The 49,741-nt window shown below is 71.2% G+C and carries 49 protein-coding genes and 1 pseudogene (1 of these 50 cut by a window edge); 20 read left to right on the top strand and 30 right to left on the bottom strand.

The window, feature by feature from the left end:
- Positions 1–121 precede the first annotated feature (121 nt).
- From ACZ5CW_RS00545 to ACZ5CW_RS00530, 4 genes are all read right to left on the bottom strand, one after another.
- Positions 122–526 (bottom strand): PPOX class F420-dependent oxidoreductase, encoded by a 405-nt coding sequence (locus tag ACZ5CW_RS00545; protein ID WP_468597048.1) that lies wholly within the window; start codon positions 524–526, stop codon positions 122–124.
- 126 nt (positions 527–652) lie between these two features.
- The gene (gene ispF, locus ACZ5CW_RS00540; protein WP_468597047.1) at positions 653–1,150 is read right to left on the bottom strand and encodes a 2-C-methyl-D-erythritol 2,4-cyclodiphosphate synthase; all 498 of its coding nucleotides are present in this window, start codon (positions 1,148–1,150) and stop codon (positions 653–655) included.
- Positions 1,140–1,892, bottom strand: a complete 753-nt coding sequence (gene ispD, locus ACZ5CW_RS00535) for a 2-C-methyl-D-erythritol 4-phosphate cytidylyltransferase (protein ID WP_468597046.1) — start codon at positions 1,890–1,892, stop codon at positions 1,140–1,142. The genes ispF and ispD overlap by 11 nt, the downstream gene beginning before the upstream one ends.
- 348 nt (positions 1,893–2,240) lie before the next feature.
- Positions 2,241–2,723 carry a CarD family transcriptional regulator gene (locus ACZ5CW_RS00530; RefSeq protein ID WP_003953493.1) on the bottom strand — a complete coding sequence of 161 codons (483 nt, stop codon included), beginning with the start codon at positions 2,721–2,723 and terminating at the stop codon, positions 2,241–2,243.
- A 637-nt stretch (positions 2,724–3,360) separates the two neighbouring features.
- Here ACZ5CW_RS00530 and ACZ5CW_RS00525 point away from each other — a divergent pair.
- Complete coding sequence (locus tag ACZ5CW_RS00525; protein ID WP_468597044.1) at positions 3,361–4,035, top strand: copper chaperone PCu(A)C domain-containing protein; 675 nt, start codon at positions 3,361–3,363, stop codon at positions 4,033–4,035.
- Between the two features lie 105 nt (positions 4,036–4,140).
- Here the strand turns inward: ACZ5CW_RS00525 and phoP are convergent, their stop codons facing one another.
- Both phoP and phoR read right to left on the bottom strand, forming a co-directional pair.
- Positions 4,141–4,812 carry a two-component system response regulator PhoP gene (phoP, locus tag ACZ5CW_RS00520; protein WP_018568744.1) on the bottom strand — a complete coding sequence of 224 codons (672 nt, stop codon included), beginning with the start codon at positions 4,810–4,812 and terminating at the stop codon, positions 4,141–4,143.
- Positions 4,813–4,817: 5 nt separating this feature from the next.
- The gene (gene phoR, locus ACZ5CW_RS00515; RefSeq protein ID WP_468597042.1) at positions 4,818–6,068 is read right to left on the bottom strand and encodes a two-component system sensor histidine kinase PhoR; all 1,251 of its coding nucleotides are present in this window, start codon (positions 6,066–6,068) and stop codon (positions 4,818–4,820) included.
- 240 nt (positions 6,069–6,308) lie between these two features.
- On the opposite strand from phoR, the gene phoU reads away from it, so the two are divergent.
- Both phoU and ACZ5CW_RS00505 read left to right on the top strand, forming a co-directional pair.
- Positions 6,309–6,998 carry a phosphate signaling complex protein PhoU gene (gene phoU, locus ACZ5CW_RS00510; RefSeq protein ID WP_468597040.1) on the top strand — a complete coding sequence of 230 codons (690 nt, stop codon included), beginning with the start codon at positions 6,309–6,311 and terminating at the stop codon, positions 6,996–6,998.
- Positions 6,999–7,508: 510 nt separating this feature from the next.
- Positions 7,509–7,757: an SCO4226 family nickel-binding protein gene (locus ACZ5CW_RS00505; RefSeq protein ID WP_468597038.1), complete on the top strand. Its 249-nt coding sequence runs from the start codon at positions 7,509–7,511 to the stop codon at positions 7,755–7,757.
- 148 nt (positions 7,758–7,905) lie between these two features.
- On the opposite strand, the gene ACZ5CW_RS00500 is transcribed toward ACZ5CW_RS00505, so the two are convergent.
- The 3 genes from ACZ5CW_RS00500 to ACZ5CW_RS00490 all read right to left on the bottom strand — a co-directional run bounded on the left by ACZ5CW_RS00500 (position 7,906) and on the right by ACZ5CW_RS00490 (position 12,615).
- Complete coding sequence (locus ACZ5CW_RS00500; RefSeq protein WP_468597036.1) at positions 7,906–8,769, bottom strand: GAF and ANTAR domain-containing protein; 864 nt, start codon at positions 8,767–8,769, stop codon at positions 7,906–7,908.
- A gap of 189 nt (positions 8,770–8,958) precedes the next feature.
- Positions 8,959–11,760, bottom strand: coding sequence for a SpoIIE family protein phosphatase (locus ACZ5CW_RS00495; RefSeq protein WP_468597035.1), 2,802 nt, complete (start codon positions 11,758–11,760; stop codon positions 8,959–8,961).
- A gap of 102 nt (positions 11,761–11,862) precedes the next feature.
- Positions 11,863–12,615, bottom strand: a complete 753-nt coding sequence (locus tag ACZ5CW_RS00490; RefSeq protein ID WP_468597033.1) for a GbsR/MarR family transcriptional regulator — start codon at positions 12,613–12,615, stop codon at positions 11,863–11,865.
- A 226-nt stretch (positions 12,616–12,841) separates the two neighbouring features.
- Between ACZ5CW_RS00490 and ACZ5CW_RS00485 the strand changes: the two genes are divergently transcribed.
- The 3 genes from ACZ5CW_RS00485 to ACZ5CW_RS00475 are packed head-to-tail and all read left to right on the top strand — an operon-like array spanning position 12,842 to position 15,341.
- Entirely contained in the window at positions 12,842–13,513 is a 672-nt protein-coding gene (locus ACZ5CW_RS00485) for a DUF4097 family beta strand repeat-containing protein (RefSeq protein ID WP_468597032.1), read from the top strand.
- A gap of 32 nt (positions 13,514–13,545) precedes the next feature.
- Complete coding sequence (locus tag ACZ5CW_RS00480; protein WP_468597030.1) at positions 13,546–14,526, top strand: ATP-binding cassette domain-containing protein; 981 nt, start codon at positions 13,546–13,548, stop codon at positions 14,524–14,526.
- On the top strand, positions 14,523–15,341 hold the full coding sequence (locus ACZ5CW_RS00475; RefSeq protein WP_468597029.1) for an ABC transporter permease: 819 nt from the start codon (positions 14,523–14,525) through the stop codon (positions 15,339–15,341). The genes ACZ5CW_RS00480 and ACZ5CW_RS00475 overlap by 4 nt, the downstream gene beginning before the upstream one ends.
- 361 nt (positions 15,342–15,702) lie before the next feature.
- On the opposite strand, the gene ACZ5CW_RS00470 is transcribed toward ACZ5CW_RS00475, so the two are convergent.
- Entirely contained in the window at positions 15,703–15,924 is a 222-nt protein-coding gene (locus tag ACZ5CW_RS00470) for a hypothetical protein (RefSeq protein WP_468597028.1), read from the bottom strand.
- A gap of 281 nt (positions 15,925–16,205) precedes the next feature.
- On the opposite strand from ACZ5CW_RS00470, the gene ACZ5CW_RS00465 reads away from it, so the two are divergent.
- The 5 genes and pseudogenes from ACZ5CW_RS00465 to ACZ5CW_RS00445 all read left to right on the top strand — a co-directional run bounded on the left by ACZ5CW_RS00465 (position 16,206) and on the right by ACZ5CW_RS00445 (position 20,234).
- Entirely contained in the window at positions 16,206–16,787 is a 582-nt protein-coding gene (locus ACZ5CW_RS00465; RefSeq protein WP_468597026.1) for a hypothetical protein, read from the top strand.
- 422 nt (positions 16,788–17,209) lie between these two features.
- A complete protein-coding gene (locus tag ACZ5CW_RS00460) occupies positions 17,210–17,512 on the top strand; it encodes a hypothetical protein (protein WP_468597025.1) in 303 nt (100 codons plus the stop codon).
- Positions 17,513–18,395: 883 nt separating this feature from the next.
- The gene (locus ACZ5CW_RS00455; RefSeq protein ID WP_468597023.1) at positions 18,396–18,869 is read left to right on the top strand and encodes a hypothetical protein; all 474 of its coding nucleotides are present in this window, start codon (positions 18,396–18,398) and stop codon (positions 18,867–18,869) included.
- 397 nt (positions 18,870–19,266) lie between these two features.
- Positions 19,267–19,626 (top strand): annotated as a pseudogene (locus ACZ5CW_RS00450) (tyrosine-type recombinase/integrase); the annotation flags it as partial.
- 428 nt (positions 19,627–20,054) lie between these two features.
- Positions 20,055–20,234, top strand: a complete 180-nt coding sequence (locus ACZ5CW_RS00445; RefSeq protein ID WP_468597022.1) for a hypothetical protein — start codon at positions 20,055–20,057, stop codon at positions 20,232–20,234.
- A 100-nt stretch (positions 20,235–20,334) separates the two neighbouring features.
- Here ACZ5CW_RS00445 and ACZ5CW_RS00440 read toward each other — a convergent pair whose 3' ends face one another.
- The gene (locus ACZ5CW_RS00440; RefSeq protein ID WP_468597020.1) at positions 20,335–21,096 is read right to left on the bottom strand and encodes a phosphoglyceromutase; all 762 of its coding nucleotides are present in this window, start codon (positions 21,094–21,096) and stop codon (positions 20,335–20,337) included.
- A 253-nt stretch (positions 21,097–21,349) separates the two neighbouring features.
- Here ACZ5CW_RS00440 and ACZ5CW_RS00435 point away from each other — a divergent pair, with 253 nt between their 5' ends.
- Positions 21,350–22,606 (top strand): MDR family MFS transporter, encoded by a 1,257-nt coding sequence (locus tag ACZ5CW_RS00435; RefSeq protein WP_468597019.1) that lies wholly within the window; start codon positions 21,350–21,352, stop codon positions 22,604–22,606.
- Positions 22,607–22,766: 160 nt separating this feature from the next.
- Entirely contained in the window at positions 22,767–23,240 is a 474-nt protein-coding gene (locus ACZ5CW_RS00430; protein ID WP_468597018.1) for a carboxymuconolactone decarboxylase family protein, read from the top strand.
- A gap of 52 nt (positions 23,241–23,292) precedes the next feature.
- Here ACZ5CW_RS00430 and ACZ5CW_RS00425 read toward each other — a convergent pair whose 3' ends face one another.
- Positions 23,293–23,769: a DUF2000 family protein gene (locus ACZ5CW_RS00425; protein ID WP_468597017.1), complete on the bottom strand. Its 477-nt coding sequence runs from the start codon at positions 23,767–23,769 to the stop codon at positions 23,293–23,295.
- Here ACZ5CW_RS00425 and ACZ5CW_RS00420 point away from each other — a divergent pair.
- Positions 23,768–24,562, top strand: a complete 795-nt coding sequence (locus ACZ5CW_RS00420) for a helix-turn-helix transcriptional regulator (RefSeq protein ID WP_468597015.1) — start codon at positions 23,768–23,770, stop codon at positions 24,560–24,562. The genes ACZ5CW_RS00425 and ACZ5CW_RS00420 overlap by 2 nt on opposite strands.
- Here the strand turns inward: ACZ5CW_RS00420 and ACZ5CW_RS00415 are convergent.
- The 3 genes from ACZ5CW_RS00415 to mshA form a co-directional block, all read right to left on the bottom strand.
- Positions 24,544–26,190 carry a glycosyl hydrolase family 28-related protein gene (locus ACZ5CW_RS00415; RefSeq protein ID WP_468597014.1) on the bottom strand — a complete coding sequence of 549 codons (1,647 nt, stop codon included), beginning with the start codon at positions 26,188–26,190 and terminating at the stop codon, positions 24,544–24,546. The two genes, ACZ5CW_RS00420 and ACZ5CW_RS00415, sit on opposite strands and share 19 nt — an antisense overlap.
- 113 nt (positions 26,191–26,303) lie before the next feature.
- The gene (locus ACZ5CW_RS00410) at positions 26,304–26,816 is read right to left on the bottom strand and encodes a type III secretion system chaperone family protein (RefSeq protein WP_468597012.1); all 513 of its coding nucleotides are present in this window, start codon (positions 26,814–26,816) and stop codon (positions 26,304–26,306) included.
- Positions 26,809–28,146 carry a D-inositol-3-phosphate glycosyltransferase gene (mshA, locus tag ACZ5CW_RS00405; RefSeq protein WP_468597010.1) on the bottom strand — a complete coding sequence of 446 codons (1,338 nt, stop codon included), beginning with the start codon at positions 28,144–28,146 and terminating at the stop codon, positions 26,809–26,811. Before mshA ends, ACZ5CW_RS00410 begins: the two co-directional genes overlap by 8 nt.
- Before the next feature lie 274 nt (positions 28,147–28,420).
- On the opposite strand from mshA, the gene ACZ5CW_RS00400 reads away from it, so the two are divergent.
- The 3 genes from ACZ5CW_RS00400 (at position 28,421) to ACZ5CW_RS00390 (ending at position 32,135) form a co-directional block, all read left to right on the top strand.
- Complete coding sequence (locus ACZ5CW_RS00400; RefSeq protein ID WP_468597009.1) at positions 28,421–29,206, top strand: class I SAM-dependent methyltransferase; 786 nt, start codon at positions 28,421–28,423, stop codon at positions 29,204–29,206.
- A 195-nt stretch (positions 29,207–29,401) separates the two neighbouring features.
- On the top strand, positions 29,402–30,490 hold the full coding sequence (locus ACZ5CW_RS00395) for a C40 family peptidase (protein ID WP_468597007.1): 1,089 nt from the start codon (positions 29,402–29,404) through the stop codon (positions 30,488–30,490).
- 340 nt (positions 30,491–30,830) lie between these two features.
- A complete protein-coding gene (locus ACZ5CW_RS00390) occupies positions 30,831–32,135 on the top strand; it encodes a PP2C family protein-serine/threonine phosphatase (RefSeq protein WP_468597006.1) in 1,305 nt (434 codons plus the stop codon).
- 10 nt (positions 32,136–32,145) lie between these two features.
- Here ACZ5CW_RS00390 and ACZ5CW_RS00385 read toward each other — a convergent pair whose 3' ends face one another.
- From ACZ5CW_RS00385 to ACZ5CW_RS00375, 3 genes are all read right to left on the bottom strand, one after another.
- Positions 32,146–32,502 (bottom strand): DUF2516 family protein, encoded by a 357-nt coding sequence (locus ACZ5CW_RS00385; protein ID WP_468597726.1) that lies wholly within the window; start codon positions 32,500–32,502, stop codon positions 32,146–32,148.
- A 103-nt stretch (positions 32,503–32,605) separates the two neighbouring features.
- The gene (locus ACZ5CW_RS00380) at positions 32,606–33,199 is read right to left on the bottom strand and encodes a hypothetical protein (protein ID WP_468597004.1); all 594 of its coding nucleotides are present in this window, start codon (positions 33,197–33,199) and stop codon (positions 32,606–32,608) included.
- Between the two features lie 76 nt (positions 33,200–33,275).
- Positions 33,276–33,761: a helix-turn-helix domain-containing protein gene (locus ACZ5CW_RS00375; RefSeq protein ID WP_468597003.1), complete on the bottom strand. Its 486-nt coding sequence runs from the start codon at positions 33,759–33,761 to the stop codon at positions 33,276–33,278.
- Between the two features lie 159 nt (positions 33,762–33,920).
- On the opposite strand from ACZ5CW_RS00375, the gene ACZ5CW_RS00370 reads away from it, so the two are divergent.
- Positions 33,921–36,311: an ATP-binding cassette domain-containing protein gene (locus tag ACZ5CW_RS00370; RefSeq protein WP_468597001.1), complete on the top strand. Its 2,391-nt coding sequence runs from the start codon at positions 33,921–33,923 to the stop codon at positions 36,309–36,311.
- A gap of 43 nt (positions 36,312–36,354) precedes the next feature.
- Here ACZ5CW_RS00370 and ACZ5CW_RS00365 read toward each other — a convergent pair whose 3' ends face one another.
- The 6 genes from ACZ5CW_RS00365 to ACZ5CW_RS00340 all read right to left on the bottom strand — a co-directional run bounded on the left by ACZ5CW_RS00365 (position 36,355) and on the right by ACZ5CW_RS00340 (position 43,759).
- Entirely contained in the window at positions 36,355–36,837 is a 483-nt protein-coding gene (locus ACZ5CW_RS00365; RefSeq protein WP_468596999.1) for an HAD domain-containing protein, read from the bottom strand.
- Between the two features lie 89 nt (positions 36,838–36,926).
- Positions 36,927–38,957 (bottom strand): HelD family protein, encoded by a 2,031-nt coding sequence (locus ACZ5CW_RS00360; RefSeq protein ID WP_468596998.1) that lies wholly within the window; start codon positions 38,955–38,957, stop codon positions 36,927–36,929.
- Between the two features lie 50 nt (positions 38,958–39,007).
- A complete protein-coding gene (locus tag ACZ5CW_RS00355) occupies positions 39,008–39,628 on the bottom strand; it encodes a TetR family transcriptional regulator (RefSeq protein ID WP_468596996.1) in 621 nt (206 codons plus the stop codon).
- Between the two features lie 10 nt (positions 39,629–39,638).
- Positions 39,639–41,888: a phosphotransferase gene (locus ACZ5CW_RS00350; RefSeq protein ID WP_468596994.1), complete on the bottom strand. Its 2,250-nt coding sequence runs from the start codon at positions 41,886–41,888 to the stop codon at positions 39,639–39,641.
- A gap of 243 nt (positions 41,889–42,131) precedes the next feature.
- Positions 42,132–42,881 carry an HAD family hydrolase gene (locus tag ACZ5CW_RS00345; RefSeq protein WP_468596992.1) on the bottom strand — a complete coding sequence of 250 codons (750 nt, stop codon included), beginning with the start codon at positions 42,879–42,881 and terminating at the stop codon, positions 42,132–42,134.
- Positions 42,881–43,759, bottom strand: coding sequence for a winged helix-turn-helix domain-containing protein (locus ACZ5CW_RS00340; protein WP_468596989.1), 879 nt, complete (start codon positions 43,757–43,759; stop codon positions 42,881–42,883). Before ACZ5CW_RS00340 ends, ACZ5CW_RS00345 begins: the two co-directional genes overlap by 1 nt.
- A 159-nt stretch (positions 43,760–43,918) precedes the next feature.
- Here ACZ5CW_RS00340 and ACZ5CW_RS00335 point away from each other — a divergent pair, with 159 nt between their 5' ends.
- Positions 43,919–44,107, top strand: a complete 189-nt coding sequence (locus tag ACZ5CW_RS00335) for a hypothetical protein (RefSeq protein WP_468596987.1) — start codon at positions 43,919–43,921, stop codon at positions 44,105–44,107.
- Here the strand turns inward: ACZ5CW_RS00335 and ACZ5CW_RS00330 are convergent.
- From ACZ5CW_RS00330 to ACZ5CW_RS00320, 3 genes are all read right to left on the bottom strand, one after another.
- Complete coding sequence (locus ACZ5CW_RS00330; RefSeq protein ID WP_468596985.1) at positions 44,102–45,016, bottom strand: winged helix-turn-helix domain-containing protein; 915 nt, start codon at positions 45,014–45,016, stop codon at positions 44,102–44,104. The genes ACZ5CW_RS00335 and ACZ5CW_RS00330 overlap by 6 nt on opposite strands.
- Positions 45,017–45,340: 324 nt before the next feature.
- On the bottom strand, positions 45,341–46,597 hold the full coding sequence (locus tag ACZ5CW_RS00325) for a GNAT family N-acetyltransferase (RefSeq protein ID WP_468596984.1): 1,257 nt from the start codon (positions 46,595–46,597) through the stop codon (positions 45,341–45,343).
- A gap of 64 nt (positions 46,598–46,661) precedes the next feature.
- Positions 46,662–47,264 (bottom strand): RsiG family protein, encoded by a 603-nt coding sequence (locus ACZ5CW_RS00320; RefSeq protein ID WP_468596982.1) that lies wholly within the window; start codon positions 47,262–47,264, stop codon positions 46,662–46,664.
- 159 nt (positions 47,265–47,423) lie between these two features.
- Between ACZ5CW_RS00320 and dtd the strand changes: the two genes are divergently transcribed.
- Positions 47,424–47,849, top strand: coding sequence for a D-aminoacyl-tRNA deacylase (dtd, locus tag ACZ5CW_RS00315; protein ID WP_468596980.1), 426 nt, complete (start codon positions 47,424–47,426; stop codon positions 47,847–47,849).
- A 10-nt stretch (positions 47,850–47,859) separates the two neighbouring features.
- Here the strand turns inward: dtd and ACZ5CW_RS00310 are convergent, their stop codons facing one another.
- The 3 genes from ACZ5CW_RS00310 to ACZ5CW_RS00300 all read right to left on the bottom strand — a co-directional run.
- Complete coding sequence (locus tag ACZ5CW_RS00310) at positions 47,860–48,303, bottom strand: hypothetical protein (protein WP_468596978.1); 444 nt, start codon at positions 48,301–48,303, stop codon at positions 47,860–47,862.
- Between the two features lie 121 nt (positions 48,304–48,424).
- Positions 48,425–49,390, bottom strand: coding sequence for a CAF17-like 4Fe-4S cluster assembly/insertion protein YgfZ (ygfZ, locus tag ACZ5CW_RS00305; protein ID WP_468596976.1), 966 nt, complete (start codon positions 49,388–49,390; stop codon positions 48,425–48,427).
- Positions 49,391–49,399: 9 nt separating this feature from the next.
- Positions 49,400–49,741, bottom strand: partial view of a Fur family transcriptional regulator gene (locus ACZ5CW_RS00300; RefSeq protein WP_468596975.1) — the 3' portion only. 96 nt of this gene lie beyond the right edge of the window; only the last 342 of its 438 coding nucleotides appear in the window; its start codon lies off the right edge, out of view — the gene reads right to left on this strand; its stop codon occupies positions 49,400–49,402.

Genomic DNA, 49,741 nt, shown 5'->3' with positions numbered 1-49,741 from the left:
TTGGGGGGGGGAGATAGCGCCGATTTTGCTGTCCTCTGTGACCCCCCCCCCCATCCCCCCCCCCCCCCCCCCCCCCCCCCCCCCCCCCCCCCCCCCCCCCACTACGGGGGAACGCCGCGCGTCACATCATCCCGACGACCTTGCGCGGGGTGATCCGTACGACCACGCGCTCGGCGTCGTTCACCGACGCCGGGTTGAAGTCCGCGTACTTCTGGCCCGTGTACTTCTGGCTCAGCTCACCGATGAGTTCCTGGCCGCCCTCGGTCGTCATCTCGGCGGTGCCGCGGATCTCGGCGTACTCGTAGGGCTGCTCGGGGTTCATGACGACGACCGTCACCCGGGGGTCGCGGTCCAGGTTCTTCTTCTTGCGGCGGTCGACCGTCGTGGAGAACAGGAGGGTGTCACCGTCGCGCTTCACCCAGACCGGGGACATCTGCGGGCTGCCGTCGGGCTGGAGGGTGCCGACGACGATGAACACCTTGCCGTCGAGCAGGGACTTGAGCCGGTCGGACAGGGCGGCGGACATGGGCACCTCCGGAAAGCCTCGGTCAGCGGTGACGCAGCGGTGACTCTCCGGGTACCCTCGCACGCTCTCGGCTCACCCGCACCACAAGGGCGCCTGCGTGCCGGTGCCGGCACGCCGGCCGGCGCGTCAGCCCGTGCGCACCACGAGCGCCGTCGCCACCGCCATCAGGCCCTCGTCCCGGCCCGGGAAGCCGAGGCCGTCCGTGGTCGCGCCCGAGACCGACACCGGGGCGCCGGCCGCCTCGGAGAGGAGTTTCTGGGCCTCGTCCCGGCGCTTGCCGATCTTCGGGCGGGGGCCGACCACCTGGACGGCGATGTTGCCGACGGTGAAGCCCGCCTCGCGCACGATCCGCGCGGCCTCGGTGAGCAGGGTGATCCCGGAGGCGCCCGACCACTCGGGGCGACCGGTGCCGAAGTGCTGACCGAGGTCGCCGAGCCCGGCGGCGGAGAAGAGCGCGTTGCAGGCGGCGTGCGCGACGACGTCCGCGTCGGAGTGGCCGGCCAGCCCGGGCCCCTCGCCCTCCCACTTCAGGCCGGCGCACCACAGTTCGCGGCCTTCCTCGAAGGCGTGGATGTCGGTGCCGATGCCGACCTGGGGGAGCACCGGCGACTGGTCAGAAGCCATCGTTGAGCCTCCTGCGGGCCAGCACCGCCTCGGCGAGGACCAGGTCGAGGGGGCGGGTGACCTTGAAGGCCTCCTCGTGGCCGGGGACGGCGACGACCGTCGGTCCCAGCTGCTCGACCATGCTCGCGTCGTCGGTGACGTTCTCGGTGACGGTCTCGTGGGCGCGGATCAGCGTCGCGCGGTCGAAGCCCTGGGGCGTCTGCACCGCGCGCAGCCGGGCCCGCTCGGGCGTGGCGACGACCGGCTCGGGGGCGCCCGGTTCGGCCGCGGGCTCGACCTCCTTGACGGTGTCCGCGAGCGGCAGGGCGGGCACGACGGCGGGTGCGCCGTCGCGTACGGCCTCGATGACCGCGTCGACCGTGTCGACGGGGACGAGCGGGCGGGCCGCGTCGTGGACGAGGACCACGCCGTACTCGGGGGGCAGGGCGTCCAGGCCGAGCTTGACCGACTCCTGGCGGGACTCCCCGCCGGGCACGACCAGGAAGTCGGTTCGGTCGGGCAGCGCGTGCGCGTCGAGCAGGGACTTGACCTCGGCCGCGCCGTCCGGCGGGGCCACGACGATCACGAGGGAGACATGGCGGGACGCGGCGAGCGCGCGGACCGCGTGGATGAGCATGGGCGTGCCGTTCAGCGTGCGCAGCGCCTTGGGGGCGCCCGGTCCGAGGCGTACGCCCCGGCCGGCGGCGGGAATCACGGCGGCGACGGGGGTCTGCGCGGGCGTAGGGCGCGATTCGTCAGACATCGGTTCCTGTCAGGTTTGTGTGCTCGACCTACGTGGGTATGGCCTGGAGGAGTGCCGGGCGCGACGCCTTGACCGGACCCTTTCCGTGACCCTGGTCGAGCCATCCGCCCGGGCCCGGCACGTCAAGTATCGGGGGATTCCGAGGTTTCGGGGCTTCCTCCGGGGTGTACGGCGGGCCCCGAGGTGTTCGGCGGCTCCGCCCGCAGGTGTACGGCGTGCTTCACCGGGCCCGTCCGTTTCCGGGGACGAACATGCCGCAGCGCCCGGCGACAGGTTCAGTGTCATCGGGCACCGCGGCATTTCAGTGTGCTGAGCGTGCTGCAAGCGACGGATCGCTGCGGCCGCACGTCAGGAGGCGAGCACCTCGTCGAGCAGGGCCTCGGCCTTGTCCTCGTTCGTGTTCTCCGCGAGAGCCAGCTCGCTCACCAGGATCTGGCGGGCCTTGGCGAGCATGCGCTTCTCACCGGCGGAGAGTCCACGCTCCCGCTCGCGACGCCACAGGTCACGCACGACTTCCGCGACCTTGATGACATCGCCGGAGGCGAGCTTCTCCAGGTTTGCCTTGTAGCGACGGGACCAGTTCGTGGGCTCCTCGGCATACGGCGCGCGCAGCACCTCGAAGACCCGGTCCAGCCCGTCCTGACCGACCACATCACGCACGCCGACGAACTCCGCATTGTCCGCTGGCACACGTACCGTCAGGTCACCCTGGGCGACCTTCAGCACCAAGTAGGTCTTGTCCACGCCTTTGATCTGGCGAGTTTCGATGGCCTCGATCAGCGCGGCCCCGTGATGGGGATAGACCACGGTGTCGCCAACCTTGAACGTCATGTGACAGGTACCCCTTCCGTGGCTATCCAGGGTAACACGGATACGGCGTCTTCTGAATGGCGTTTTCGCAGGTCAGGGCATATCTCGGGGCTTGACAACAGCAACCGGAACGTGCTGCGAAGGGTCTGCGCGAGCGGGTAATCGCAGGTCGGAGGGGCTCTCCGGGCGGGGCGAAACGCGTACGTTACACACCCCAGGAGGGCGCCCCAAGTGGATGAACGTCCCGATTTGTCTGGTTCCAAGCGTACGACTTCCGCTACTCCGTTCGGTGACCGGAGTCGGATGTGAGACGAATCCGGAATTGATCAACGGCGCCCGGAGGGGTGGGCCGTGATCAATTTCGGAGGCGGCCGCGCATTCCTTCATGGAAACTTTGCGGGCAGTGTCGCGAACGTCTTGCGCGAGGTCTTGGGAGCGTCTTGCCGTCGCCTTATGTGAATGACCGACGAGCGCCCGGCAATGTGGCTGCCGGGTCACCGGTGCCCACCGGGGTACCCCCACCTGGAGGGAAGCCCGGCGCTTGGGGGAGGGTCGGGTGCGGCCGCCCGGGAACGGCTCGGTAACCTAAGGCCGCTGACAGACACTTAGGGTGGCTTTATAAGGGAGCCGCCCGCGCGTTCAAGGAGAAGCCGCCGCCGTGAGCAGCAGCCTTCGACGCGGCGCCCTCGCCGCCTCCGCCATCGTCTTCTCGATCGCCTCGCTCGCCGCCTGCGGCGCCGGCAACAACTCCCAGACCCTGGAGATCAAGCCGGACAACGCGGCGACCAGCGTCGGCGACATCAAGATCCAGAACGCCCTGGTCATCACCCAGCCCGACCTGAAGTCGACGGGTCCGGCCGTGGTCTCGGGGACCGTGTTCAACTCCGGCACCCAGGCCCAGACCCTCGAGTCGATCACCGTGGGCGACACTCCCACCGAGCTGAAGCCGGCAAAGGGCCAGAGCCTGAGCATTCCGGCCGGCGGCTCGCTGGTCATCGGCGGCAAGGACAACGCCTCCGCGGTGCTGCCCAGCGGCCGCGAGGCCGTCCAGGACGGCAACACCCAGAAGGTCACCTTCACCTTCAGCAAGACCGGCGAGGTGACCCTGAGCGCCTTCGTGGTCCCGGCCACCGGCTACTTCGACAAGTGGGGCCCGAGCGACATCCCCTCCGCTTCCGCGTCCGCCTCGGCGTCCGCCACCGGCGCCCCGGGCGCGACCGCGTCCAGCAGCGGCAAGCCGGAGAAGGGCGGCAAGACGACCCCGTCGTCCAGCGCCTCCGGCGAGGCCGTCACCCCGAGCGACTCGGCCTCTCAGTCGGCCGCCGGCCACTGAGCAACGGCAGAACACGAAGGGCGGCACCCCGGTCGGGGTGCCGCCCTTCGTCGTACGCGGCTCGTCTCGTCGCAGGCGTGGAGACCACGGCTCGACGGGAGCGGTTTACGGCTCGAACTTGTACCCCAGGCCCCGCACCGTCACCAGGTACCGGGGCGCGCCCGGGTCCGGCTCGATCTTGGCGCGCAGGCGCTTGACGTGGACGTCGAGGGTCTTGGTGTCGCCCACGTAGTCGGCGCCCCAGACGCGGTCGATGAGCTGCATGCGGGTCAGGACGCGGCCCGCGTTGCGCAGAAGCATCTCCAGCAGGTCGAACTCCTTCAGGGGGAGGTCGACCTTCGAGCCGGAGACCGTCACCACATGGCGGTCGACGTCCATGCGGACCGGGCCGGCCTCCAGCGCGGCCGGGGTGACTTCCTCCGGCTCGCCGCGGCGGCGCAGCACCGCGCGGATGCGGGCGACCAGCTCCCGGGAGGAGAAGGGCTTGGTGACGTAGTCGTCGGCTCCTATCTCGAGGCCGACCACCTTGTCGATCTCGCTGTCCTTCGCGGTCACCATGATCACGGGGACGTTGGAGCGGCCGCGCAGCTGGCGGCACACCTCCGTGCCGGGCAGGCCCGGCAGCATCAGGTCGAGGAGAACGAGGTCGGCGCCGTTGCGCTCGAACTCGTCGAGTCCGTCGGGGCCGGTCGCCGCCACGGCGACCTCGAAGCCCTCCTTGCGGAGCATGTACGACAGGGCGTCGGAGAAGGACTCCTCGTCCTCGACGACGAGCACTCGGGTCACGGAAGGACCTCCGGGGCGGGAAGCGGTTCGTACGGGGATGACTCGGTGATGCCGGCCTCGTCGTCGAGGTCGGGGTGCTGCTGCGCGCGGTCGCGGGCCGCGCCCGCCTCCGGCAACCTGAGGGTGAAGGTGGAGCCCTGGCCCTCGGCGCTCCAGACCGTGACCTCCCCGCCGTGCGAGGCGACCACGTGCTTGACGATCGCGAGACCCAGGCCGGTCCCGCCGGTGGCCCGGGAGCGGGCCGGGTCGACGCGGTAGAAGCGCTCGAAGATGCGCTCCTTGTCCTTGTCCGAGATACCGATGCCCTGGTCCGTCACGGCGAGTTCGATCATGTCGCCGCCGGGCACGGAGACCCGGCGGGCGGCTATGCCGACGCGGGTGCGGGCCGGGGAGTAGTTCACCGCGTTCTCGACGAGGTTGCCGAGCGCCGCGGCGAGCTGTCCCCGGTTCCCCCACACATGCAGATCGTCCGTACCACCGGCGGCCATGGTGATCTGCTTCGTGCCCGCCTGGTGGCGGCAGCGGTCGATGGCCTCGGCGACCAGTTCGTCCACCCGGACCGGCTCGGCGTCCTCGAGGGGGTCGTCGTTCTGCACCCTCGAGAGGTCGATCAGCTCCTGGACCAGATTGGTCAGGCGGGTCGCCTCGATCTGCATGCGGCCGGCGAAGCGCTGCACGGCCTCGGGATCGTCCGAGGCGTCCATGACGGCCTCGGAGAGCAGGGAGAGCGCACCGACGGGCGTCTTCAGCTCGTGACTCACGTTGGCCACGAAGTCGCGTCGCACGGCCTCGATACGGCGGGCCTCCGTCAGGTCCTCGACCAGCAGCAGGACCAGGCGGGAGCCGAGCGGGGCCACGCGCGCGGAGACGGCGAGGGCCTCGCCGCGTCCGGTGCCGCGTCGTGGCAGATCCAGCTCGACCTGCCGTATCTCGCCGTCCCGCCGGGTGTCCCGGGTCATCTGGAGCATCGGCTCCACGGAGAGCTTGCCGCCCCGGACCAGTCCGAGGGCGTAGGCGGCGGAGCTGGCCTTGACGACGGCGTCGGCCTCGTCGAGGACCACGGCCGAGGAACGGAGCACGGACAGCACGGTGTCCACGCCGGGCGGAAGTACGGGATCGGTGTGCAAGGAAGTCCTGGTGGGTCGCTTCTGGTCGCGTTCGCTCCAGCGGAACGCCAGCATGGCGATGACGCCGGTGAGCACCCCGGCGATCGCTGCCGCTGCGGCGACCGCCGCGTTCACGTCCATGCCTCCAGGTTAGGCATGGGGTACGACATGCCCACAGCCGTCAGACTGCGACCTCGAACACTCGTCGCCCAGAGTTCACCTAGGAGCCAGTAATGGTTCATTTGGGGTGGCGGAAACGGACGCGTACGGGGCAGAACGTGGGAGCGTGGGGATCGTGGGGTTCACACCGCCGGCTGCGCCGCGCGCGAGGTGTCACGGCCCCCCGGCACCCCCGAAGCACACGTAGGAGAGGGAACCCTGATGCGGGACGCGTACCACGAGGAACTGGACTCGATCGGCGACGGACTGGTGGAGATGGCCCGGCTGGTCGGGTCCGCGATCGGGCGCGCCACGACCGCCATCCTCGATGCCGATCTGAAGCTGGCCGAGAGCGTGATCGAGGCCGACCAGAAAGTCGACGAACTCCAGCACGACCTGGAGGCACGGGCCATAGCACTGCTCGCCCGCCAGCAGCCGGTGGCGACGGACCTGCGCATCGTCGTCACGTCGCTGCGGATGTCCGCCGACCTGGAGCGGTCCGGCGACCTCGCCCAGCACGTGGCGAAGCTGGCCCGGCTGCGCTTCCCGGCGCGGGCGGTCCCGCAGGACCTGCACGCCACCATCCTGGAGATGGGCCAGCTCGCCCAGCGCCTGATGGCCAAGGCGGCCGAGGTGATCATCACGAAGGACGTCGACCTCGCGCTCCAGCTGGAGCAGGACGACGACGAGATGGACCTGCTGCACCGCACCCTCTTCCAGCACCTGATCGACGAGCGCTGGAAGCACGGCATCGAGACCGCCGTCGACGTCACCCTGCTCGGCCGCTACTACGAGCGGTACGCCGACCACGCCGTGGCGGTCGCCAAGCGTGTCGTCTACCTGGTCACCGGTGAGCACGCGGACGAGCTGCAGCAGGACATCCAGCCGGTGACGGGCGTCGAGGGCCCGTAGCCCCTCCGGGGGCGGGCGGCTCACCGGGTCCGGAACGGGGGGCGCCGGGGCTCGGAGGCCGCCCGCCGGGGCTCGGAGGCCGCCGGGCAGGGCGCGCGGGCGCCTCCGTGCGCCGTTGATGCGCCCAGCGGAACGGGCATGAAATGGGCGAGGACACCCCTGCCCAGCTTCTAGGAGGGACCCATGGCCGAATCCCCCAGCACCACGCCCGACCCCACGCAGGAGCGCGAGACCGAGCAGCCCGCCGAGATCAGGAGCCTTCCCCTGTTCGGCGCGTGCGGCTGCGGCTCGGGTTGCGGCTGCGGATGCCAGTCGGGCAACCCTTGCCAGTGCGGCTGACGGCGGGACTGCCGGTCGGCTGACGGCAGGACCGCGCGTCCGCTGACCGTACGACTGTTCGCCGGGGGCCGGTGCGAAGTGGACTCGCACCGGCCTCTCGTCGTACCGGATGCCCTTGCCGGGTGCCGGGCGCAGCATGGAGGGGAGCCGGTGAGAAGGAGGTGTGAGGCCATGGCCAGGTTCATGGACGTCCACCGCGGGATGAAGGGCATCACGGCCGACCAGCTGTTGCAGGCGCACCAGGCCGACCTCGCCATCGAGAAGGAAGAGAGCGTGCACTTCGAGAACGCCTGGGCGGACCCGGAGTCCGGCATCGTCTACTGCCTCTCCGAGGCCCCCTCGGCCGAGGCCGTCCAGCGGATCCACGAGCGCGCCGGGCACCGGGCGGACGAGGTGCACCCCGTACCTCTGTCGATCTGAGCCAGGCGCACCGCGCGGCGCAGGCCCTGCCGACCACGTGACGCGCGCCCTGTCCACGGGGCAGGGCGCGCGCCCCGGCTTCAGCTCCAGCCCCCACGGCCGGGGTGCTCGCCCGCTGTCGCGTCACCCACCGGGACCGGGTGTCGCGTCACCCACCGGGACCGAGACCGCCACCACCGCCTCGGCCGCCCGGACCGCCCCGGCCGGTACCGCCGTGGCCACCCTGTTCCGGGCCGAAGCGGAGCTTGCGGGCCAGCACCTCGCGGGCCAGCTGGCTGACCGTGCGCCCCTCGGCGAAGGCGCGGGCCCGCAACCGGTCCAGCGCCTGCTCGGGGTCCACGTCCAGCTGCACCATCACCATGCCGACCGCCTGCTGGACCTCGGTGTGATCGGCCTCGGAGGCCGCCGCCCAGAACGCCAACTCGTCCCCCGTTCCGTCCTCGGCGCCGGTGGGGGCGGTGGCCTGGATGCCCATCAGGGCGTGGGTCACCGCGTCGCGCACCCACAGCGCGGTCCGCAGATCCGGCTCCGCGAGTCCGCCCACGCGGTCGCTGTACAGGTCGATGGTGCCGATCGCGGCGCCGCCGACGCCGAGCGGCAGGGAGAACACGGCGCGGACGCCGAGCCCGACGGCCTCGTGCGCGAAGATCGGCCAGCGGCCGGCGTCGGAGCCCTGGGTGAGGTCGGCCGCGATGACCGGGGCGCCATGGTCGAGGGCGGTCTGACAGGGGCCGTCGCCCACGGTGTACTGCAGCTCGGCGACCCGGGCGGCGACCCGGTCGCTGGCGCACCAGGTGATGCGTACGCCCCTGCCACCGGAGATCGACACCGAGGAACCGGTGACCGGCAGCAGCCGTACGCACGCCTCGCACAGCGCGCCCGGAACGCGCTGGGGGCCGTCGGCGCCCCGGACGGCGGCGGCCAGCGCCCTCCTGACCCGCATCCGTGCCTCCGCGTCGGGCGGCACACGGCCACCGGCCCGCGATTCGGGCTCCCCGGGCGGCATGATCATCACCCCCAACGTGGCGCACGATCACCAACCGGCTCGCCGGGATCCAGTCGGGCCCGACCCGCCTGCTCCCGGACTACGCGGATACCGAGTTCCCCGCCCGTGGGAAGTAACTGCGCCTTTTCGCCGCAGGCCCGACATCAGCGACCGTCGCGGCCCGAAAAAGGGGTGACCCGGCCCAGCCCGCCCGGCTCACGCGTCGGGGTCGTCGAACTGGTCGAGGAGAAAGTCGACCGGCGCGTGGCTCATGGCGGCGGACGCGCCGTCGTAGAGAACCTGTTCCGCCCAGATGACCTTGCCGCGGGCCGTGTAGCGCGTTCCCCATCGCTGGGCGAACTGCGCGACCAGGAACAGCCCCCGCCCACCCTCGTCCGTGGTCGCCGCCCGCCGCAGGCGCGGCGAGGTGCCGCTGCCGTCCGACACCTCGCAGATCAGACAGCGTCCGTTCACCAGCCGCACGCCGACCGGCGGCGAGCCGTACCGGATCGCGTTCGTGACCAGTTCGCTGAGGATCAGTTCCGTGGCGAATCCGGCCTCCTCCAGTCCCCACTCCCGCATCGTCTCCCGGCACCGCGCCCGCACCGAGGGAACCACCGCCGGGTCGGACGGCACGTCCCACTCGGCCACGCGCGAGGGCGGGAACATCCGGGTACGTGCCGCCAGCAGCGCGATGTCGTCGAAGGAGGGTGACGGCTTCAGCGCGTCGATCACCGCCTGGCACGTCTCCTCCGGGGTGCGCTCCCCGGAACCGTCCAGTGCCTGGCGCAGCCTCTCCATCCCGACGTCGATGTCGTGGCTGCGGTCCTCCACCAGGCCGTCGGTGTACAGCACCAGCTGTGAACCCTCCGGCAAGGAGAGTTCGGCGGTCTCGAAGGGGTGGCCGCCCAGGCCGAGGGGCGTCGAGGCCGGGACGCCGGCGCAGGTGACCGTCCCGTCCGGACGCACCACCACCGGTTCCGGGTGTCCGGCGCGGGCCATCGTGCAGGTCCCCGACACCGGGTCGTAGACGGCGTAGAGACAGGTCGCTCCGGTCACCCCCTCCCCCTCGTGGCCGTCCGCCGCATCGCCCGCGTTCTCCTCGTTGTCCATGCGCAGGACGAGGTCGTCCAGGTTCCCGAGCACCTCGTCGACGGGGAGGTCCAGGGTGGAGAAGTTGTGCACCGCGGTGCGCAGCCGGCCCATCGTCGCCGCCGCGTGCAGCCCGTGACCGACGACGTCACCCATGACCAGGGCCACCCGAGCGCCCGGAAGCGGGATGACGTCGAACCAGTCCCCGCCCACCCCCGCCTCCGCGGGCAGATACCGCCAGGCCACCTCCAGCGCGTCCTGATCCGGCTGTGCCCGCGGCAGCAGACTGCGCTGCAGCGTCACCGCCATCGCGTGCTCCCGGGTGAACCTGCGGGCGTTGTCGATGGCCAGGGCCGCCCGCGCGGCCAGTTCCTCCGCGAAGGTGAGGTCCTCCGGCTGGAACGCCGGGGCATCCACCGTCCGGTAGAAGTTCACCACGCCCAGCGGTACGTTCCGCGCGCGCAGCGGTACGGTCACCAGCGAACGCAGCCCGCTCTCCAGGGACTTCCGGGCACGCTCCGGATCCTGTTCCCGCCAGCCGGACGCCTGCCGCAGGTCCTCCACCAGCATGACCCGTCGCTCCTGCAGCGACCGCATCTGCGGCGCTCGGCTCGAGAACGTGATCACTTCGCCCAGCGGGTACACCGGGATCATCCGCCGTTCCCCGCCGATCGCCGCCCGACGCAGATGCCGCCAGCCCTCCGCCGTGGGCTCCCACCCCTGCAGCACCGCGTCGAGCAGGTCCACGGTCACCAGGTCGGCGAACTGGGGCGTCGCGACGTCGGCCAGCTCCTGGGCCGTATGTTCCACGTCCAGCGTCGTGCCGATGCCCACCCCGGCCTCGTACAGCAGCTTCAGCCGCTCCCGCGCGACCTCGGCCCGCCCCGAGACCGCCGCCAGCTCCGTGGTGTCCCGCAGGGTCAGTACGCTGCCGCCCCGGTCGGCCTGGGGGAACGTCAGCCGTTTGTTCACCGCCAGCAGCCGGTCCCCCGCGAGATGCACCTCGTCGGTGACCTCCTCCGGCGACGACAGCAGACACATGATCGACTCCGGCAGCCCCAGCTCCCGCACCGGGCGCCCCTGCACGTCCGCCGGCAGGTCGAGCAGACGCCTCGTCTCGTCGTTGGCCAGCAGCAGCCGTCCGTCGGCGTCGGTGATCAGCACGCCTTCGCGCACCGCGTGCAGGACCGCCTCGTGGTGCTCGTACAGCTGCGCCAGCTCCGCCGGGGCCAGGCCGCGCGTCTGCCGCTCCAGCCGCCGGGCCACCAGTGTCGTTCCCGCCGTGGACAGCGCCAGCGCGGCCGCGCCGCTGCCCAGGATGATCGGCAGCTGCGGCAGCCACAGGGCCACCACGTTCTTGACCGTGATCCCGGCGGAGACCAGACCGACCACCGTTCCGCGCGCGTCGGTCACCGGGACCACCGCCTGCACGGCCGTCCCCTTGCCCGCCGGCAGCGGCGGCCCGCCGGCCTGCTCGACGACGGTACGGCCCTTCAGCGCCGGTTCGATCGTGCCGACGAACTTCTTCCCGATCTCCTGCGGGTAGGGATACGTGTAACGGATCCCTTGCGTGTTCATGGCGACGATGAAGTCCACACCCGTGCGTTTCCGCGCCTCCTCGGCCCGCGGCTGGAGCACCGCCGACGGATCACGGCTGCGCAGCGCCGCGGCCGTGCCGGGGGCGTTCGCGAACGACTGGGCCGCGACGACCGACTCGCGCCGCCCCCGTTCCACCGCGTCACGCGCCGACTGGACCACCATGGCCACCACCGCGGCCACGACCAGCAGGACCACGATGACGACCTGGAGAAGGAACACCTGACCGGCCGCGCTGCGCAGGTCCAGCAGGGAGGTCCGGCGTCGTCGCGAGCGTCCGGCGGGCGGATGACGTTCCGGGCTCCGAGGGCGCCCGGAAAATACCTCCATACACCCTTGATAACACCGCGGCGGGCAAGCCGACGCCGGTCACGTCCCGCATGCCGCCGCGCTGATGTCCCACCGGCGGATCACGGCCGGTGATGCCGCTGGTCAGCGGTCCGGACCCGGCTCGGCGGTGCCGTCCGGGGTGGTCCCGGGTTTCGTGTAGAGGACGTCGCGGGCCTGGTCCGCGGCGCGGGTGATGCTCTCGGAGACGAAGTCGAGGAAGCGGGCGATGTTCTCCAGGCGGGTGGCGGCGGGGGTCTGGGGGCCGAGGACGCCGACGCCCTGCCGTGCGGTCTCGGCGAGTTGGGCGGTGCCACGGGCGCTGGCGATCATCGACTGGTACCAGACGTCGGCGTCGACGACGTAGCGCTCGCGGCGGCGTTCGTCGCGTTCCCGGCGGACGAGGCCCTGCTCCTCCAGGAACGCGACCGCCTTGGAGATGGACGCCGGGCTGACCTGGAGGCGCTGGACGAGTTCGGACGCGGTGAGGCTGCCCGTGTCGCTGGTGAAGAGGCAGGCCAGCACGCGGGCCATCATCTTGGGCGTGCCCGATTGCATGAGGACGGTGGTGAGCGTCTCCTCGTACTCGCTGACGGCCTCCGCATCACGCCCGTGGGCCTGCGGGAGCGTCTTGCGGTCCTGGGGGGCGGTCTGCCTGCGCCGCTGGGCGCGGCGTTCGGTGGCGCGGTGGGCGAGGTCGGGGCGGTAGGCGGTGGGGCCGCCGTTGCGCATGACCTCGCGCGTGATGGTCGAGGTCGGGCGGTCGAGGCGCCTGGCGATCTCCGCGTAGGCGAGGCCGTCGGCCAGTCCCAGCGCGATCTGCTGACGTTCCTGCTGGGTGAGTCTGCCTCCCGGCATCGCGGTCTCCTTCGTATCTCCGTGGCGTCTCCAGCATAGCGTTCATGCTCAGGCGATTGCAACGCAAGGAGGGCGCCTCGTTGCGTTAAATCGCAACCTGTTGCAACGATTTAAGCACTCCCACCTGCACTGATAAGGATTAGACGCAACAAACACGTTGCCGACTCCATGAACGCAACGTAGCGTTTGCGATGTCAGAAACACCGGAGCGAACAAGGAGCCCACGATGCAGAAGTTCGACACCCCCGCCGCGGTGACCGCCGTCCTCGACATCCCCGCCGGACGCATCCAGCTGATCGCCGCCGACCGGGCCGACACCAGGGTCGAGGTCCGGCCGGCGAACGCCTCGAAGAGCCGTGACGTGAAGGCGGCGGAGCAGATCGAGGTCGCGTACGGCGACGGCGTCCTGCGGATCGCGGCCCCGCAGGCGAAGAACCGGATCCTCGGCAACTCCGGTTCCGTCGAGGTGACCGTCCAGCTGCCCGCCGGCTCCCGTGTCGAGGCGAAGGCGGCCCTCGCCGAACTCCGCGGCGTCGGACGCCTCGGCGACGTCACCTTCGAAGGCGCCCAGGCCACGGTCAAGCTCGACGAGGCCGACAGCGCCCGCCTCACCCTCCAGGCCGGCGACATCGGGATCGGCCGCCTGGGCGGCCCTGCGCAGATCAGCACCCAGAAGGGCGACATCCGCGTCACCGAGGCCGTGCGCGGCACCGTGACCCTGCGCACCGAACACGGCGAGATCTCGGTCGGCGCCGCCCGCGGAGTCTCCGCCTCCCTCGACGCCGGCACCGCCTACGGCCGCATCAGCAACGCACTCGAGAACACCGACGGCACCGCCGCCGGCCTGACCATCCACGCCACCACCGCCTACGGCGACATCAACGCCCGCAGCGTGTAATCCGCAGCCGACGAAAAAGGGGGGCACCTCTCATGACCGACCTGGCCATCGCGGCGAGCGGGCTGCGCAAGTCCTACGGCGACAAGGTCGTACTCGACGGCGTCGACCTGCACGTACCCACGGGCACGATCTTCTCCCTGCTCGGCCCGAACGGTGCCGGCAAGACCACCGCCGTCAAGATCCTCTCCACCCTGATCAGCGCCGACGCCGGCTCCGGCGGGATCCGCGTCGGCGGCCACGACCTCGCCACCGATCCGCAGGCCGTGCGCGCGGCGATCGGTGTCACCGGGCAGTTCTCCGCCGTGGACGGCCTGATCACCGGTGAGGAGAACATGCTCCTCATGGCGGACCTGCACCACCTCTCCCGTGCCGAGGGACGGCGGGTGACCGCCGAACTCCTGGAGCGGTTCGACCTGGTCGAGGCGGCGAGGAAGCCCGCCTCCACCTACTCCGGCGGCATGAAGCGCCGCCTCGACATCGCCATGACCCTGGTCGGCGACCCGCGGATCATCTTCCTCGACGAGCCGACCACGGGCCTCGACCCGCGCTCCCGGCACAACATGTGGCAGATCATCCGCGAACTGGTCACGGGCGGCGTCACCGTCTTCCTCACCACCCAGTACCTGGAGGAGGCCGACGAACTCGCCGACCGCATCGCCGTGCTCGACGACGGCAGGATCGCCGCCGAGGGCACCGCCGAGGAACTCAAGCGGATCGTGCCCGGCGGACACGTCCGGCTCCGCTTCACCGACCCGGCCGCCCACCACAGGGCCGCCACCGCCCTGCACGAGGCCTCCCGGGACGACGAAACCCTCGCACTGCAGGTCCCCAGCGACGGCAGCCAGCGCGCACTGCGCTCCCTCCTCGACCGACTGGACCACGCCGGCATCGAGGCCGACGAACTCACCGTGCACACCCCCGACCTCGACGACGTCTTCTTCGCCCTGACCGGCACCACCGGCACCACCGGCAGCGCCAACAACCCCGACCAGCCCAAGGAGACCGTCCGATGAGCACCCCCCTGGCCCCCGCCCGCCCGACCGGGCTCTCCCTCGCCCTGCGCGACTCCGCCACGATGCTGCGCCGCAACCTCCTGCACGCCCGGCGCTACCCGTCCCTCACCCTGAACCTGCTGCTCACGCCGGTCATGCTGCTGCTGCTCTTCGTCTACGTCTTCGGCGACACCATGAGCGCCGGCATCGGCGGCGGCGGTCCGGACCGCTCCGAGTACATCGCCTATCTCGTCCCGGGCCTGCTTCTGATGACCATCGGCAGCACCACGATCGGCACCGCGGTCTCCGTCTCCAACGACATGACCGAGGGCATCATCGCCCGCTTCCGCACGATGGCGATCCACCGCGGCTCGGTGCTCATCGGGCACGTCGTCGGCAGCGTGCTGCAGTCGATCATCAGCGTGGTCCTCGTCGGCGCCGTCGCCGTGGCCATCGGCTTCCGCTCCACCGATGCCACCGCCCTGGAGTGGCTCGCGGCCTTCGGACTGCTCGTGCTCTTCGCCATGGCGCTCACCTGGATCGCGGTCGGCATGGGTCTGATCAGCCCGAACGCCGAGGCCGCCAGCAACAACGCACTCCCCCTGATCCTGCTGCCGCTCCTGTCCAGCACCTTCGTCCCCCTCGACGCGATGCCGGGCTGGTTCCAGCCGATCGCCGAGTACCAGCCGTTCACCCCGGCCATCGAGACCCTGCGCGGCCTCCTGCTCGGCACCGGGATCGGCCACAACGGATGGCTCGCCGTCGCCTGGTGCCTGGGACTTGCGGTCCTCGGCTATCTCTGGTCGACCTCGAAGTTCGACGCCGACCCGAAATAACCGCGCCGCCGTGACGACGCGGGCCGACTCCACCACCGAAAAGCCCCCGCCTCGCGAGGAACTCGCGGGTCGGGGGCTCTTTTTTTGGGGGGCGTTCACCTACGTGACGGAGCTAAGCCGCCTTGTGCCGCGCCGCACGTATGCCCGAGGCGGGCTCCTGTGCGTCCTCGAGCGGCAAGGTCTCGTCTTCCCCGAAGTCAGGGGCCTGGAAGGGGTTGGTCGCCGGAGGCGGCGATGCTGCGGTGGAGCGGCTGGGTTGCCCTTCCGGGGCGGAGAACAGCGACGTCAGATCGATGAGAGGACTCTCTTTCGTTACAGGCCCCTCAAGGGGCCTGGTGTGCCGTGACCGGGCACAGCGGTCCTACAGCTTGGTCATCTTGGCGTACGGGCTCAAGATCCGCATCTGCGCCGAGCCGAAATCCACGAGCGCCGCGACTCCGTCCTCGATGCCGATCACGCGGCCGAGGCCGTACATGTCGTGCGTGACCTGATCGCCCACGGCGAAGTGCTTGGGAGCCGGTGTGACCGGGGCCTTGAAGGGGCTGGTAGGCAGATGACGCTTCGGCGCAGCAGGCTTTGTCATGGCTCAGTATGCGCCTATGTGTGTCCGGTTCGCTGTGGCCGTCGGCACAGATCCAGACCGGACCCACCGCTTCACGCCACTGACCTGGGGGTTTCGAAACCCGGGGAACCGAAATCGGACCGTGGGGCGTGGCACTCGGTACGGGCCACCAGATCCCTCGGCGCCCTCCACGGGCCGGCCATGGGCCGGGTTAGTCTCCGATCATGGCCTTGCGACCTGATGAGTTCTACGACCACGCACGTGCGGCCGCGGATGGAGAGCTTCGGCTTCCGCTGGCACGGATGACCAGCTGGGACATAAGCCCGTTCGAGCCTGACGGACTTCGCGTCGCACCGCTGCGACCACCCGTTCTGCCCGAGCCGGAACGGCACGGCGAGGACCCGGCGAACTGCGACGTGTGCCGCGCCCGAGACGAAGGCATCTGGTTCGACGAGCGCTGGCGACTGGCCCGGGTCACGGGCGTCGGCGTGCCCCTGGTGCTGATGCTGTACTCCCGCGACCACTACGACATGGCGGATCTGCCCGACGAGTTGGCCGCCGAACTGGGGGTGCTCACGACTCACATCGTCCGCCATGTGCAGGCCCTACCGCATATCTCCCGAGCCCACGTCTACCGGATCGGGGACGGGGCCGCACACCTGCACATCTGGTTCTTCGCCCGGCCCGAGGGGCAGGCCCAGCTGTATGGGTCGTGGCTGCCGGTCTGGGACGACCTGCTGCCGGAGTACCCGGCGGACGTAGCCGACGCGGACGCGGCGGCCGTCGCCGACGCCCTGGTCACCTCGTACGGAGGCCGTCGCTCGGCCACCGACGAGCAGGCAGTCCCACACTGCCCGCGCAGGTTGAAGGCCCCTGACCGGTAACTGGATCAGGGGCCTTCGCCGTGTGTGATCCCTGTTGATAACCGTGAGTTCCCGCTCCATCGGAGAGGGAGGAGGCACAGCCGCGCACAGGCGTCGGCCCGCATCCTTATCAGGTCGATCACGGGGGTCCGCCAACGTGGGCCAACCGCCCGTGCGCCTCGGCCGCTCACCCCCTGGCGTCCGGCCTCGACCGCCGCTGTTCGTGCAGCGTTGGTCGCCGTTGTGCACCCCCGCACGGCCCAGAGACGGCCCGAGCGGGGGTGCCACGGTGTGCCTCTCGATGCGAACTATGGGCACGACGGTCACTGAGGTCTACTCGGCTGGTCACACGGTCGCATGCGGCTGCTGACGGTCGACTCGGGTCGCGACGGTTGCTGTACCTCGCTGCTGTACTGCAGGAAGAGCTCTGCTTGGATCGGCCCATGATTTCTGTCGGCACACCGGACGAGACGCAAGAGAAGGCAGAGCTTGCGGTTTGGTTCGGCGGAGCTTCCTTGGCGTGCTGGTTCTGCTGTCCGTTCTGGATACTGGTCAGCTTCGTCGCGCTGCCTCTGGCGCTCGTTGGCCTGGTGCGGGCCTTTGTCGAGTACCGAGCATCAAAGACGGGGCGAGCGAACAGGGCGCGAGCAGCAGTGGGTGGCGTGTTGTCGCTCTTGGGGGCGGCAGCAGCGATCGCCTACATGATCTTTCTGGCCACCCATCCTGATCTTCCCGTCCAGGGGTAGCCGCCTCATCGGCGGCCTGTTTGGTGCGGGTCAGGCGGACGAACAGCCCCACCGCTTTAGGAGCGAGGTTAGGCGATCACAGGCGTGACCAGCGGATTACCCACCTAGGGCGGGTGCTGGCGGGACTCACTCCGGCGAACCCCAAGTCCCCGTGAGTCCCCGCCCACTCTGGCACGACAGTGGCACGGCCCTGGGCCCATGCCACGCCTCCTCGATGCGAACTATGGGCGGGGAGGTCGCTGAGGTCTCGTAGGCCCTAGTTAACGATCGTATTGAGGACGGCAAAACCCAGATAGAGCGTCAGGAAGGTGAGGCAGATGTAAAAAAAGCGCGGTTTGCCCTCATTTTTCCTGTCGAGTGCAACGAGGAACAGTAATAAGAGCACTACAAAGAATATATCTGCCACTTTGCACCTTTTCCGTTTCCCGCTTCTGCTCAATACGGCGAGGTCCGGGGCATCAGCGTTACAGAGCGTGGCCACGCCACTACGATTGCGTGAGGTCGGCGGAGTCTCAATGACCCAGTCAAGCGCGCTGCCCGGATCTTGGGGCACCAGTTTGGAAGATCGCGTATGCGGATGCGGTCTGATCTGGCAAGACGGCGAACTGCTGCTCCGTCGCGTCGCGACCGCAGTTCCCCGATGGTCCCCGCCTGGGCCCGCCGGTTCGGGCACGGGAGGGGCACGCTGGAGAAGCCTGATGACCAAGGTGTGCACGTGTGTCGGGCCGGCGTGTGCCGGACTCCGCCTTCTCGCGCGCTCAGACCCCGTCTGGTTGCTGATTTGGGCGAACGCTGCCGAGGTCAATCGTCTCGGCGGTGTTTTACAGGGGACCACGCTGTTGAGCGATTGGGGCTGTCCCTGGTGTGGCGGAGGATGGTACTCATGTGCGCTCTTTTCGACCCCCCTGAGCCTCGCCGCGTCTCGCCGGGCGAGTACCTGGTGTGGGACCAGGCTCTCGCCCTTCTGAACCGGGACCTGGCGGTGACGCTTCCCCAGCTGGAACCCCTGCAACTGTTGGCCCTTCCGGCCTACGATGCGGATGAGCCAGAGAACGTCTACGTCGCCATGGCCAACGGGGAGTGGCACGGCAATCACCTGGACCCGAAGTCACAGGACAGCCTTGCCTCTGCACTGGCGAGCGTCGCCGACGCCGCGCAGGAGACTGTCATGGAGCTTCTGTGGCAGGCGTGGCCCCTGTGCCCCGAGCATGGCCTGGGCATGCATCCAAGGGAGGATGCGCTGGAGCGACTGTTCTGGTGGTGCGCGGGAGAACGGTTGCGTCGCGGCCCGGCTCATATCCACGCGGCCGTGGGCGCACTCGACGCTTTGGGAGCGTCGATCCGTACACGGTCTTGAAAACCGTCGTGGCGCGAGTCACCGTGGGTTCAAATCCCCCCACCGCCAGGTGAACGGCCCCTGACCAGGTCTATCGGTCGGGGCCGTTCGTGTGTTCTACCCTCAGGGGGCGCCGCCATTCCCCGTGCTTCCCCCGTAGATCCGGCATGGGAGGGGCACGGCCTGCCCTGGTGCAGAATCGAGATCTGCGAAAGCCGGGTCACGCTGAGGCAGGGCTGCGTAACGTTCGACCCCGTGGCGGATGCATGGGCGATCTTGCCCTGACCATTCAAGCCTCGATGGCGTGGCGACAACGCCACGCACCACGTGACATAGACGGCCTTCGGCAGTTCCTCGGTGTGGCCGTCGACGCGATCGACTTCGCGTCGGACACGCTCCATGTGGTCCAGCAGCTCAAGCTACGTCCCTCAACGAGGAGGTGTGGAAGCGGGGACTAGCCTCGGCGGGGGTGATCCCTGAGCGGAAGCCGGGTGAGTCGTACGCCGAGTCCCGCGAGAACGGCATGCATGCGCTCCGGCACCTCTACGCCTCGGTGCTCCTCGACGCCGGAGAGAACATCAAGGCCCTCGCCGAGTACCTCGGCCACTCGGACCCTGGCCTGACGCTTCGCGTGTACGCCCACCTCATGCCGTCCAGCCAGGAACGCACTCGTAAGGCCATCGCAATCGCCTACAAAAAATCAATTCACCGGCAAATTCTCACCAATAATCCAGAATGCGAGCGAGTAAATCCAGCACCCCCTTCCGAGAGAATATAGACATCTCAAAGGAATGGAATTTAAGGCAATCCAATACAATTCAGAGAGGGCCGATGAGGGACCTCGGGGAGCTTCGGAGCAACCTCGGCAACATGCGAGCCACCTTGGGAAACCCCAGCATCACATGGGGTGTGTTCGGCCCACACGGGGTGCGTTCGCCGCGCACAGGGTGTGTTTGCATCACACGGGGCGCTTCGGGGAACTCCAAGAAATGCTGGGGGAATCGGAATCTTGAGCCGCCCCTCGCACACAATCCGTCCACGCGCGTGAACAACGCGGCATTAGCTGCACGTTTGTGTGACCGGCGACATTCATGGGAAAGTTTCGACGGCATGCGAATGCCGCCCATGCAGGGGCGGCATTCGTCTCCATTGCCGCGTCCTCAGACATCACCTTGGCAAGTGAACCGAACACAGATGGAGGGCTTCATGTTCCCACGCTCGGGTGTCACAGTCGACATCCGCCCTCGCGACCTACCGATCGCGCTCATCGGCACTGGCGGTGGCGCACTCGCTCTCTGGGCCAACGCCCCCGCCGAGATCGCCATCCCCACGGCCCTGCTGATCGTCCTCGACATCCGCATCCGCCGCTGGCGTCGCCGCGCCTGACGGCCCGACCTAGCACCTGACGGCCCACAGACGGCCCCAGGTCCCCAAAAAGCCCCTCACCCGCAGCGAAATCGCAGGTGAGGGGCTTAATCGTTCGGGCTTACTTCTTCTTGCCCTGGTTCTTGACCGCCTCGATCGCCGCCGCGGCCGCGTCCGGGTCGAGGTACTTGCCGCCGGGGGTGACCGGCTTGAAGTCGGCGTCGAGTTCGTAGTACAGCGGGATGCCCGTCGGGATGTTCAGGCCCGCGATGTCGGCGTCGGAGATGCCGTCGAGGTGCTTGACGAGGGCGCGCAGGCTGTTGCCGTGGGCCGCGACCAGGACCGTGCGGCCGGTCAGGAGGTCGGGGACGATGGCGTCGTACCAGTAGGGGAGCATGCGCAGGACGACGTCCTTGAGGCACTCCGTGCGCGGGCGCAGCTCCGGCGGGATCGTCGCGTAGCGGGCGTCGTGCGCCTGGGAGAACTCGGAGTCGTCGGACAGCGGGGGCGGCGGGGTGTCGTAGGAGCGGCGCCAGAGCATGAACTGCTCCTCGCCGAACTCGGCCAGCGTCGCCGCCTTGTCCTTGCCCTGCAGGGCGCCGTAGTGGCGCTCGTTCAGGCGCCAGCTGCGGTGGACGGGGATCCAGTGGCGGTCCGCGGCCTCGAGGGCCAGCTGGGCCGTGCGGATCGCACGCTTCTGGAGGGACGTGTGGACCACGTCGGGGAGGAGATCGGCGTCCTTCAGAAGCTCGCCACCGCGGACTGCCTCCTTCTCGCCCTTCTCGTTCAGGTTGACGTCCACCCAGCCGGTGAACAGGTTCTTCGCGTTCCACTCGCTCTCGCCGTGGCGGAGGAGGATCAGCTTGTACGGTGCGTCGGCCATGGCCTCGAGCCTACCTAAGCGGTCTGGGGGGTGCGGTCCGCGTTCAGGCCGTGGACACGCGGCGCCCCCTCCGCCACGTCCGGCGGTGGACCGGCTGCCGTGCGGGCCCGCGTGCGAGTCGGGGAGACCCCCTCGCACCGAGTGACGATTGACGGTTCCCGCTAATTGAGTGGCGCTTCCACCAACCTGGTTTGTAAGTTGTGGCGACCGCCTGAGCCGCTTACAACCGCATGCAACCGTGGGGGACTTCCGAATGTCACCAGCCACTCTGAGACGCGCCGCCCGGGAATCCGTCTCCGGGCTTCCCCGCGAGTTCTGGTGGCTGTGGACCAGCACCCTGGTCAACCGGCTCGGCGCGTTCGTGGCCACCTTCATGGCCCTCTATCTCACCCTCGACCGCGGGTACTCGGCCTCGTACGCGGGCCTCGTCGCCTCCCTGCACGGCCTCGGCGGGGTCGTCTCCTCGCTGGGCGGCGGGGTGATGGCCGACCGGCTGGGACGGCGGCCGACCCTGCTGATCGCCCAGACCGCCACCGCCGCCTCCGTGGCGCTGCTCGGCTTCATGACGGACCCGGTCACCATCGCCGGGGTCGCCTTCCTCGTCGGCATGGCCTCCAACGCCTCCCGGCCGGCCGTGCAGGCGATGATGGCCGACATCGTCCGGCCCGAGGACCGGGTGCGCGCCTTCTCGCTGAACTACTGGGCCATCAACCTCGGGTTCGCCGTCTCCTCCACGGCCGCCGGGTTCATCGCCGAGTTCAGTTACCTCGCCGGGTTCCTGATCGAGGCCGGGATGACCCTGGCCTGTGCGCTCGTCGTCTTCCTCAAGGTGCCCGAGTCCCGGCCGGCGGCCGTGGGCGCCAAGGACGCGCAGGGCGACGTCAGCCTCGCGACCGTACTCCGGGACGGCCGGTACATGGCGGTCGTCGGGCTGTCCTTCCTGGTCGCCCTGATCTTCCAGCAGGGGTCCGTGGGCCTGCCGGTGGCGATGGGCCGGGCCGGTTTCTCCCCCGCCGACTACGGCCTGGCCGTCGCCGTCAACGGCATCCTGATCGTGGCCCTGCAGATCCCCGTGACCCGGTTCATCGAGCACCGCGACCCGCGCACGCTGCTGGTCGCCTCCTCGGTCCTCGCCGGGTACGGCTTCGGTCTCACCGCCTTCGCCGGGTCGGTCGGCGTCTTCATGCTCACCGTGTGCGTGTGGACCCTGGCCGAGATCGTCAACGCACCGACCCAGACCGGCCTCGTCGTCCAGCTGTCGCCGGCCCACGGGCGCGGGCGCTACCAGGGCATGTACACGCTGTCGTGGTCCGTCGCCGCGCTGGTCGCGCCCCTCATGTCGGGCGCGGTCATCGACCGGTTCGGCGCGGAGTGGCTGTGGGCGATGTGCGCCGCGGTGGGCACGGTGGCCGGGGTCGGGTACGCGGTGCTGATGCGGCGCCTGCCGCCGGAGCGCCCGGCCACGGCCGCCCCGAAGACGGACGCCGAGCCCGAGGTCTCCACGGCCTGAGAGACGGCCTGAGAGACGGCCTGAGGGAAAGCCTGAGAGACACGCCCGTCACCGCCCCCGCGAGGGCAGTGACGGGCGTCACATCCCGTCATGTCACATCCCGGCGGGCCGCCCCGTCACAGAGGTGCAAGCACCACCGGCAACAACACGGGAGCAGGCCATGGACGCTCGGCTGAACCTTCACACCAACCCCCTCACCGGCAAGCTCTTCAAGCACTTCAACGCGGCGGGCAAGGTGATCGCGGACTCCACGCTGCCGGCCGCCACGCTGGAGCTGGTGAAGATCCGCGCCAGCCAGATCAACGGGTGCGCGTTCTGCACCGACATGCACACGAAGGACGCCGCCGCGGCCGGCGAGAGTGCCACCCGTCTGCACCTGGTCGCGACGTGGCGGGAGGCCACGGTGTTCACCGAGGCCGAGCGGGCCGCGCTGGAGCTGGCCGAGCAGGGCACCCGGATCGCCGACGCGGCCGGCGGGGTCACGGACGAGGCCTGGGCGAACGCGGTCAAGCACTACGACGAGGAGCAGCTCGCCGCCCTGATCGCGATGATCGCCCTGATCAACGCGTACAACCGCGCGAACGTCATCGTCCAGCAGCCCGCCGGCGACTACGTGCCCGGCATGTTCGGCTGAGCGGGCGAGAAGGCGCTTCACGGGTGCGCCCGGGGTGCGGCGACGCGCCCGTTCACGGGTGCATCCGTGCCCCCTTCAGCACCTTGTCCACCCCGTTGCGCGGGCCGTACACCGCCAGTCCGACCACGTCCAGCTCGGCGGTCGGGACCGCACGGACGGCCGCGCGGTTGTCGCGGTCGTTGCCCGTCGAGAACAGGTCGGCCGTGAACACCGCCCGCGGCAGGGCACGGTTCAGCGCCCTGTCGTGGGCCGCCTTCAGGGTCTCCTTCGTGCCCTCGAAGACCAGCACCGGCTGCCGGAACATCGGCAGGTAGGCCACGCCGTCGGCGTCCTCGTACGGCTCTCCGATCACCTCGGGGACCGTCGCGCCCAGGCCACTGACCAGGAACGCGGTGACGTTGAGGCGCTGCCAGGGCTCCAGGTCCTCGCGCAGCAGTACGGCGATCTTCGTGTCGAAACGGATGGGTTCAGCGCTCATGGAATGAGACTGCCGTTCGCCGTACGGCCTGGTCTTGTACGTTCTTTGCATGGCCGCCCGGCAGGAAGTCACCGCGTGGCGTCCCCGCGTCCCGGGCGTCACCGAGGTCTTCCACGCCCGCTTCACCGAGTACGCCTATCCGATGCACGTCCATGACGCCTGGACGCTGCTCATCGTGGACGACGGGGCCGTTCGGTACGACCTGGACCGGCACGAGCACGGCACCCCGGACGACACCGTCTCGCTGCTGCCGCCGCATGTTCCGCACAACGGCTCCCCGGCCACCCCGGACGGTTTCCGCAAGCGGGTGGTGTACCTGGACAGCAGCCGCCTGGGCGAGGAACTGATCGGAGCGGCCGTGGACGGCCCCGATCTGCGGGACCCGGTGCTGCGGCGGCGCGTGGGTCAGCTGCACTCCGCGCTCGTCCGGCCCGGCGACGAGCTGGAGGCGGAGAGCAGGCTGACCCTGGTCGGGGAGCGGCTGCGGGACCATCTGCGGCACCGGCGGGAGACGCCGGGAACGCGCCGGGATCCGGTCCTCGCCCGCCGGCTGCGGGAGCTGCTGGACGCCCGGCTGGTCGAGGGGGTCTCGCTGGAGGAGGCCGCGCGGCTGCTGCACGCCCATCCGGCCCATCTGGTGCGGGCGTTCAGCGGCGCGTACGGCATCGCCCCGCACCAGTACCTGATGTCCCGCCGGGTCGGCAGGGCCCGGCGGCTGCTGCTGGACGGGCTGGCGCCGGGTGAGGTGGCCGCGGTGGCCGGGTTCTACGACCAGGCCCATCTCACCCGGCACTTCAAGAAGCTGGTCGGGGTCACGCCGGGCCGCTACCGCAGCGCGCGCTGAGCCTCGTACAGGTTGCGCGGGCGGACGGCGCCCGTGGTGCCGTACAGCTCCAGCCGGGAGTGCAGGTCGCCGCTGAAGTCGGGGACGTCGATCTGGTCGAACTCCGTGACCGTGTTGAGGCCGGCCGTCACCGAGTACGGTGCCAGGCCGTCGATCTTCATCAGGCCCGCGCGGCCGTTGGTGACCCGGATGTTCCAGTGGGCGAAGCGGGCGCCGAAGAGCGGCCCGGCGTTGGCGTCTCCGCCGTGGCGGCCGTTGTTGTTCACGGTGATGTCGGTGCGGACGTTGGCGAAGGGCAGCCCCCGGTGGCTGTCGAAGGTGCCCATCCGCATGTCGCCGCGCGACCAGACGTTGTAGGAGGACAGGCCCTCGACGTTGATGCCGTGCAGTTGGGTGCCGGAGGGTGCGGGGACCGTGCGTTCCTCGATCGTGAAGTCCTCGATCAGGTTGTCGTGGGAGCCCTCGCGGCAGAAGTACGGGTGGTGCGAGCCACGGCCGGCGACCCGGGTGCGGCGCAGGGTGCAGGCGGAGGCGGCGACCAGGCCGAAGCCGTTGTCGACGTGGCGGACCGTGACGTCGTCCACCCAGCAGTCGTAGGCGCACTGGAGGACGACCCCGTTGTAGCCCTTGTCGAGGAGGTGGGGCGACTGCGGGGTCTGCACCGCCTCCAGGGTCAGGCCCTCGACACCGGAACCCGTCAACTCCGTGACGTGCGTGGTCAGTCGCGGGTCCCACTCCGGGCGTACGTCCAGCGGGAGGGGGCGTTCGAGGGTGACGCGGGGGCCGTGGACGCGGGTGATGCGGACGGGCCACTCGTAGGGGACGTAGGACGTCAGTTTCGTCTTGTCGTCCCAGGTGTACGCCGCCGGCCCGGGGCCGCCTCCCGCCATGTGCTGCAGGAGGGTGTGGGCGGGGTCGTCGGCGAGGCGGAGAAGGACGAGCCGGCCGGGGTGCAGGCGGGTGGGGTCGGCGACGGTGATCGTCCGCTCGCCCTGGCGGGCCGGTGCGACGGTGGTGAGGGTCGTCCACTCGTCGCGCCTGTTGCCGGTCCAGCCCTCGAAGGGCCAGGCACGGGTTCTGACGGCTTCGACCAGGGAGTCCCAACGAGCCGTCGGGGCGAGCCAGATGAGGCCGCCCGCCCAGGACCAGGAGGACTTGTCTCCGCCGTAGCGGGAGCCGTAGGCGCCGATCAGCTCGGTGAGGTTCTTCGTCGCGTACAGGGTCGTACGGCCGCTGCCGGCGCCGCGCAGGACGACGTTCGAGTCGCCGACGCGGATGACGTCGTCGATGCGGAAGGTGCCGGGCGGGAGGGTGACCGTGCCACCGCCGGCCCTTCCGGCGGCGGCGATGGCACGGTTGATCGCGGGGGCGCAGTCGGTGCTGCCGTCGGGCACGGCGCCGAAGTCGGTGACGTCGGCGACGACGCGGCGGCGGGGGAAGCGGGTGGCGCCGCCGCGGTAGCCGGACCGGCCGACGTAGGGGATCTGCGGGTGGGTGAACGGGGCGCTCCGGAACTCCTCCCAGAGCGTGGGGACTTCGGCGGCCCGGGCGGTGCCGGTCGCGGCGCCCAGGGCCACCGCCGTCGCTCCCGCGAGCAGGGTCCGTCTGGTGAGGTGCGCGTTGCTCATGTCCACCCGCCCCTTCATATTCATGGATATGAACGTCGTTCAGGAATGCGTTGGCGGTGAGCATGCCATCGCGCCCGCCGGGCGGGAAAGGGGTCGCACGAAAGAAAAGAGGGTCAGTCGGCCGGGCGCTCAGCCGGGCGCTCGATCAGGTGCTTGAACGCGTCCAGGTTCCGCGTGGACTCGCCGCGCGACACGCGCCAGGCGTACTCCTTGCGGATCGAGGAGGCGAAGCCCAGTTCCAGAAGGGTGTTGAAGGCACCGTCGGCCGCTTCCAGGACCTGGCCGAGCAGGCGGTCGATCTCGTCCGGAGTGACGGAGTCGAGCGCGAGGCGGGCGGTGACGTAGATGTCGCCGAGGCGGTCGACGGCGTAACTCACGCCGTACAGCTTGAGGTTGCGCTCCAGGAGCCAGCGGTGCACGCCGGCCTCGTTCTCGTCGGGGTGGCGGACGACGAAGGCGTTGAGGGAGAGGGAGTGGCGGCCGACGAGGAAGGAGACCGTCGTGGAGAGCTTGCGGCTGCCCGGGAGCCGGACCACGTAGCTTCCGGGCTCCGGGCTCTCCCACTCCAGTTCGGCGTCCCCCAGGACGGCCTCCAGGACCTGCCCGGCCTTCTCGACATCACCCATGGTGGGAGCGTACGCGACGGCGGTGGGACTGGGTCGCGGCCGCGTAGACGTCGGCGGTGGCGGCGGCCGCCGTGTCCCAGCCGAAGGACTGGGCGTGCCGGGCGGCGGCCTGCCCCATGCTCGCCGACAGGGACGGCTCGTCGGCGAAACGGCGCAGCACGCGCGCGTAGTCGGCGGGCTGGTGGCCGCGCACGAGGAAGCCGGTGCCGCCGTCGCGGACGGCCACCGGCAGACCGCCGACGGAGGCGGCGAGCACCGGGGTGCCGGCCGCCTGCGCCTCTATGGCGACCAGGCCGAAGGACTCGCTGTAGGACGGCATGACGAGGACGGACGCGGCCCGGAACCAGTCCGCGAGCCGCTCCTGGCCGACCGGCGGGCAGAACCGTACGACGTCCGCGATGCCGAGCCGGGCGGCGAGCTTCTGCAGCCCCTCCGGTTTGGCGAGCCCGCTGCCGCTGGGGCCGCCGACGACGGGGACGAGGATGCGCGAGCGCAGCTCGGGGCGCTCGTCGAGCAGCACGGCCACCGCGCGCAGCAGGACGTCCGGAGCCTTCAGGGGCTGTATGCGGCCCGCGAACAGCGGGATCAGGGCGTCCTGCGGGAGACCGAGGCGGGCGCGGGCGGCGGCGCGGCCGTCGGCGGGGCGGAAGCGGTCCAGGTTCACCCCGGGGTGGACGACGGCGACCTTGGCGGCGTCGGCCGCGTAGTGCCGGACGAGTTCGTCGGCCTCCTCGGCGGTGTTGGCGATGAGCCGGTCGGAGGCGGCGACGATCTGGGTCTCGCCGATGACGCGGGCGGCGGGCTCGGGCGTGTCGCCGTCGGCCAGGTTGGCGTTCTTGACCTTGGCCATGGTGTGCATGGCGTGCACCAGCGGGACGCCCCAGCGCTGGGCGGCGAGCCAGCCGACGTGGCCGGAGAGCCAGTAGTGGGAGTGGACGAGGTCGTAGTGGCCGGGGCGGTGGCCGGCCCAGGCCTGCATCACGCCGTGGGTGAAGGCGCACAGCTGGGCCGGGAGGTCCTCCTTGGCCAGGCCCTCGTAGGGGCCCGCGTCGACGTGCCGGACGAGGACGCCGGGGGCCAGCTCGACCGTGGGGGCGAGACCGCCCGCCGTGGCCCGGGTGAAGATCTCGACCTCGATGTTGATCGCGGCGAGCCGCTGGGCCAGCTCCACGATGTAGACGTTCATGCCGCCGGCGTCGCCGGTGCCGGGCTGGTGCAGCGGGGAGGTGTGCACGGAGAGCATGGCGATCCGGCGGGGCCTTCGGTGCAGCCGCAGCCGGGGCGCTGCCGACGGGGAGCGTCGCCCGAGCCTGCTGACGTACTGGCTCACGTGGCGTCCTCCTTGCTGCGGGCATGCCGGGCAGAGGGTCGACCGTGCCCTCCAAGGGGGTCCAACAGCGGACGGGTGCCCGGCCATTTCCCGATCAAGCGGCTTTACTCAACCATTACCTTGTGTCGATCAACCGTTCGAACGTGAGTGGTGCCGGACGGGGCGCCCCGACGTGACCGCACCGCCGCGGCTCCCCCTTACCCTCGTAGGCATGACAGCGCGCGCAGCGACCCTCCCCCACCCTCGGCTTCGCTCGAGCGGGGGGACCCCCATCGTGGGAACGGTGACGCGCGGGACGACCAACCCGAACCGGCTGCGCCGCATGGACCGGTGGATCGCGGCCACGCACGGGCCCGAGCTGCGGCGCGCGGGCCACCCGGTGGCCGTCGACCTGGGCTACGGCGCCGCGCCCTGGACCGCCGTGGAGCTGCTGACCCGGCTCCGGGCGGCAGCGCCCCGCGCAAGCGTGGTCGGCGTCGAGATCGAACCGGAACGGGTGGCGGCGGCCAGGCCGTACGAGCGCGACGGGCTCGCCTTCCGGCACGGCGGCTTCGAGATCCCGGTCCCCGGCCGCCCGCTGCTCATCCGGGCCGCCAACGTGCTGCGGCAGTACGACGAGGCCGAGGTCGCCGCCGTCTGGGAGCGGCTGTGCGCACGGCTCGCCCCGGCGGACGGCGCCTCGCGCGGCGGACTGCTGGTCGAGGGGACGTGCGACGAGATCGGACGGCGTCACGTATGGGTGGCGCTCGGACCGGAAGGCCCGCGCACCGTCACCTTCGCCACCCGGCTGGGCTCCCTGGAGCGCCCCTCCGACCTCGCCGAACGCCTGCCGAAGGCGCTGATCCACCGCAACGTGCCCGGCGAGCCCGTGCACGCCTTCCTCCGCGACTTCGACCGCGCCTGGGCCGCCGCCGCGCCCTACGCCTCCTACGGCGCACGCCAGCGCTGGATCCGCACGGTCCGGGACCTCGCCGCCGACTGGCCGGTGACGGACTCCGTGACACGCTGGCGCCAGGGCGAAGTGACGGTGGCGTGGAGCGCGTTGGCGCCCCGCACCTGACATCACCCTTCCGGGGGACACCGGAACGGAACGAACCCCGTGCGTCGTTCGTCACACCGTCGGGGAGATCGTCGTACTCGTCGGTCACCGGGGGAAATCCGACGTCCGCCGGCCTCTGTCACTTTGCGCGTCACCGTGGCACGATCCCTCAGGCACCGTAAGTTACTGACAGTAAATCAGTTTGGGGGACGAGGTATGGGTACGGGCAAGCGCGGCCTGCTCACGGCCGCCCTGACCGTGGTCTGCGCGGCGACCGTGCTCGCGGCGCCCGGTACGGCGTTCGCGGCCCCCGCTCCCACCCCCGGCCCGACGTCGAGCCGCTCCCCGGCCACCCCGACTCCCCCGCCGAGCAAGGACCTTGAAGAGGTCCGCGAGAAGCTCGACACGCTCTACCACGACGCGGCCGTCGCCACCGACGCCTACAACGCGGCCGAGGAGAAGGCGAAGAAGCAGTCCGCCGAGATCGTCGAGCTGGCGAAGAAGATCGTCGAGGGCCGGGAGAAGCTGAAGAAGCTCAAGAACCAGGCGGGCGCGTCCGCCCGGGCCCAGTACCGCACCGGCGGGCTGCCGCCCACCGCCCAGTTCCTGCTCAGCGACGACCCGGGGAAGGTCCTGGACGGGGCCGGTCTGGTGCTGCAGGGACAGCAGGCGGCGAAGAAGCTGCTCGGCGAAATGACCCGCACCCAGCGCGATTTGCAGCAGTACGCCGACGACGCCTCCGCCCAGTGGAAGAAGCTGGAGGCGGGCCGCAAGGCCAAGGCCGCCGCCAAGAAGAAGATCGAGCAGCAGATCGCCGCCGCCAAGAAGCTCGAGTCCCGGCTGGAGAAGAAGGAGAAGGAGCGGCTCGCCGAGCTGGAGGAGGAGGCCGCCCGCAAGGCCCAGACCGCCTGGCTGGACACCGGCGTCCTCAAGAACGTCGACGGCAAGGCCTCCGCGCAGGGCAAGAAGGCCGTGCGGTTCGCCACCGCCCAGCTCGGCAAGCCGTACGTGTGGGGCGCCGAGGGGCCCGACTCCTTCGACTGCTCGGGCCTGACCTCCCAGGCCTGGGCGACGGCCGGCCACCCCGTCCCGCGCACCTCGCAGGAGCAGTGGAAGCAGCTCAAGCACGTGGCCGTCGAGGACATGCGCCCCGGCGACCTCATCATCTACTTCCACGACGCCAGCCACGTCGCGATGTACCTGGGCGACGGCGCGATCGTCCACGCCCCGCGCCCCGGGCGGACGGTGACGGTCGCGGGCGCCGGCTCGATGCCGATCCTGGGCGTCGTGCGCCCCGACGCGTGAGGCACGCCGTGAGCCCTGGCGGAAGGCACGCCGTGAGCCCCGGCGGAAGGCCCGGAGCGGGCCCTGTCATGCGGTCATGTCCCCGGTGACGTACGTCATGTGACCCACCGCACGGGCCATCGCCGCCCAAACCGGGTCAGGACGTGAGCTTCGTCATCCCCCTTCGGCCCCCGTCCTGTCCAACTGCGGTACGGAAAGCGGCATATGACAGCGGCCTGTACGGGAGCGACGCGGCTCACACCATTCCATCGGGGCGGGCCTAGCCGCTATGGTCACCCGTCGGTGGGTCGAGACCCCTCGACGCCGCCGTGCCCTCGGGGGGAGGGAAGGAACCAAGACGATGCCCGTACCCGTACCGCGGCAGAGAGCGATCCCGGCCGTGGAGAGTGGTCAGGCGCAGGCCGCCTCCGCAGTCGGCGGCGGCCCCCTCAAGGAAGAGGCCCACCGCGACGCCACGCCCACGAGCGGCACCGGCGCCACTCTCACCCTGCTGCTGATCGAGGACGACCCGGCCGGCTCGCCGATCGTGCCCGACCTGCAGGACCCCGCCGGCAAGCCCATCCGCGTCCGCACCGCCCGCAACCTCACCGAGGCCGAGCGGCTGCTCACCGACGACGTCCACTGCATCCTGCTGGACCTCGCGCTCCCGGCCCCGGGAGGCAGCGACGCGGACGACGAGCTGGCCGTGCTCAAGCATGTGCTGCAGCTCGCGCCCCGGCACGCCGTGCTCGCACTGACCGCGTCCGCCGACGCCGAGCGCGGCGCCGAGGCCGTGCGCGTGGGCGCCCAGGACTACCTCCTCCGGGACGAGCTGGACAGCCGCCTGCTCAGCCGCGCCATCCGGTACGCGGTGGAGCGCAAGCGGTCCGACACCGCCGAGCGCCGGCTCGCCGAGGGCAGGCTGCGCGCGCAGGAGAACCGTCGCCTGGAGCGCGGCCTGCTGCCCACGCCGCTGCTGGAGGGCTCCTCGCTGCGGTTCGCCGCGCGCTACCGCCCCGGCCGCTCCCGGGCCCTGCTCGGCGGCGACTTCTACGACGCCGTCCGCACCCCGGACGGCACCGTGCACGCCATGATCGGTGACGTCTGCGGCCACGGCCCGGACGAAGCCGCGCTCGGCGTGGAGCTGCGCATCGCCTGGCGGGCACTGACCCTGGCCGGACTGTGCGGGGACGAGCTGCTGGGCACGCTGCAGGAGGTGCTGGAGCACGAGCGCGCCGACGAGGAGATCTTCGCGACGCTGTGCACGGTGGACATAGCCCCCGACGGCCGCCGCGCGGGCCTGTGTCTGGCCGGCCATCCGTCGCCGCTGATCGCCCGCCCCGGCCGGCCCGCCCGCCTGCTGCCGTACGACAACAACGGCCCCGCCCTCGGCCTGCTGCCCGGCGCCCGCTGGCCGCGCATGCAGGTGGAGCTGGGCTCCGAGTGGAGCCTGATGCTCTACACCGACGGCCTGATCGAGGGCCGCGTCGGTGCGGGCGGGGAGCGGCTCGGCCAGGACGGCATGGTGGAGATGATCCGCCGCCAGCTCTCCGAGGGGCTGCGGGGAGAGAACCTGCTGCGGGCCGCGGTGCACGAGGTCCGCGACCTCAACGGCGGTGAGCTGACCGACGACGTCGCGGTGGTGCTGCTGGACCGGACCGGCTGATCGGGGTGCTTCAGCGGCCGCCGTTGTACGGACCGTAGGGACCGTCGCTGCTGCTTCCGCCGCGGCGGCGGCCCCAGCCGCGGCCGCGGCCGCGGCCACCGGAGACCTGCTGGAGCGCCGGGCGGACGTCCACGAAGAAGACGATCGTGGCCACCAGGCCCGCCAGCTGCAGGAACAGCATCGGGACGAACAGGTTCACCGCGACGACGACACCCAGGATGATCAGCCAGAAGCCCTTGTTCTGCTTGTCGGCGGCGCGGTACGCGTCCTCGCGGAACAGGGCGGCCATCACGAAGGCCACCACGGCCATGGCCAGCATGGCGGTGAAGATCAGCCACATGAAGCCGCCGAATGCCGTCATCAGCACAATGCCCACCACCTGAGTCGAGTCGTCGGTACAGCCACCGTACCCATACAACGGGCCGGACACCCCGAAGGTGCCCGGCCCGTGTGCGTTCCGCCGGTCGTGGTCACTTGGCCGGCGGGGTCGTCTTCTTGGCGGTGATGGTGCTCTTGCGGGGGGCCGGAGCCTTCTTCGCCGCGGGCTTCTTCTCCGCGGCGGGCTCGGTCTTGGCGCCGGCCGGCTTCGGCTCGGCGGCGGCCGGCTCGGGCTTGCCCTCGACGGCGATGGCCAGGTCCTCGATCTCCTCGGCGGCCTCGCCGCGCCAGGTCTTCACGGTCTGCTCGCCGTGCTCGGCGACCCTCTCGTAGGTCTCGCGGGCCTTGACGGCGTACTCGGCGGCGACGCCGACACCGCGCAGGGCGAGGTCCTGGGCGCTCTCACCGAGCTTCTTCAGGTCGACGTCGAGGGTGCCGAGGAACTCGTTGACCTTGGTCTGCAGGGTCTCCTGCGCCTCCTTGGCCCGGGCCGCCGCCTTCTCCTGCACGGCCTTCGGGTCGGTGTTGCGCACGGCCTCGATGCGGGCCGGGGCCTCGGCGCGCAGTTGGTCGACCAGGCCGGGCACCTTCTTGGCCTGCTGGAGGGCGAGGTCGGCGGTGCCGGCCGCGAAGTAGAGCGGGGTCGGGTCGCTGAGGGTCTTGCGCAGGTCGTCGGTGATGGCCATGGTGATGGTCCTCCCGGATTCGCGTTCGGCTGAGGTTGGTGTGGTCCGCGGTGGGGCGGCCGGCGCCCTGGTCCGGCTATCCGGCCGTCCGCCGCGGACCGGCATCGCCTTCGTCGGCCGTGCGGGTGCCGCGCACGGCGGTGCCGCCGGTGCCCTCGTCCGCGAGCCCCGCGCCGTCCTCGTCGTCCTCGCCCGCGGCGGGTTCGCCGATCCCGAATCCGTTCTCCTTGCGGAAGGACTCGTAGATCTGGAGCAGCACCTGCTTCTGCCGCTCGTTCAGCGAGGGATCGGCGAGGATGACGGCGCGCGTCTCCACCTCGTCCCGGTCCCGCTCGGCGTCGAGGATTCCGGCGCGGACGTACAGCGTCTCGGCGGAGATGCGCAGGGCCTTGGCGACCTGCTGGAGCACCTCCGCGCTGGGCTTGCGCAGCCCGCGCTCGATCTGGCTCAGGTACGGATTGGACACCCCGGCGGCGTCGGCGAGCTGCCGTAGCGACAGCTGGGCGTTCCGCCGCTGTTCGCGCAGGTACTCACCGAGATTGCCGACGTTCAGCGATGCCATGCCTCCACCTTGCCCCACTCTCGCTAACAATTGCAAGCACCTGCTTGCAGGAGTGTGTCGAAGCGGAATGGGCTTCCCGGCGAACCGGTCAGAATTCGAGAAGCACCGCTCGCGCCCCTGCGGCTAGCGTGTCGGGGCCACCCCAGAGACGGAGACACGATGACCACGACCACGAGGACGGACCTGCCGGCGTCCGCGCCGCACCTCGCCGACAGCCACGATCTGATCCGGGTGCACGGCGCGCGCGAGAACAACCTCAAGGACGTCGGCGTCGAGATCCCCAAGCGCCGGCTGACGGTGTTCACCGGTGTCTCCGGCTCTGGCAAGAGTTCCCTCGTGTTCGACACCATCGCCGCGGAGTCGCAGCGGCTGATCAACGAGACCTACAGCGCCTTCGTGCAGGGCTTCATGCCGACGCTGGCGCGGCCCGACGTAGACGTCCTCGACGGGCTCACCACCGCGATCATCGTCGACCAGCAGCGGATGGGCGCCGACCCCCGCTCCACCGTCGGCACCGCCACCGACGCCAACGCGATGCTGCGCATCCTCTTCAGCCGCCTCGGCACCCCGCACATCGGCTCGCCCAAGGCGTTCTCCTTCAACGTCGCCTCGATCAGCGGAGCCGGTGCGGTCACCGTGCAGCGCGCCGGGCAGACCGTGAAGGAGCGGCGCGAGTTCAGCATCACCGGCGGTATGTGCCCGCGCTGCGAGGGCCGGGGCTCGGTCACCGACATCGACCTCACCCAGCTCTTCGACGACTCCCGGTCCCTCGCCGAGGGCGCGCTCACCATCCCCGGGTACAAGGCCGGCGGCTGGAACCACCGCCTCTACACCGAGTCCGGCCTGTACGACCCGGACAAGCCGATCCGCGCGTTCACCAAGAAGCAGCTGCACGACTTCCTGTACCGCGAGCCCACCAGGATGAAGATCGCGGGCATCAACATGACCTACGAGGGTCTCGTCCCGCGGATCCAGAAGTCGATGCTCGCCAAGGACCGGGAGGCGATGCAGCCGCACATCCGGGAGTTCGTGGACCGGGCGGTCACCTTCACCGTCTGCCCCGAGTGCGCGGGCACCCGGCTGAGCGAGGCGGCCCGGTCCTCGAAGATCGAGGGGATCAGCATCGCCGACGCCTGCGCGATGCAGATCAGCGACCTCGCCGAGTGGGTGCGGGGGCTCGCCGAGCCGTCGGTGGGACCGCTGCTCGCCGCACTCGGCGACACCCTCGACTCGTTCGTCGAGATCGGCCTCGGCTACCTCTCGCTCGACCGGCCGGCGGGCACCCTGTCGGGCGGCGAGGCACAGCGCGTCAAGATGATCCGCCACCTCGGCTCGTCGCTCACCGACGTCACCTACGTCTTCGACGAGCCCACCATCGGCCTGCACCCGCACGACATCCGGCGGATGAACGACCTGCTGCTGCGCCTGCGCGACAAGGGCAACACCGTGCTGGTCGTGGAGCACAAGCCGGAGGCGATCGCGATCGCCGACCACGTGGTCGACCTCGGCCCCGGCGCCGGCACGGCGGGCGGCACGGTCTGTTTCGAGGGCACCGTCGAGCAGCTGCGGGCGAGCGGCACCCTCACCGGCCGGCATCTCGACGACCGGGCCACGCTCAAAAAGACGGTGCGGGAGCCGGCCGGCGCCCTGGAGATCCGCGGCGCCTCGACGCACAACCTGCGGGACGTCGACGTGGACATCCCGCTCGGCGTGCTGACCGTCGTCACCGGTGTCGCGGGCTCCGGCAAGAGTTCCCTCGTGCACGGCTCGATCCCGGCCGGTGAGGGTGTGGTGTCGATCGACCAGACGCCGATCCGCGGCTCGCGCCGGAGCAACCCGGCGACGTACACCGGGCTGCTCGAGCCGATCCGCAAGGCGTTCGCCAAGGCCAACGGCGTGAAGCCGGCGCTGTTCAGCGCCAACTCCGAGGGCGCCTGCCCGAACTGCAACGGCGCGGGCGTCGTCTACACCGACCTGGCGATGATGGCGGGTGTCGCCACCACCTGCGAGGAGTGCGAGGGCAAGCGGTTCGAGGCCTCGGTGCTGGAGTACCACCTCGGCGGCCGGGACATCAGCGAGGTGCTGGCGATGTCGGTGACCGAGGCCGAGGAGTTCTTCGGCGCCGGCGAGGCGCGCACCCCCGCCGCCCACCGGATCCTCACGAACATGGCCGACGTGGGCCTCGGCTATCTCACCCTCGGCCAGCCGCTCACCACGCTGTCCGGTGGCGAGCGGCAGCGGCTGAAGCTGGCCACGCACATGGCCGAGAAGGGCGGGATCTACGTGCTCGACGAGCCGACCACCGGCCTCCATCTCGCCGACGTCGAACAGCTGCTCGGCCTGCTCGACCGGCTCGTCGACTCCGGCAAGTCGGTGATCGTCATCGAGCACCACCAGGCGGTCATGGCCCACGCCGACTGGATCATCGACCTCGGCCCCGGCGCCGGCCACGACGGCGGCCGCGTCGTCTTCGAGGGCACTCCGGCCGACCTCGTCACCGCCCGGTCCACCCTGACGGGCGAACACCTCGCGGAGTACGTCGGCGCCTGAACCCACCCCCCTCCGGCTTCCCCCGGCGAGCAGTCCCCCGGGCTCAGCTGCCGGCCGCCGTCAGCCACGCCGTCAGCACCGCGAAGTCGGCCTCCGTGATCCCGTACCGGTGGTCGACCCGGTGCAGCAGGGCCGGGCCGCGGTGGTGCACGGCGGTCCAGGCGCGGTCGGCCTCGGTGATCTCGTCGTCCACCCAGACGAAGGGGCGGCCCGCCGCCCAGGCGACCAACGGCCGGGTCTTCCAGTGCAGCAGGCCGGGGGGCTCGTCCTCGTCCGGCCACTCCACGACCGGCAGCGGGGGCAGGCCCAGCCAGGGCCCGAGGCAGGAGTTGGCGTCGTCCATCCAGGTCGTGGCCCACACCAGCTCGCAGCCCAGCGCGGCGAGCCGCGGGCCGAGCGCCGGGTCGACGCGGCTCAGCAGCGGGTGCGTGGCGGCGGCGGCCGGCGGGCCCGCGAACACCGGGTAGGAACGGTCCGCCGCCCCGAACGGGATGAGCGGACCGTCGACGTCGAGGAAGAGCAGCATCACGGTCCAGGATCGGCCAGGAGAGACCCGCACGCCCAGCCCGGCCCTCCCGGCGAGCCCCGCGTGCGCGGCCTCCGCAAGGGCAGGGGTCAGAACGGCAGGGGCCTTGCGTGCACCACGTCCAGCCGGGACACCGCCCGCGTGAGCACCACGTACAGCCGGTGGGCGCCCCGCTCCTCCGCCTCGGCGACGGCAGCCGGTTCCACGGCCACCACATGGTCGTACTCCAGGCCCTTGACCAGGCTCGCGGGTACGACGGTGACGCGGGCGCCGAGCGCGTCGGCGCCGGCCGTCGCGACCCCGGCCGCGGCGAGCGCCTCCCGTACGCCGTCCACGTCGGCGTCCGCCGCGATCACCCCGACCGACCCCTCCCTGGTGAGGGCGTCCCGTACGGCGGTCACGGTCGTGCCGAGCACGTCGCCGGTCGGGCGGACGGTCAACTCGCCGTCCGCGCGCAGGGACCGGCCGGCGGGCACGGCCACGTCGAGGCGGGCGAGCAGCCGGTTGGCCAGCTCGACGACCGCCGCGGGCACCCGGAACCCGGTGGTCAGCGGCACCACGGCCGCGTCGGGCCTGCCGAGGTGGCGCAGCTGGACGGACCAGTCGCGGGCGGCCCACGGGGTGGTGCCCTGGGCCAGGTCGCCGAGGACGGTCAGCGAACCGAAGGCGGCCCGGCGGGCGATGGCCCGGCACTCCATGGGCGAGAGGTCCTGTGCCTCGTCCACGACGATGTGGCCGTAGCCCTCGGGGTGTTCGATCAGCCCGGACAGTTCGTCGAGGAGGACGAGGTCGGCGGCCGACCAGCGGGCCGACTTGAAGGAGCGCGGCGGGCGCGGCCACAGCAGCGCGGACCGCTCGTCGGGATCGAGCAGCCCGTCGGCCGCGCGGGCCAGCACCTCGCCGTCGCCGAGGAGTTCGGCGAGGACCTCCTCGGGGCGGACCCTGGGCCAGACGGTGTCGAGGTGGGCGGTGAGCGGCCGGGACCGCTCGACGCGGCGGACCCAGGAGGCGGGCCGTACTCCGGAGCGCCGCTCGGCCTGTTCCCGCAGCCGCCGCACCACCCGGGTGCGCACCCGCTCGCGGCCGACGGCGTAGGGCGGCTGCTCGGCGCGCACCTGCTCGACGATGGCGGCCAGTTCGTCGGCGGGCACCCGCCACCGGTAGGAGCCCTCCGGTACGGCGAGGTCGGCCACGCCCCCGGCGGTCACGCGCGCGTACAGCGCCCGGCGCAGTACCTCGGCCATGCGGGCGTCGTGCTTCACGGTGGCCGCGGGGACGGGGTCGGTGCCGGTGACCGGGTGGCGGGCGATCTCGTCGAGGAGGGTGGACTGACGGACGCCGGACTCGCCGAGGGTGGGCAGCACCTCGGCGATGTAGCCGAGGAAGGTGCGGTTGGGGCCGAGGATGAGCAGGCCGGAGCGCTGGAGCCGCTTGGGGTGGGTGTAGAGCAGGTAGGCGGCGCGGTGCAGGCCGACGGCGGTCTTGCCGGTGCCGGGGGCGCCCTGCACGCACACGGATTCGGTGAGATCCGCCCGCACGAGGTCGTCTTGCTCGGGCTGGATGGTGGCGGCGATGTCCCGCATGGGTCCGACGCGGGGCCGTTCGATCTCGCGGGCGACGATGTCGCTGGCCCGCGACTCGCCCCGGCCCAGGTGCTCGTCCTCGAGACCGGTGAGGTCGGCCGGGTCGCCCTGACTGCCCGGCGCCCAGCCGAACCGGCGCCGGATCCCGACGCCTTGCGGCTCGCGGGCGCTCGCCTGGTAGAAGGCGCGCGAGACGGGGGCCCGCCAGTCCACCACGAGGGGCGGGGCGGCCGGGTCCTCGGTGATCCGGATCCGGCCGACGTGGTAGCTCTGCCCGCCGTGTTCCGGATCCTCCTCGCCGAAGTCGAGCCGGCCGAAGAACAGCGGGCCCGGCGGCAGTTCGCGCATGAGCTGGGCCCGGCTGCGCAACCGGCGGCCGAGCACCTCGGCATCGGCACCTGAGGCGGAGACGTCCTCGCCGACGACGACCTGTTCGGCGGCACCCTCGACCATGGCGGCGAGGGCGGCGCGGCAGGTGTCGTGGTAGGCGCGCTCGGCGTGGAGGGCGTCCTCGAGGGCGGGCTGGAGTGACGTCATGACGTCAGCGTACGCGAAACATGTAACCGAGTTAAGTTTTTAACCGAGTTTCATTCGGCGTGCTTCCCGATCACCCCGGACAGCACCGCCGCCAGCCGCCCGAAGGCCCGCTCGGCGGCCAGCGCCGCGTCCGGCGCCACCCGTGCGACGCTCTCCCCGGCCGCGATCCGCCGCCAGTTCTCCTGCGCGAGGATCCGCTGGACGGCGATGATCTGACCCGCCGCCAGCCGGGCGTCCAGCCCCCCGCCCAGGGCCTCGGCGAGCACCGCCTCCGACCGCTCCAGATGGCCGTACGCCCGCGCCACGAGCGCCGGGGTGCCGTACAGCAGGGTGTGGAAGGCGAGCACCTCGGGATGGTCGTTCAGTCCGGTGACCGGGTCGCGCCGCTCGAGTCCGGCGAGGAAGTTCCGGCGCAGCGCGTCCACCGGATCGGCCGCCCCGGCGACCACCCGCGCGGCCTCCGTCTCGTGGTCGGCGATCCGGTGCAGGACGAGGTCCTCCTTGGCCGGGAAGTACCGGAAGAGGGTCGGCTTGGAGATCCCGGCCGCGGCGGCGATCTCCGCGACCGACACCGCCTCGAAGCCCCGCTCCAGGAACAGCCGTACGGCGATGTCCGACACGTCCTGGTACATCCGCTGCTTCTTGCGCTCGCGCAGGCCCATCTCTTCCATGAGGGGGAGCCTACGCAGCGCCGCCCGGACCGGTCGGCCAGGCCAGACCGCGGACCTGGTGCGGGCCGCCGCGCGGCCGGGACGACAGGCCCAGCGAGGCGGTGGCCGCGGCCAGGGTCATGGCGTACGAGTCCAGGGCCCGGCGGACGTTCGGGGCGTCCAGGCTCGTCCCGGTGACCAGGCGGTCGAGGTCGACGTAGGCGGAGCGGACGATCTCGATCCACCGGTACACCCGCCAGTCCTCCTGCCAGCCCTGGGTGAACCGCCCGGACAGCCGGTCCTGCCAGCGCCGGAACATCCGGGCGCGGATCTCCGGCCGGGTCGGGGTGAGGTGCATGTGCCGCACCAGCTCGTACAGCGGGTCCCCGACCAGGGCCATCTCCCAGTCGATGAGGGTGAGGGCCGGGTCGTCCTCGCGGCGCACCAGGTTCCAGGGATGGAGGTCGCCGTGCAGCAGGGCGCAGTCCCGTTCGGTGACGCGGTGCCGGGCGAGGATCTCGCGCAGCCGGAGCGCGTCGGGCAGTCCGAGGAAGCGGGCCAGTTGCTGGGACGCCTTCGGCAGGCCGGCCACCAGCGCCACGAGCTGGTCGCTGAGCCAGTCGTAGAAGCCGGGCCGGCCGGCGACCGGGTCGATCGGGGCGTAGTCGACCGCGGTCAGCGCGGCCAGCTGGTCGACCAGGCAGTCCGCCTCGTGCGGCCGCAGTCCGTGCACCGGGTGCTCGGGCCTTCGGCCGAGGTCGCGGGCGCCCTCGTAGGTGTGGACGGCGAAGCGGTCCCCGCCGTAGCGGTGGGCGGGGTCCGTGGCGTGGCTCGTCCCCAGCGCCAGGACCCGGGGCGCGGCCACCGGCACCCCGGACCGCTCGATCGCGCCGAGCACGGCGTGCTCGCTGAGGAAGCTGCGTTCGCGCCGCAGGACGACGGCCGCCTCGCGGCGGACGACGACGGGAAAGGGGGCGCCGGGCACCCGGAGCACCGTGGTGAGGTGGGCGGCGCCCTTGAACACCCGGTCGGCCGGGGCGGCACCCTCCAGGAACAGCGCGTCGGCGACCGCGGAGTGCGGGAAGCGGGGGTGCTCGGGGACGCGCCGGTCCGGTGTCCAGCCGATCCCGCGGGCGGCCTGGCCCCGCCGCCGCGCACCGGCGGCGGACCCGGCGGACGCCCCGCGGCGGAACAGGGCCCGCTCGATCTCCTCCTCCTGCGGCACCCTGCCCAGCCGCAGCGGCTCGGCGGCGGACCTGAGGGCGGCGCGCACGGCGCCCGTCGCCTCCTCCAGGCTCCGCCCGTCGAAGGACTCCTCCAGCGACCGCGCGGCCCGGATGACGTCGGCGTACAGGGACTGGGCGTGCTCGAAGGCGAGGTAGTGGGGCAGGTCCTTGGTCAGGCCGGCCACGGCGGCGGGCCGTACCCGGCGCACGGCCTCGGCCCAGGCGCCGACGGCCTCGTACCACTGGTGCTCCGGGTAGCGCATCCGCACCAGATGGACGGCGAGGTCGTGCAACGGGTCGCCGTAGCCGGCCAGCTCCCAGCCCAGGCAGTGCAGCGGCGCGTCACCGGAGGACGGCAGGACCAGGTTGCCGCGGTGCAGGTCGCCGTGGAGCAGACCGTACGGCCGCCGGGTCATCGCCGGGACCCGGTCGGCGAACCGGAGCAGCGCGTCCTCGGGCACCCCGAGAGCCACGAACAGGCCGCCGTACCGGGACCAGTTGGGCCGGCGGATCTGGCGGTCGGCGAGATGGGCGAGGGTGCGCAGGAAGCCCTGGGAGTCCGTGTGGTTGCGAGGCCACTCGGCCGGCAGGGGCGGCAGCGCGGAGCCGCGTACCTGGACGATCGAGGCGAGCAGCGCCGCGAGATCCGCCAGCAGCGGACCGTCGACCGGCTTGCCGGGGCCGCACACGTCCGCCAGTACGGCTCCGTCCACATGGCTGTGGACGGCGTACCCCTCCCCCTGCGCCAGGCACTCCGGTACGGGCAGCACACCGTGCAGGGACCGCAGGATCTCCGGCTCGCCCGGCCAGGTACGGACGACCACCGGCACCGCGTCCGCCCGCGGCACCCGCACGGTCACCAGGGTGCCGGGCTCCCTGCCCAGCAGCCTCGCCACGGGCTCGGTCAGCGGTACGACGTGATCGCGGTGGTGGACGCCCCCGTGCTCCGGTCCCGAAGCGAGGGCACGGGCCACGAACTCCTGGACGACGGCATCCGTCCGAACTCTGCCGGCGTGTTCCCCGGCCGCGGCACGGGGAACAGACGGTGCGCCCACTGGCCGCTCCGGGTAGATCGCGCGAGAAGGAAGGGTCGGGACATCGGGACAGCGTCGCAAGACAGGTCGGGAGGAAACGTCTGGGAGAACGCTATTCCCAGGTGGTGGCCGACACGACCCTCAGGCCCAGCCGAGTGGCCCAACGGGTGGTCTGCCACTCACCTGTGCCGGGCCGACGGCCGAGGACCGGCTCGTTGCCCTTCCTTACGCACGAATCCGAGCGGTGACTCGGACTGGCGCATGCTAGCGCACGAAACGCCCGCTCCGGAGCAGCCGCAGCAGCGGCTCCAGGGACCGTACGACGTGTTCGGCGCCCGCCGCTCGCAGGCGTTTCTCCTTGAAGGCGTTACGCGCGTAGCCCAGGAACGGGACACCGGCGTCGCGGGCCGCGTCCAGGTCCGAGGCCGAGTCGCCGATCATCAGGGCGGCGGAGGGGGCCGCGCCCATCGCGTTCAGGGCGCGGTTGAGGCAGTGCGGGTGCGGCTTGAGGTGGTGCAGCTGGTCGGTGCGGCCGTACAGGTGGGGGGCGAAGCAGCCGGCGAGGCCCCGGGTCTCGAGATACGTGCGGGCCACCCGGGGCGAGTTGTTGGTGGTGACGGCGAGCCGGGCGCCGACGGCGGTCCAGGTGCGGATCAGCGGGTCGGCGTAGGCGGTCGGCAGCGCGGAGACGGCCGCCCGCAGCTCCTCCTGGGTGAGCCGTTCCTCCAGAGCGGCGACGAGGTCGCTGCCCGGGTGGCGGCGGCCCACGGCGCGCAGGACGACCTGCGGGTCCAGCGTCTCCCGTTCCGGGCCGGTGAGCAGTCCCCGCAGGCCCTGCAGCTCCAGCCACTCCACCAGCTCCGCGGCCACCCGTTCCGCCTTGTGCCCGGCGAAGAGGCGACAGATCGGCCCGTCGAAGTCCCACAGCACGACCCGAGCACGTGTGATCAGCTGTCGTAGCTTCTCGATCTCTTTCGCACCAGGCGTCGCATCAGAAGTCGCATCAGAAGTCACTAGGAGAGTGTCAGGTCCGTGGTGATGGTTTCCCAGAGGGCGTCGAACCACTTCTGCGATTGCTCCACGAACGCCGCGTCGCGCTGACCGGCCCGCTTCTCGAAGGAGAAGAGGAGCGACTCGGAGCCGAGGGTGTCGTACATCTCCAGCGTCCCGGTCTCGGTGGGCTCCTCGCGGCGCGTGATCATGTAGTACGCGTACAGCGCCTCCACGCCGTTGAGCAGGTACAGCTTCGCCGGCGGGGTGAACGGCAGGGCCCGGAAGGTGACGTGGACGTCGATGTCGTGGGTGCCGCGCAGCGCCTGGAGGTTGTACTGGAGCACCTGGCCCTGGGCGTTGCGCATCGCCAGCCAGCGCTGGTGGACGGCGTCGTCGTCGCTCCCGGCGTCGACCGAGACCGGAAAGGCGAGGTTGATGTCCCGGGACGGGAGCAGGATGCGGGCGTCGATCCGCTCGGGGCGGATGCGTCCCTCGTGGATCAGGCGCAGCGGCTCGCCGAGGGCGGGGATCAGGCTCTGCGCGGTCAGGCACACCGCGTCGATGCGCACGTGCGGTGCCGAGAAGGCCTCCGTCAGCCGGGGCGCGAGGGCCACCATGGTCGGCTGCGGTTCGTCCGGCGCCGACTGCGGCTCGGCGACCCGGGGCGGGCTGCCCTTGCTGACGTTGCTGAGCAGCCCGTCCTGCTGGAGTACCCGCAGTGCCTGGCGCACGGCACCGCGCTCCACGCCGAACTCCCCGGCCAGTTCGGCCTGGGTGGGCAGCCGCTCGCCCGCCCGGAGGGCGCCGGTGCGGATGCGTTCGCGCAGGATGTCGGCGATCTCCTGGGGCGTGAGCCTTCTGCTGCCGTTCACTGCCACGTTCTCCTGGGTCACGACCAAACGCTACAACTCTGATCCATCTAAGGGGAGTTGCTCGAAAGTTGTTTATGAGTAGGGACCAAGTGGGGACAACTTAGATGAAGTTGGTTGCCAACTTTTCCAAGTTGGCGGAGCTTTTGCTTCCCGCACATTCCACCGGCAGCCCGAAGGGGGATCATCGTGCCTGCCCTCGCTCTCTTCTCCGCCCTGTTCGTCATCGGCTTCGAGCAGCTCGTCGAATGGAAGTACGGCGCCGCCGGCATCGTCGGCATGCTGCTGCTCTCCATCGGCATCAAGGCCAAGAGCCCGGCGGTCAGCTCCGCCGGCGCCGTCCTGCTCGCGGTGCTGCTCGCGGGCCCCGCCCTATGACGCCAGCACCAGGTCCGAACTGATCGTCTCCCACAGCGCGTCGAACCACAGACGCGACTGCTCCACGAACGCCGCGTCCCGCTCCCCGGCCCGCCGCTCGAAGGCGAACAGCATCGACCGGGTGCCGTCGGCGTCGTACAACTGCACGTGCTCGTGCTCGATCTCCCGCTCGCGGCGCCCCAGCGTGTAGTACGCGAACAGCGCCTCGGCGCCGTTGAGCAGGTAGAGCTTGACCGGCGGGGTGAACGGCAGGGCCCGGAAGAAGACCCGCACGTCGATCCCGTGCGTGGTGCGCAGCGCCAGCAGGTTCTGCCGCAGCACCTGACCCTGGGCGTTGCGCTGGGCCAGCCAGCGCCGGTGCAGCAGGCCGCCGTCCGCCGCGTCCACCGGCACGGGGAACGCCAGCTCGATGTCCCGGCTCGGCAGCAGCACCCGCACGTCGATCTTGGCCGGTTTCAACTGCCCGGCATGGATCTGCCGAAGCGGCTCACCGATGGCCAGCGTGAGCGAGACGGAGGTCAGACAGAGCGCGTCGATCCGCACGTGCGGGGCGGCGAAGGCGGCCGCGATGCGCGGCGCGAGACCCACCATGGTGGGCTGCGGCGGCGCCGCGGGGCCGGCCACGGGCCGCGCCGGCCCCGGGACCCCGGCCACGGTGGCCGGGCTTCCTTTGGAAACGTTGGTGAGCAGGTGCTCCGACTGCAGGATGCGCAAGGCCTGCCGCACGGCCCCGCGTTCGACGCCGAACTCGTCGGCCAGCTGGGCCTGCGTGGGCATGCGCTGACCCGGCCGCAGCTCGCCGGAGCTGATCCGGCCGCGCAGTTCGTCGGCGATCTCGCGATGGGACTGGCGTGGCCGCTGTGACCTCGTCCGTCCACTGGCGGAGGCGTGCTCCGGGTCCACGGACAAACACTACAACTTCCCGCCATCTTGTGGCAGTTCACCGACAGCTGGTTATGAGACGGTTCCCAACGGAGATAAGAACAGATGAGTTGGCTGCCAACTCATGCAACATGGTCAAGCTTTCCAGTGGTTGGCCGACCGGGCTCCCTTCCGGAGGGGAGCCGGGAGCCCGGACAGGGGACGGCCACCGGAGCACACAGCCACAGCGCACGACCCGCACAGCCACAACTGAACAACCGGCACAGCCACAACTGCACAAGGCATCGCACAGCCACAACTGAACAGCTCGCTACGGATGAACGGTCAGCATGGCGTCACACGAAGGGAGCCTCAGAAGAGGTCCGGGCACCACGGGCGCCCGGGCGAGCGGAACAGGGCGTCGGCCTTCCGGGCGGCGCCCTCTCGTTCTTCCTGGACCCGGCCGACGGCGGCGAGCCGCAGCGCGGACGCGTCACCGAGCCACAGCCGGGCCAACTCGCCCGCCTCCAGGGTCAGATCGGCAGGCGCACCGCCCGCCGGCCCGCAGGACGCCCCCTCGGGGGAGGCCTCCAGCCGGAACCGGCCCGCGGCCGGACCCGCCCCGCCCGCACCGGCTGCCTCGCCCGCGCCGTCCAGGACCTCGAGCACCAGCGCGCCCTCCCCCTCGTACGTCCGCGCCTCCAGGGCCCGCACGACGTCCAGGATGCGCACCCACAGCCAGTCCGCGTGCTCGGTGACCCGGGCCGCGCGCGGGTCGGGCAGGTGGAAGGGCAGCAGGTCGTCGGGGCCGCGCCAGCCGGTCTTGACCTTCGTGATCCAGTCGATCGAGCACAGGTACCGCCACAGGGCGCGCTCGGCCGCCGGGGTCGTGGTGATCAGCCAGTTGACGTCGGCGGTGTTCTGCGGCTGCTTGCCGTGCCACTTGTCGTCGGACTCGTAGGACACCAGGCCCTCGACCTCGCCGGAGGCCGACCGGTACACGGCGTAGAACGGCTCGGTCCACTCCCCGAAGCGCACGGCCCCGGTGTTCGTCTGCCACCACAGCTCGTCCCGGCTGACCGCGCCCGGCTGGGCGCGGCGGAACCGCTCGTGCAGCTCGGGGCCGAGTTTGCGTACGTCCTCGGCGTCCACCAGGTCGATCCGGCCGCCGTCCGTGGGGCCGGACCAGCGCGGGTCGAGGCCGGCCCGGGTGACGTCGACGGTCCACTCGGTCGTCCAGGTCGCCGGACCGAAGCCGTAGCGCCCGTAGATCGGGTACTCCGCGGCGATCAGGGTGGCCACGACGTCGCCGCGCTCCTTCGCCGCCGCCAGGTCGTGCCGCATCATCCGGGTCAGCAGGCCCCGGCGGCGGTGTGTCGGGCTGACGGTGACGTTGGAGATCGCGTCCGCGGGCACCGGGGTGCCGCCGACCGCGGTCAGTTCCTGGTCGAAGGAGCGCAAGGTGGCCACGCACCGGCCGCCGTCCATCACGCCCAGCCGGCGGCCCGGCACCCGGCGCCGGGCCTCCAGCTGCTCCGGCTCCCTGACCGGCGGCCGCAAGAACCCGGTGCTGAGTGCGCGCTGCCAGTCCTCGAATTCGGCATCGGTGACGATCCGGACCTCGGTCATGGGGCCACGGTAGGCGGACGGTTCCCTGCTGTCGCCCGTATTTCCGGTGCCTGCAGCGGGCCGCTCAGGTCAGCAGATCGTCGACCTGCGCCTCGCCCACCCGGTACCGGCGCGCGATCTCCCCGCTGCACTCGTCGGTCGTGCCCTGCAGCCGCTGGCGGCGCCGGGAGACCTCCTGCTCGTAGCGGACCAGGCGGCCCATGGCGCTGGTCAGTTCGAGGTCCGTGCGGGCCTCGAGGTCGGACAGCTCGACCTCGGCGAGCATCTCGGCGGCCAGCTGCCGGTACTCCTCGTTGTGCGGGGTCCCGAGCGTGACATGGCGGGCCGAGGAGCGGTGCCGGGCCGGGGCGTCCTTGAGGATCTCCGGGAGCCGGTCGACCACGGAGCCGTCCGCGGGCGCCGGCACGGACGCCCGGCCGCGCCGGCACAGCTCCGCGCGCAGGATGTCGATCCGGCCCTGCAGCAGCCGCCGCACATAGCTGAGGTCCGCCTCGTCGCGCTGGGCGTCGCGGCGCAGGGTGCGCAGTTCGGGCAGGCTCAGCCGGGCCAGGTCGGGCTCGGGAGGCTCCGCGGGCAGCGCCGGGCCGCCCGTGCCGTCGCCGCGCTGTGCGGGGGGCCGGTACGTCCCGTGCGTCCCCAGCATCCCGCTGGTACTCGGTGTGCTCATGTGCTTCTGACCGTCCCCTCGACCGCCGTGTGGGAGCATCGTGCCACCCCAACCGGCCGCTATGTGACCGAGTGCCCCCGAACGGCCCCAGATGGGCGCTAAGAGATCTATATTGGACCCCCTGTGGCCGAACGCGGGGCACCGGGCATGATGGTCCGCATGCGTGCGGTGGTGCAGAGGGTGGACGGCGCGAGCGTCGTCGTGGACGGCGAGACGGTGGGCGCGATCGAGGGCGAGGGGCTGTGCGTCCTCGTCGGTGTGACCCATGAGGACACCAAGGAGAAGGCCGCACAGCTGGCCCGCAAGCTGTGGTCGATCCGGATGCTGCAGGACGAGAGGTCGTGCAGTGACATCGACGCCCCGCTGCTCGTGATCAGCCAGTTCACGCTGTACGGCGACGCCCGCAAGGGACGCCGGCCCACCTGGAACGCGGCGGCCCCGGGCGATGTCGCCGAGCCGCTGGTGGACGAGGTGGTGGCGCAGTTGCAGGCGCTGGGGGCGACGGTGGCGACGGGCCGGTTCGGGGCGCAGATGCGGGTGTCCCTGACGAACGACGGCCCGTTCACCGTGCTTCTGGAGATCTGACGCGCATCGGTCAGGCGTAGACCACGCGCTCCTCCGAGCACTTGTGGAAGCTTCCCTTGACCACGCAGACGTACATGACCCAGTCGCTGCCTTCCCTCAGGTCGCCCGACTTGCGGTCCTCGTAGCCCTTGGCGTGCCCGCGCGTCGACGCGAGGCGCTCGGGGCTCGTGGACAGGTGGGCCTCGATGCCGTAGCCGTCGGCACGGCCGTCGTAGGCCACCAGCGTGTCTCCGGGCTTGCCGTCGCCCGGATCGCGCCACCACTCTCCGTCCCCGACGAAGTCGGCGCCGTCCCAGGCGTCGATGATGAAACCGCCGCCGGGGCGGTTCAGCGGGAAGTAGTCGAACTTGAAGTTCGGTGCCGCGGAAGCCGGCGTGGCACCCGCCAGCGCCAGCCCCGCCGTCAGCGCGGCGGCCCCCGTGAGTGCCCCGAGCCTCGCCTTGATGCTCGCCATCGTGCGTGTCCCCCTCTGGGTCGTGGTGCCGCTCTTGGTCAGAGTGCGGTACCGGAGGGTTGGATCATGAATGATCCGTTCGAGACACGACAAGTCGTTTTCGGCCAGTTGTGGTCAGGGCCTAGGGCTCCACGACGACTTCCTGGGCGGCGGCCGTGTCCCCGGCGATCAGCCGGGCGTCGGTCGGGGTGTTGCGCTTGATGAGCGCGAGGGCGACCGGGCCCAGTTCGTGGTGGCGTACGGACGTCGTCACGAAGCCGATCTTGCGGCCGTCGGGGCCCTCGTCCGCGAGGCGGATGTCCGTGCCGGGCGCCGGCAGGTGGACGTCGCTTCCGTCCAGGTGCAGGAAGACCAGCCGGCGCGGCGGCTTGCCCAGGTTCTGGACGCGGGCGACCGTCTCCTGGCCGCGGTAGCAGCCCTTCTGCAGGTGCACCGCCGTGCCGATCCAGCCCAGCTCGTGCGGGATCGTGCGGTGATCGGTCTCGAAGCCCAGCCGGGGACGGTGCTGCTCGACGCGCAGCGCCTCGTAGGCGAGCAGGCCGGCGGCGGGGCCGTGCTGCGCCGCGAAGGACTCCAGGTCGGCGCGCGGCAGGAAGAGATCACGGCCGTGCGCCGTCTCGCGGACGACGACGCCCTCCGGCACCGCGGCGATCGAGCCGGCCGGCAGATGGACGACCGCGAAGTCGTCGGTGCGGTCGGCGGCCTCCACCCGGTAGAAGAACTTCATCGACTCCAGGTACGCGAGCAGCGCGTCCTGGGTGCCGGGCTCGACGTGCGCCCAGACCGTCGTACCGTCGTCCACCAGGTACAGGGCGTGCTCGATGTGACCGTGCGCGGAGAGGATCAGCGCCTCGGTCGCCTGGCCCGCGGGCAGGTCGCTGACGTGCTGGGTGAGCAGGAGGTGCAGCCAGCTCAGCCGGTCCTCGCCGCTGACGGTGACGACACCGCGGTGCGAGAGATCGACGAAACCGGTGCCGTCGGCGAGGGCGCGCTGCTCACGGAACAGGTCGCCGTAGTGGGCGGCGACACCTTCGTCCGCTCCTTCGGCGGGGACGGCGCCGGGCAGGGACAGCAGGAGGCTCTTCATACGGCAAGCCTACGACGTGGTAGTTGAACTCTTCAGTGAGCAGTCACGGCACCGGCCGAAGATCGCGAAGTGCTTCATGTCGGTGTCGAACCCGAACTGCTGGCGCAGCTTCGCCGTGAAGTCGGCCGCCACGTCGACGTCCGCCTCGATCACGTTCTCGCAGTCCCGGCACACCAGGTGCAGATGGTGGTGGCGGTCGGCGAGGTGGTAGGTCGGTGCGCCGTGGCCGAGGTGGGCGTGGCTGACCAGGCCCAGCTCCTCCAGCAGCTCCAGCGTCCGGTAGACGGTGGAAATGTTGACCCCCGACGCCGTCTTCCTCACTTCCACGAGGATGTCGTCGGGGGTCGCGTG

The organism is Streptomyces sp. NPDC031379 (assembly GCF_055569615.1).
This window is presented reverse-complemented; position numbering and strand designations above follow the sequence as displayed.

Bases quoted from the DNA above. Each gene is read 5' to 3' on its own strand.
- ACZ5CW_RS00545 (WP_468597048.1), bottom strand. From the start codon at position 526: ATGTCCGCCGCCCTGTCCGACCGGCTCAAGTCCCTGCTCGACGGCAAG.
- ispF (WP_468597047.1), bottom strand. From the start codon at position 1,150: ATGGCTTCTGACCAGTCGCCGGTGCTCCCCCAGGTCGGCATCGGCACC.
- ispD (WP_468597046.1), bottom strand. From the start codon at position 1,892: ATGTCTGACGAATCGCGCCCTACGCCCGCGCAGACCCCCGTCGCCGCC.
- ACZ5CW_RS00530 (WP_003953493.1), bottom strand. From the start codon at position 2,723: ATGACGTTCAAGGTTGGCGACACCGTGGTCTATCCCCATCACGGGGCC.
- phoR (WP_468597042.1), bottom strand. From the start codon at position 6,068: ATGGACGTGAACGCGGCGGTCGCCGCAGCGGCAGCGATCGCCGGGGTG.
- phoU (WP_468597040.1), top strand. From the start codon at position 6,309: ATGCGGGACGCGTACCACGAGGAACTGGACTCGATCGGCGACGGACTG.
- ACZ5CW_RS00505 (WP_468597038.1), top strand. From the start codon at position 7,509: ATGGCCAGGTTCATGGACGTCCACCGCGGGATGAAGGGCATCACGGCC.
- ACZ5CW_RS00500 (WP_468597036.1), bottom strand. From the start codon at position 8,769: ATGATCATGCCGCCCGGGGAGCCCGAATCGCGGGCCGGTGGCCGTGTG.
- ACZ5CW_RS00495 (WP_468597035.1), bottom strand. From the start codon at position 11,760: ATGGAGGTATTTTCCGGGCGCCCTCGGAGCCCGGAACGTCATCCGCCC.
- ACZ5CW_RS00490 (WP_468597033.1), bottom strand. From the start codon at position 12,615: ATGCCGGGAGGCAGACTCACCCAGCAGGAACGTCAGCAGATCGCGCTG.
- ACZ5CW_RS00485 (WP_468597032.1), top strand. From the start codon at position 12,842: ATGCAGAAGTTCGACACCCCCGCCGCGGTGACCGCCGTCCTCGACATC.
- ACZ5CW_RS00480 (WP_468597030.1), top strand. From the start codon at position 13,546: ATGACCGACCTGGCCATCGCGGCGAGCGGGCTGCGCAAGTCCTACGGC.
- ACZ5CW_RS00475 (WP_468597029.1), top strand. From the start codon at position 14,523: ATGAGCACCCCCCTGGCCCCCGCCCGCCCGACCGGGCTCTCCCTCGCC.
- ACZ5CW_RS00470 (WP_468597028.1), bottom strand. From the start codon at position 15,924: ATGACAAAGCCTGCTGCGCCGAAGCGTCATCTGCCTACCAGCCCCTTC.
- ACZ5CW_RS00465 (WP_468597026.1), top strand. From the start codon at position 16,206: ATGACCAGCTGGGACATAAGCCCGTTCGAGCCTGACGGACTTCGCGTC.
- ACZ5CW_RS00460 (WP_468597025.1), top strand. From the start codon at position 17,210: ATGATTTCTGTCGGCACACCGGACGAGACGCAAGAGAAGGCAGAGCTT.
- ACZ5CW_RS00455 (WP_468597023.1), top strand. From the start codon at position 18,396: ATGTGCGCTCTTTTCGACCCCCCTGAGCCTCGCCGCGTCTCGCCGGGC.
- ACZ5CW_RS00445 (WP_468597022.1), top strand. From the start codon at position 20,055: ATGTTCCCACGCTCGGGTGTCACAGTCGACATCCGCCCTCGCGACCTA.
- ACZ5CW_RS00440 (WP_468597020.1), bottom strand. From the start codon at position 21,096: ATGGCCGACGCACCGTACAAGCTGATCCTCCTCCGCCACGGCGAGAGC.
- ACZ5CW_RS00435 (WP_468597019.1), top strand. From the start codon at position 21,350: ATGTCACCAGCCACTCTGAGACGCGCCGCCCGGGAATCCGTCTCCGGG.
- ACZ5CW_RS00430 (WP_468597018.1), top strand. From the start codon at position 22,767: ATGGACGCTCGGCTGAACCTTCACACCAACCCCCTCACCGGCAAGCTC.
- ACZ5CW_RS00420 (WP_468597015.1), top strand. From the start codon at position 23,768: ATGGCCGCCCGGCAGGAAGTCACCGCGTGGCGTCCCCGCGTCCCGGGC.
- ACZ5CW_RS00425 (WP_468597017.1), bottom strand. From the start codon at position 23,769: ATGCAAAGAACGTACAAGACCAGGCCGTACGGCGAACGGCAGTCTCAT.
- ACZ5CW_RS00415 (WP_468597014.1), bottom strand. From the start codon at position 26,190: ATGAGCAACGCGCACCTCACCAGACGGACCCTGCTCGCGGGAGCGACG.
- ACZ5CW_RS00410 (WP_468597012.1), bottom strand. From the start codon at position 26,816: ATGGGTGATGTCGAGAAGGCCGGGCAGGTCCTGGAGGCCGTCCTGGGG.
- ACZ5CW_RS00395 (WP_468597007.1), top strand. From the start codon at position 29,402: ATGGGTACGGGCAAGCGCGGCCTGCTCACGGCCGCCCTGACCGTGGTC.
- ACZ5CW_RS00390 (WP_468597006.1), top strand. From the start codon at position 30,831: ATGCCCGTACCCGTACCGCGGCAGAGAGCGATCCCGGCCGTGGAGAGT.
- ACZ5CW_RS00380 (WP_468597004.1), bottom strand. From the start codon at position 33,199: ATGGCCATCACCGACGACCTGCGCAAGACCCTCAGCGACCCGACCCCG.
- ACZ5CW_RS00375 (WP_468597003.1), bottom strand. From the start codon at position 33,761: ATGGCATCGCTGAACGTCGGCAATCTCGGTGAGTACCTGCGCGAACAG.
- ACZ5CW_RS00370 (WP_468597001.1), top strand. From the start codon at position 33,921: ATGACCACGACCACGAGGACGGACCTGCCGGCGTCCGCGCCGCACCTC.
- ACZ5CW_RS00365 (WP_468596999.1), bottom strand. From the start codon at position 36,837: ATGCTGCTCTTCCTCGACGTCGACGGTCCGCTCATCCCGTTCGGGGCG.
- ACZ5CW_RS00360 (WP_468596998.1), bottom strand. From the start codon at position 38,957: ATGACGTCACTCCAGCCCGCCCTCGAGGACGCCCTCCACGCCGAGCGC.
- ACZ5CW_RS00355 (WP_468596996.1), bottom strand. From the start codon at position 39,628: ATGGAAGAGATGGGCCTGCGCGAGCGCAAGAAGCAGCGGATGTACCAG.
- ACZ5CW_RS00325 (WP_468596984.1), bottom strand. From the start codon at position 46,597: ATGACCGAGGTCCGGATCGTCACCGATGCCGAATTCGAGGACTGGCAG.
- ACZ5CW_RS00320 (WP_468596982.1), bottom strand. From the start codon at position 47,264: ATGAGCACACCGAGTACCAGCGGGATGCTGGGGACGCACGGGACGTAC.
- dtd (WP_468596980.1), top strand. From the start codon at position 47,424: ATGCGTGCGGTGGTGCAGAGGGTGGACGGCGCGAGCGTCGTCGTGGAC.
- ACZ5CW_RS00310 (WP_468596978.1), bottom strand. From the start codon at position 48,303: ATGGCGAGCATCAAGGCGAGGCTCGGGGCACTCACGGGGGCCGCCGCG.
- ygfZ (WP_468596976.1), bottom strand. From the start codon at position 49,390: ATGAAGAGCCTCCTGCTGTCCCTGCCCGGCGCCGTCCCCGCCGAAGGA.